The organism is Caballeronia hypogeia, assembly GCF_001544875.2.
Classification (GTDB): Bacteria; Pseudomonadota; Gammaproteobacteria; order Burkholderiales; family Burkholderiaceae; genus Caballeronia; species Caballeronia hypogeia.
The window spans coordinates 170,636-219,983 of record NZ_FCOA02000011.1 but is presented as its reverse complement, the minus strand read 5'-3'; the positions used below and the strand labels follow the sequence as shown (position 1 = coordinate 219,983).

Below are 49,348 nucleotides of genomic sequence, written 5' to 3'. Positions count from 1 at the left end.
ACCCACTGTCACATCGCACCGTTTAACGAACCGGTGCAGCGCCTGATAGCTCCGGCGCTGCGCTGCGCGCCGCCGACCGGTCAATCGGGTCCGCGCGCGCTTCTTTACTAACGCCGCCATCGCGCGGCATTTGCTCACCGACGGTTTCCCTTGCAGACCCAGCGGCAGCGCGTAGCGCTGTGCCGGTGCTCTTTCGTGCTGAACCAGCCACTTTGACGTTCTAGCTCGTCAGACCGTGCGCGATCCAATTCGCGTCAGGCCTACGAGGGAGACACGTAGAGGCTGGGCCACTCCGAACGATGACGACGAGCGAGATCGAAGCACTCCGGGTCCAAAAAGCTGCTTTCTTTGGTGACTTTCTTTGCAGCAGCAAAGAAAGTTACCCCTGCCCCGGGGAGGGGCGACGCCAATAGACCGACAACAAAGCAGGATTTCACGAAAGCACAAGCGAACGAAACATCCAGCGCCAGTGAAGATCACTCCGGCACATACCCTCGGCCGATCCAGGCCAACGACACCGCCCCCGATGCCCGCGCATCGACGACTCTGCGCCGCTCGATCACCACCCCCACCGCATCGACATCCTCGAACTTGGCCGGTTTGGCAAGGGAAACCCGCACCCAATGCGCACCAAAATCCGCGATGACGAGCTGCGCGATGCGCTCCGCGAGCGCCTCCAGCAGCTGCAACCCATGCGTCTCGAGTAAGTGAAGAATCGCCTCCCGCACCGCCGCATAATTCACCGTATCCTCGATCCGATCCGTATGACACGCCCGTATCGATGGCACGCCAATCGCAAGATTCATCCGTACGGTCTGCGGTTCATGCAGCTCACTGACGTCGATGCCGATCACCGTCTGCCCGGTGAGCCCCTCGATATAGACGATATCCATCGCCGCGCGCCCCTCCGCCGAAGGTTGCGGCGCAACATAAACAGCTTCGCGGATCGGTTCGAATCGGCCCATATGTTTTTTGCCGCTAATCGCGGTTCCTTTGGTCACAGAAATCCGGCGCGAGATCGCCGAAGGCATCCGTAAGCAGCAAGCAAAAATCGGGCAAACTCTCGACATCTCTATGACACTCCTTATTGAACCGATCCGTCATAGGATGTAAAGTTTTTGAGGACCGGGCCAGATCGGAGTCCAGGACAGCAGTCGAGTCGCCCCGACAACCCGGCCACGAGGCGCGCGCGCGAGCGCAAACCACAAGCAATGAACGAGGCCCAAAGCGCCGCAGCGCCTGCGGAACACACAACAGATTCTGCGCCCGACGGCCGCGCGAGCACGCGCGAACCGGAACGCGGCGCAACGGAGACACGCCCTCATGTCGTCGCTCGCTGACGTAGACACGCATGTCCGGGAAGTGCTGAACATCGTCCATAATCCGCTCGCCGCGCGCCGCGCCCGCGATTCGGTCGCGCAATCTTGGCTGCGCTGCCTCACGGAATTCCAGCTCGATCCCGGCCGCTTCGTCCTGCCGCCCGTCCTCACGCAGCACGAGCTGAACGACCGCCGCGAAGCCGCGAGCGATCTCATCGCGTGCTCGAAGCTCGAAATGACCACGCTGTATCAGCAGCTCGCCGACCCGGAACTCGCCGTGGTGCTCGTCGATTCCGATGGCGTCATCGTGCATCAGGTCTCCTCCGTGCCCTTCGGCGAGGCCGTCGCCGCCGACGGCCTGCGCGTCGGCGCACTCTGGAGCGAGCGCGAAGCCGGCACCAACGGCATGGGCACGTGCCTGATCGAACGCGATTGCATCGCCGTGTGCCAGCACGAGCACTTCTATCCGCGCTATACGTCGCTCACCTGCTCCGCCGCGCCGATCTTCGACGAACGCGGCGAAGTCGTCGGCGTGCTCGACGTCACCAGCCGCTCGAAGCTCCTGCAGCAACATTCGCTCGTGCTCGTCGGCATGTCGCGGCAGATGATCGAAAATCGTCTGATCGACGCGCGCTACCGGCACGCGAACATGATCCACTTCCACAGCCGGCCCGAATTCGTCGGCACGCTGCACGCGGGCAAGCTCGCCGTCAGCGACGAAGGGGTCGTGCTCGCAGCGAGCCGCAGCGCGCTGTTCCAGCTCGACCTGCGCTCGCCCGCCGAACTATGCGGCAAGCGCATCGAGGAAGCCTTCAACGCGACGCTCGAGGACATGATCGCGCGCAGCATCCGCGGCTCGTTCCATCCGGTGACGATCTACAGCGCCAAGGCCAACAGCCGCTTTTTCCTCACGGCGCAAACGCCGCGCGAAGGCGCCAACGGCGCGACGCGCATTCTGCTCAACGATCCCGCGTCGCAGAGCATGTCCACCGCGCCGTCCACCCGCGCGAGGATGCCCCGCAAGGACGCCAACGCCGCCGCGACCGGCCGTCTCGACAAGCTCTCGCATCTGGAATTCGGCGATCCGCGCATGGCCTCGCAGATCCAGCTCGCCGCGCGTGTGATCCAGCGCAAGATTCCGATCATCCTGCGCGGCCAGACCGGCACCGGCAAGGAAGTGTTCGCCAACGCGCTGCACAGCATCAGCCCGAACGGCGCGGGTCCGTTTGTCGCGGTGAATTGCGCCTCGCTGCCGGAGAATCTGATCGAAAGCGAGCTCTTCGGTTATCGCGCGGGCGCGTTCACGGGCGCGCAGCGCGAAGGTCGGCGCGGCAAGATCGTGCAGGCCAACGGCGGCACGCTGTTCCTCGACGAAATCGGTGACATGCCGCTGGCGCTGCAGGCGCGTCTGCTGCGCGTGCTCGAAGAACGCGAAGTGACGCCGCTCGGCGCGGAGACCACCGTGAAGGTGGACTTTCAGCTCATCAGCGCGAGCCACCGCAATCTCATCGAACTGGTGCAGAACGGCACGTTCCGCGAGGACTTGTACTACCGGCTGAACGGCATCGAGATCAATTTGCCGCCGCTGCGCGAACGCGCCGATGCGCTCGCGCTGATCGGCCATATTCTCGAAACCGAGACCGAGGAACCGCCCGCGCTGTCGGCCGAGGCGCGCAATGCGCTTTTGAGCTACGCGTGGCCCGGCAATATCCGCCAGTTGCGCCATGTGCTGCAAATGGCGATCGCGCTGTGCGACGGTCCCGAGATTCGTCTCGCGCATCTGCCGCCAGAGATCGTCAGCGGCGCGGCGAGCACGGCGACGCGCACCCCACCCGCGCCCGCGACGAGCACGCCGCCCGCGCATCTCGCCGAAGACGCCGACACATCGTCGCTCAACGCGATTCAGGTCAAGGAACGCGAGACCGTGCTGCAACTGCTCGACGAGCATCGCTGGAACGTGAGCAACGTCGCGAAGGTGCTGGGCATCAGCCGCAACACGCTGTATCGGAAGATGCATCGGCTGCATATTCGCCTGTCCCACGACACGCCCGCATCCGACAACCCAGCCTCCGACGCATGACGCAACCCACGCCCGCCCGCCGGCTCGACGAGTTCAAGCCCGACGCGCGCTTCGCGTGGTGCGTGACCGGCTCCGGCCATATGCTGGAGGAGTCGATCGCGCTCGCGCGGCGCCTGCCCGGCGTCGATCTGTTTCTCTCCGCCGCCGGCGAGGAAGTGCTGCCGCTCTACGGCTGGACGCTCGCGAAACTGCGCGAGCATTTCAAGGTGTTGCGCGACAACAGCGCGAGCAGCGTGCCCGTCGGCATGCTCTATAGCGGCGACTATCACACGGTCGTGATCGCGCCCGCGACGAGCAACACTGTCGCAAAATGCGCGTTCGGCATCTCCGATACGCTGCCCACCAACCTCTATGCGCAAGCCGGCAAGCAATGCGTGCCGGGCATCGTGTTCGCATGCGACACCGCGCCGTCCGTCATCACGCACGCCCCGAAGGAATGGGTCGAGGTGAGACCGCGCGCGATCGAGTTCGAGAACGTCGAGCGGCTGGCGCGCTTCGCGCATACCACCGTGGCCCGCTCGCTCGACGATCTGCAAGCCGCGCTCGATCAACGCCTGTCGGAACTCAAGCTCGCATGGAACACATCGTCTTCCTGACGGGACGGCTTGCGCAACTGAGCCTGCAACAAGTGCTCGAAAGCATCGCGCCGGTCGCGAAGCGCGAGCCTTTCACGTGGGAAGTGCGCGAGATCGGCCTTCAGGTCGCGGGCCTGATGACCGCCGAGATGATCCGCCGCCGCGTCGCCGCGCCGCTCACCGAAGGCACGAAGCGCATGATCGTGCCCGGCCGATGCCGCGGCGATCTCGACGCGCTCACCGCGCATTACGGCGTGAAGGTCGAGCGCGGTCCCGAGGAAGTGAAGGACTTGCCGCAGTTCTTCGGGCGCGAGGCGCGGCATGTCGATCTGTCGCGCTACGAGACGGAGATCTTCGCCGAAATCGTCGATGCGCCCAGGCTCGATCTCGACGGCATCGCGGCGCGCGCGCGGGAATATCGAAGGCAAGGCGCGGATGTCATCGATATCGGCTGTCTGCCGGAAACGCCGTTTCCGCATCTCGAAGACGCGGTGACGATGCTCAAGGAGCAAGGTTATCGAGTGAGCGTGGATTCGATGCGCGAGGACGAACTCGTGCGCGGCGGGCGCGCGGGCGCCGACTACGTGATGAGCCTCAACGCCGACACGTTATGGATCGCGGACGAGATCGCCTCGACACCCATTCTCGTACCGCGCGAGCCGGCCGATGAGGCCTCGCTCGATCGCGCGATCGAAGGCATGACGAAGCGCGGCCGCGCCTTCCTCGCCGATCCGATTCTCGATCCGATTCCGTTCGGACTCGCGGCATCGATCGCGCGCTATGTCTCCTTGCGCGAGCGTTACCCCGATATACCGATCATGATGGGCGTCGGCAATGTCACCGAGCTGACCGAGGCGGACACGAGCGGCATCAATGCGGTGCTGTTCGGCATGGCCGCCGAGTTGCGCGTGGCCGCGGTGCTGACGACTTCGGTGAGTCTGCACGCGCGCCGCGCCGTGCGCGAAGCCGATGTCGCGCGCCGCATCATGCATGCCGCACGCGAAACGCAGACATTGCCGAAGGGCATTTCAGCCGATCTGTCGGCGCTGCATGCTAAGCGCCCGTTTCCCTATGACGCCGATGAAATCGGCACGTTCGCGGCCGCGGTGCGCGATCCGAACTATCGCGTGCAGGTGTCGGCGGACGGCATTCATGTCTATAACCGCGACGGACATCATGTCGCCGTCGATCCGTTCGCGCTGTATCCAGAACTCAAGGTCGAAAGCGATGGCGGGCACGCGTTCTATCTCGGCGTGCAGCTCGCGCGTGCGGAGATTGCGTGGCAACTCGGCAAGCGCTTCGATCAGGATCAGCCGCTCGACTGGGGCTGCGAGGTGGATCGGCCGGATGAGGATCTGATGGCATGGTGCGCGCCCGGGGCGACGAAGACGAAGGGCTAAGGCTTCCATTTGATCGAGCAGCCGAGGGCGGGATATTGCTCCTCGGGCGCGTCGCCGGTTTCGGCTATGGCGCGCATCGCTTCGTAGAGGTCGCGACGCGCATCCGGCAAGGCCTCCTTGCGTGATGCATCGATCCGGCCGCGATATTTCAGGCGCAAGTCGCGATCGAAACCGAAACACTCGGGCGTGCAGACCGCGCCGTATTCGCGCGCGACTTCCTGCGTTTCGTCATGCAGATACGGGAAAGGCAGGTTCCATTCTTTCGCGAGCGCGATCATGCGGTCGAAGGCGTCGTCGGTGTAGACGCTCGAATCGTTCGCATTGATGCCGGCGACGTTGACGCCGATCGCCTTCAGCGCGCGCGCATCGCGGATCAGGTTCGGCAGCGCGGCTTTCACGTACGGGCAGTGATTGCACATGAAGACGAGCACGAGGCCGTTCGAGCCCTTCAGCGAATCAGGCGTGTGCGTGTTGCCGTCGGTCGCGGGGAGCGTGAATGCGGCGGCAGGCGCGCCGAGTTCGGCAAGCGGAGATTCGGTAGGCATGAGATAGCTCCCAATTGTTTCAATCGGCCATTCGGCATATTGGCGGGTAGCGCCGGCTCGGATAGCATGAAATTTCCTTCTTAGTTATCCGGAGCATTCATGTACATTTTCAGTGTTGAAGAAGCGCAGAAGGATCTGCCCAAAGTACTCGCCCTGGTGGCCCAAGGCAAGGAAGTCGCAATCGGCGGAGAACATCCCGCTGTTCTAAATCGTGTGCGGGGCGTCGGAAATCTGTCCGAAGGCGATCCTGAGTCGTGTGGATCGATCGTCATTGCTTATGTCGACGAGAACGTGCTGGAGGATGAAGCCGTCAAGCCTCTGCCTGACGACATCATCGAGGAGTTCTACAAGCCGCTTTTCGATGAGGCCGGCAACGCACTCGTAGGCCGATGATGCGCCTGCTGCTCGACACCCACATCTATCTCTGGAGCGTATCCAACGATCCAAAGATGCCGAAGAAATTCCGGCGAGACATTGAAGATGCCACGCATGTTTACGTCAGCACGGCCAGCATCTGGGAGCTGTCGATCAAGTCGGCGCGCGGCAGACTGGACCCGAATGGTGAACGCGCAATCGACGAATTGGAACAGAAACCGTTCATTGTGCTTCCTGTTCAGTTCAAACACGCCAGAGCGGTACGCGATATGCCTGATCTGCATCGCGATCCGTTCGATCGCTTATTGGTCGCGCAGGCGCGAACAGAAGTGCTCAGGTTCCTGACAGTCGACAGCGAGCTTTCCGAATACTTTGACGCGGCTGTCCCCGCCTGATCCAGCGCCGCCCGCCCCGAAGTTACGAGCGGCGCTTCCAGCCAACTCAGTGATACCTCTTCGCCATCGCCTCCAGCCCCATCGGTTTGATGCGATCCGCATGTCCCGCGCAGCCGAACGCCTCGAAGCGCGCGACGCATAAATCCCGCGCCGCCGCCGTCGCCGCTTTCAGCGCATGCCGCGGATCGAACTCCGACTTCGCCGACGCCATCGCGCGGCGCATCGCGCCGGTCATCGCCAGTCGGATATCGGTGTCGATATTCACCTTGCGCACACCGCTCGCGATCCCGCGCCGAATCTCCTCGACGGGCACGCCGAACGTCGCCGGAATCTCGCCGCCATGCTCGCGAATGATCGCCAGCCATTCCTGCGGCACCGACGACGATCCGTGCATGACGAGATGCGTATCCGGAATGCGTTCGTGGATCGCGGCGATGCGGTCGATCGCGAGGATATCGCCGGTCGGCTGCCTGCTGAACTTGTACGCGCCGTGCGATGTGCCGATGGCGATCGCCAAAGCATCGATGCCCGTCGCTTCGACGAACGCGCGCGTTTCATCGGGATCTGTCAGCAGCCGATCGTGACTCAGCGCGCCTTCCGCGCCCACGCCGTCCTCCTCGCCCGCGAGGCCGGTTTCGAGCGAGCCCAGGCAACCGAGTTCGCCCTCGACCGACACGCCCACCGAATGCGCCGCATCCACCACGCGCCGGCTCACCTCGACGTTGTACTCGTAGTCGGCGGGCGTTTTCTGATCGGGCATGAGCGAGCCGTCCATCATCACGGACGTGAAGCCCGAGCGGATGGCCTGCTGACACACGGACGGGCTCGCACCGTGATCCTGATGCAGCACCACCGGGATATCAGGATGCGCCTCCACGGCGGCGAGCACGAGATGCCGCAAATACGGCTCGCCCGCATATTTGCGCGCGCCCGCGGACGCCTGCAGGATCACCGGGCTCTTCGTCGCCTCGGCGGCCTGCATGATCGCGTGCACCTGCTCCATGTTGTTGACGTTGAAGGCCGGCACGCCGTAACCGTGCTCCGCCGCGTGATCCAGCAACTGCCTCAGTGCGATGAAAGCCATAGTGAAGTCTCCATAAACCAGCGTTGCGAAATCTCAGGCGGCCACGCGGCGCGCTTCATCGACGAGCGCCTCGGTGCTCACGCGAAAGTGCGCGAACAACTCGCTCGCGGGCGCCGATTCGCCGAAGCGGTCGATGCCGATCACGCCGCCCTTCAGGCCCACGTATTGCCGCCAGAACGACGTGACGCCCGCTTCGATCGCGACGCGCGGCACGCCCTCGGGCAGCACGCGCTCGCGCCACGCGTTGCACTGGCGATCGAACACGGTCGTGGACGGCATCGACACGACGCGCGCGAGAATGCCCTCATCCTTCAGCGGCTCGACCGCCGCGAGCGCGAGCGCCACTTCCGAACCGGTCGCGATCAGCACGACGCGACGGGCATCGCGCTCGCAAGTCGATGGCCAGTCGGCGAGCACATACCCGCCGCGCTCGATCGCGTCGATCTGCGCTTCGTCGCGCGGCACGAACGGCAGATTCTGGCGCGACAGCAACAGGCACGAAGGCCGGTCGCGCTCCACTGCGCTGATCCACGCCTGCATCGTCTCCACCGTATCGCACGGACGCCACACATCGAGGCCGGGAATCATGCGCAGCGTCGCCGCGTGCTCGATCGGCTGATGCGTCGGGCCGTCCTCGCCGAGTCCGATCGAATCGTGCGTGAATACGAACACCGCGCGCGTTTTCATCAGCGCCGCCATGCGCAGCGCGTTGCGCGAATAGTCGGAAAACGTGAGAAAGGTGCCGCCGAACGGCAAATGGCCACGATGCAGCGCGACGCCGTTCAGCACCGCGCTCATACCGAATTCGCGCACCCCGAAGTGGATGTAGTTGCCTTTCTCGGGCGCCGCGCTCACGTCGACCGCATCTTTCCAGCGCGTGAGATTCGAGCCCGTCAGATCGGCCGAGCCGCCGAGCAGCTCGGGCAACGCACGCGCCAGCCCTTCGATCGCCAGTTGCGAAGCCTTGCGTGTGGCAACCGTCTGCCGCGCGCGATCCGCATCGCGCAGCAACGCGTGCGCCGCATCGCGCCAGTTCGCGGGCAGCGCGCCGCGCACGCGACGCTCGAACTCCGCAGCCTCGGCGGGGAACACGCGCCGGTACGCGGCCATGCGGCGATTCCAGCCTTCCTGCACGGCCGCGCCCGGCTCGCGCGCGTCCCACAGCGCGCGAATCGACGATGGAATCTCGAACGGCGCATGCGTCCAGTCGAGCGAGCGGCGTGTGGCATCGATCTCGTCGGCGGGCAGCGGCGCGCCGTGCACGTCGTGCGTGCCGGCAAGCTTCGGCGCGCCCAGGCCGATCACCGTCTTGCAGCAGATGAGCGTCGGCTTGTCCGACTCGCGCGCCCGCTGCAACGCGTGCGAGACGTCATCGACTTCATGACCGTCCACCGCGCGCACGACGTTCCAGCCGTACGATTCGAAGCGCTTCGGCGTGTCGTCGGTGAACCGGCCGTCGACGTGGCCATCGATCGAAATGCCGTTGTCGTCGTAGAGCACGGTGAGCTTGTTCAGCCGCAACGTGCCCGCGAGCGACGCCGCTTCATGCGACACGCCTTCCATCAGACAGCCATCGCCCACGAACACATAGGTTCGATGGTCGACGATCTCGTGTCCCGGCCGGTTGAACTCGCGCGCGAGCAGCGCTTCGGCGAGCGCCATGCCGACCGCGTTCGTGAAGCCCTGGCCGAGCGGCCCGGTCGTGGTCTCGACGCCGGGCGTCATGCCCACTTCGGGATGCCCCGGCGTCTTGCTGCCCATCTGCCGGAAGCGCTTGATCTCGTCGATCGACAGATCGTAGCCGGTGAGATGCAGAAGCGCGTACAGCAACATCGAGCCGTGCCCGTTCGAGAGCACGAAGCGGTCGCGGTCGGGCCAGTCGGGGTCGAGAGGATTGTGTTTCAGATGACGTCCCCACAGCGCGACCGCGATTTCCGCCATGCCCATCGGCATGCCGGGATGACCGGAGTTCGCGCGGCTCACGGCATCGACGGCGAGCATGCGCAACGCGTTCGCCATCTTTCGCGTGTCGGGTGAGCGGTGATGTCGGGGCAAAGCTTCAGCGACGGCATTCATGGATGCCTCCTTTGATGCGATGATGAGAAAGCTTTTCTAGGCGCGCGCGCGCCGGTCGCGCAGCTGCAGAATCATCGGCGTGAAGATGAGTTGCATCGCGAGTCCCATCTTGCCGCCGGGCACGACGATCACGTTCGGACGCGACATGAACGAGTCGTGCAGCATCGTCAGCAGATAAGGAAAGTCGATGCCCTTCGGTTTCGCGAAGCGGATCACGACGAAGCTCTCGTCGGGCTGCGGAATCTCGCGCGCGGTAAAGGGGTTCGACGTATCCACCGTCGGCACGCGCTGAAAATTCACGTGCGTGCGCGAGAACTGCGGGCAGATGTAATTCACGTAATCGGGCATGCGGCGCAGGATGGTGTCGACCACGGCTTCGTGCGAATAGCCGCGCATGGTCTGATCGCGATGCAGCTTCTGAATCCATTCGAGATTGATGATCGGCACCACGCCGACGAGCAGGTCCGCATGGCTCGCGATGTCCACCTTGCCCGTGACCGCGCCGCCGTGCAGGCCCTCGTAGAACATCATGTCGGTGCCGGGCGTCACGTCTTCCCACGGCGTGAACGTGCCCGCGTCCTGCTTGTAGTGCGCGGCTTCGCCGTCGTCGTGAACGTAATGGCGGAATTGGCCGCCGCCCGTTTCGCCGTAAACTTCGAAGAGGTGTTCGAGCTCTTCAAGCAGATTCGCTTCCGGCCCGAAGTGACTGAAGTTGACGAGACCATCGCGTTCGCTCTGCTTCATCGCCTCCCGCATGCCGAGGCGATCGTAGCGATGAAACGCATCGCCTTCGATGATCTGCGCGTTGATCTTTTCGCGCCTGAAGATATGCGTGAAGCTCTTCATGACGGTGGTGGTGCCGGCGCCGCTCGAGCCGGTCACCGCGACGATCGGATGTTTGACTGACATGCGCTTGCCTCCCATGTAGGTATATGTAGTGAGCGCTGTTTCAGATGCGGGATTACGCTTCGGTTTCCGGCAGGAACAGCGAACGTTCCTTAAATAAGGGCGACGTGAACGGCTTGTCCTCGCCGCGATCGTATTCGCCGTGATAGCGCTGAATGCGGTCCACTTCGTTGCGCGAGCCGAGAATCACCGGCACGCGTTGATGCAGCGCGTGCGGTTCGAGATCGAGAATGCGCTCGCGTCCCGTGATCGAAAGCCCGCCCGCCTGCTCGACGATGTAACTCATCGGGCTCGCTTCATACAGCAAGCGCAGGCGGCCTTCCATCTCGGGCGTCTTGAAGTCGCGCGGATACATGAACACGCCGCCGCGCATCAGGATGCGATGCACCTCCGCGACCATCGATGCGATCCAGCGCATGTTGAAGTCCTGCGCGCGGCAACCGGTGCGGCCGTCCTTGCATTCCTGCACATAGCGGCGTACGGGCGGCTCCCAGAAGCGTTCGTTCGATGCGTTGATCGCGAACTCGCATGAATCTTCGGGAATGCGGATATCGGAATGCGTCAGCACGAAATTGCCGACATCGCGTTCCAGCGTGAAGCCATGCGTGCCGTTGCCGACGGAAAGCACGAGCATCGTCGAGGGTCCGTAAATCGCGTAGCCCGCCGCGACCTGCTCGCGGCCCTGGCGCAGGAACGATGCAGCGCCGGGCGCATCGGTTTCGTCGCTGCCGCGCCGGAGCACGGAAAAGATCGAGCCGACCACGCCGTTGATATCGATATTCGACGAACCATCGAGCGGATCGAACGCAAGCAGGTATTCGCCGCGCGGATACGGCTCGGGAATCGCATAGACCTCGTCCATCTCTTCCGACACCATGCCCGCGAGCAGGCCATCCCATTCGCAATGCTGCAGGAAGATGTCGTTGGTCACGAGGTCGAGCTTCTTCTGTTCCTCGCCGTGCGTGTTGATCGACTGCGCGGAACCGTGCTGCCCGCCGAGGGCGCCGCGCGTCAATGCGGCGGCGATGGTCTTGATCGACGCGGCGACGTCGATCAGTAATGCGGACAGGCCGCTCGCCGCTTCGGGTCCGGGCTTGCGGTCCAGCGTGTCGATCAGGAACTTCGATAAGGTCGTGCGTCCATCCTGCATCATGCTCTCCCTGGAGTTATGAATCGGTGAACACGCGGCTCGCGCGGATATCGCTGGCGTCCAACTGCATCAGCGCATCCGCGTCGGCGGCGCCGCTGCCTTGCTCGGCCGCGGCGAAGAGACGGTTCGCCTGCCGCAGGCGCGCACGGTCCAGCGCGTTGCGCACCGAGCGTGCATTGGCGAAGTTGGGCTGCCGGATGCGGCGCGCGAGATAGTCTTCGAAGGCGCTGCGCGCGTCGTCGTCGAAGCGGTAGTGCATATCGGTCAGCATGTGCTCGGCGATCTGCAACAGTTCATCGGGCGCGTAGTCCGGAAACACCAGGTGATGTGCGATACGCGAGCGAAAGCCGGGATTGCTGTGAAAGAAGGTCTCCATGCGCGACTCGTAACCGGCAAGAATGACGACGAGATCGTCGCGCTGGTTCTCCATCGTCTGCAGCAGGATTTCAATGGCTTCCTGCCCGTAGTCGCGCTCGTTCTCCGGGCGATACAGGTAATAGGCCTCGTCGATGAAGAGCACGCCGCCCATCGCGCGCTTGAGCACTTCGCGCGTTTTGGGCGCCGTGTGGCCGATGTACTGGCCGACGAGATCGTCGCGCGTCACCGAGACGAGATGATTGCGCCGGATATAGCCCAGCCGGTGCAGCACCTGCGCCATGCGCAATGCAACCGTGGTCTTTCCGGTTCCGGGATTGCCGGAGAAGCACATGTGCAGCGTGGGCGCACCCGAGGCGATACCCAGCGTCTCGCGGGCGCGTTCCACGAGCAGATGCGCAGCGATCTCGCGGATACGCGTCTTGACGGGCGCGAGTCCGATGAGATCGCGATCCAGCTCCGCCAGCACCTCTCCAATGCGCGATTCGCGGTAGAGCGCCATCAGGTCGGCGCGGGTTTCCCTGACCTCGCGGGTCTGTTCGGTCGCTTCGTCGAGCGTGGCTTCGGCGCTCATGGTCGTTCCTCCTCATCAGTAGCGCACGCCGCTCGGGCGATCGGTGGCGTAGGTGCGGATCGCGTAACGCTGGATGCGGCTGCGCTCGTCCTGACGTTCGAGACGGAAGCCACGCTCTTCCTCCGGGCGGTTGACGAGAAACGAAAGACGCATGGTTTCGAAGCCGCGCACCGAGTCGAAGGCGTTCACCTTGATGTAGTGATTCGGATACGTCTTGCGGCATTCGTTCACTTCCATCAGCACGCCGGCGGCGTCGTGGAGGTCGAACATGGGAAGGCCCCACATTTCCCAATACGTGTTGCGCGGATGCGGATCGTCGGTGAATTCCACCGAACAGGCCCAGCCCTGGTCGAGGGCGTAGTTGATCTGCGCCGAGATTTCTTCGTCAGTCAGCGGAGGGAGAAAGGAAAAGGTTCCTTGCGTTATGTTCATTTCGATATCCTTATGTTCCATGAGATTCCGGCTTCCGCGAAATTCCGGGAAGAACGATGAACTACGCGGCAGCCGTCGCCGTCACCGCAAAATCGGGCGTGTCCGTCGATGCATAGTTGAAGGTCACATCGCGCCACGTATCGAGCGCCTGCTTCAATGGCGTGCACGAACGCGCGGCGGCTTCCAGAATGTCCGGCCCTTCGTTGGCAATATCGCGCCCTTCGTTTCGCGCCTTGACCATGGCTTCGAGTGCGACACGGTTGGCCGTCGCCCCGGCCTGAATGCCTTGCGGATGCCCGATCGTTCCGCCGCCGAACTGCAGAATGCAGTCATCGCCGAAAAGATCGAGCAACTGATGCATCTGTCCCGCATGAATGCCTCCGGACGCCACCGGCATCACCTTGCGCAAACCGGCCCACGGCTGATCGAAGAAAATTCCACGCGAAAGATCAGGCTCGTTACGCGCCTCGCGGCACACGTTGTAGTAGCCCTGCACCGACAACGGATCGCCTTCGAGCTTGCCAACCGCCGTGCCTGCATGGGCATGATCCACCCCCGCCATGCGCAGCCACTTCGCGATCACCCGGAACGAAATGCCGTGATTGCGCTGCCGCGTATAAGTCCCATGCCCCGCGCGATGCAGGTGCAGGATCATGTCGTTGCGGCGCGCCCACTTCGACATCGACTGGATCGCGGTCCAGCCGATCACGAGATCGATCATCACGATGCACGAACCCAGTTCCTTCGCGAACTCGGCGCGCTCGTACATATCCTCCATCGTGCCGGCCGTCACGTTCAGATAGTGGCCCTTCACTTCGCCGGTTTCGGCCTGCGCACGGTTCACCGCTTCCATCGAGAACAGATAGCGGTCGCGCCAGTGCATGAACGCCTGCGAGTTGATGTTCTCGTCGTCCTTCAGAAAATCGAGGCCGCCTTTGAGGCCTTCATACACCACCCGTCCATAGTTCTTGCCCGACAAGCCGAGCTTCGGCTTGACCGTCGCGCCAAGCAGCGGACGTCCATATTTGTCGAGCCGCTCGCGCTCGACGATGATGCCCGTCGGCGGCCCCTGGAAAGTCTTCAGATACGCAACCGGAATGCGCATGTCCTCGAGGCGCAGCGCCTTCAATGGCTTGAAGCCGAACACATTGCCGATAATCGACGCGGTCAGATTGGCGACCGAGCCTTCCTCGAACAGATCGAGCTCGTAAGCGATATAAGCGAAGTATTGTGGCTCGTCCGCGCGCTGATTCGGCACCGGCTCCACGCGATACGCCTTCGCGCGATACATGTCGCAGGCGGTGAGACGGTCGGTCCACACGACGGTCCAGGTCGCCGTCGACGATTCGCCCGCGACGGCCGCGGCCGCTTCTTCCGGCTCGACGCCCGCTTGCGGCGTGATGCGGAACAGCGCGATCACGTCCGTGTCCTTGGGCGTGTAGTCGGGCTGCCAGTAGCCCATCTCGCGATACTTCATGACGCCGGCCGCATAACGCGAGCGCGGATCGGACGGATTGCGCGCCGCTTCGACGGCTGCTTTGCTGAAGTCGTTCATTCCGGTTCCTCGACTGAAGAGATGAGAGTGACGTGCGTTTGCTGCCCTGCTGTGAATGCAGAGTAAGCATTGACCGCGAAGAAAGGAATTCACGATTTGCTTGCGCGACCTTAAGCGATGCCTTAGTCGGGATTAGCCCTGATGCGTTTATGGCTGAGGCGATGGGACACTTTGCTCTGATTCCGTCACAGTTCATCCGCATGCGGCGACCCGGCGCTCTTCGGCATCTGCTTCATGTCGTTGGCATGGCGCTTGCATCGGAGATGAGCCGGCCTTTTTACCGGTCACCTGTCGGAAGTTATCGGGCAGTATTTGGATGCAGCAATTCACTCACATGGAGGAACGCCCATGCAATGGACCACGCCCAGCTTCACCGATATGCGTTTTGGTTTTGAAATCACGATGTATATCGCCACCCGCTAACCAACGCGGACGAACCGCACGGGGCTGCGTCGAAGCGATCGCGGCCTTTTCGTGCGGTCATGAATTCTTGCGCCGACCATCATGATCTACGAGACCATCGTCACGACCGCGGATGGCGAGGGCCGGCCTCACATCGCGCCGATGGGCGTGCGCTTCGAAGGAGGCTTCGCGATCCTCGCGCCGTTCCGGCCATCCACGACGCTCGACAACGTCATCGCGACGAAGAGCGCGTGTGTCAACTTCACAACCGATGTGCGCGTGTTCGCAGGCTGCGTGACGGGCATCGCGCGCGAGTGGCCGACCGTCGCCGCGGACACCGTGCCGAGCGTGCGCCTTGCTGAAACGCTCGCGCACACCGAACTGCGCCTGGCCGAAATCAGCGACGACGACACGCGTCCGACGCTGCGCATGGAATGCGTGCATCGCGCGACGCATGCACCGTTTCCGGGCTTCAATCGCGCGCAGGCTGCGGTCGTCGAAGGCGCGATTCTGGTGAGCCGGCTGTTCATGCTGCCGGCGGACAAGGTCGATAGCGAGATCGCGTATCTTCGGATCGCGATCGACAAGACCGCGGGCGACGCCGAACGCGAGGCATGGCAATGGCTCTTGCGCTCGATCGACGCGCATCGCGCGAAGACGAGCGGTTGACGCCTCATCTGCACCATCCCTCTGGAGTTTTCACGATGACCGCATTGCTGGCGAGCGTTCGCTCGGCGCAGGAAGCATTCGACGCCGCGCAGGCCGGCGCCGAGCTGATCGACCTGAAGGAGCCGCACGCGGGCGCGCTGGGCGGCGTGGCGATCGGCGAGATCGCTCGGATCGTGCCTGCGCTGCGCGCGCGTTATGCGTTGCGGCCGATCAGCGCGACCATCGGCGATTTGCCGAACGATGCGCTCGATAAAATAGGCGCGCGCGTGCTCGAGGTCGCCGCGACGGGCGTCGATTACGTGAAGGTGGGCGTGATGCCCGGGGCGGGTGCGGTTGCCTGTTTGCGGCATCTGGCGGGGCTGCCGGCGGCGGTCGTGCCTGTTCTTCTCTCTGACGACGGCGTGGATCGCGAGCTGGCGGCGCTCGCCGCGCGACTGGGCTTTGTGGCGATCGTTTTCGACACTGCGCGCAAGGACGGCAGCACGCTGTTCGATCATGTCGACGTGGAGGTGCTGGCTGATTGCATCGCCGATGGGCGCGCGCGCGGAACGATGATCGCGATCGCTGGATCGCTCGGATGGGGCGATCTCGATACTATTCGCAGGCTTGCGCCCGATATCGCCGGCTTTCGCGGGGCGCTATGCGATGAACGCGAAGGGCGACAGGGGACGCTCGACGCTCGGCGTGTTGAGAAGTTGGCGCGGGCGTTGCATTCCGCGCATGAATTGGTTTAGCCGGAGGCCGCCTGCTTGTGCTTCCATGAAGCGCAGGCAAGCGAAACATCGGGCGCCAGAGAATCAGCCACCTAAACCGCCACGTTAAGCAACCGGTCCCTCATGATCGAAGCATCCGACTTGCTAAAAATCTCGACGAGATAATTCGCATCCCGCACATATCCGGGAAACCGTCGATCGACAATGCCCCTCGCGGCCAGCGCCTCCAGCGACTCGTTCCCCTGCACGTCACAAGACTTCACGATCATCAGCCGCTCCGCGTTGAGCGAAGTGGAAAGCCACGCCGCCAGGCTATCGGAGGTCGTGTCCCAGTTGGTCATCGAATCCGGCGTGGTCCGCATAAGATCGGTCGGAACCCAAACCGCCACGCGCCCGTCCCGCAACGCGCGCCGAATGCGATTCTCGTTCGACGCCAGCACCAGCTCCGGCACCACGCCCTGCATCAGAATCGCGTATTGCGCCATCGCGAGCAGACACATGTTGTGTGCCGCGAGATCGTCGAAACGCCATTCGCGCTGATACGCCCGCACCGCATCCGCGAAATCGCCTCCACCCGGCACGATCACCACGCGCCCTCCGCCCACTTCCCAAAGCCGCGTGAGCCACTCGCGCAGCGCCGGGTCGTGACTCAGGCTCCCCCCGATCTTCACCACCCACATGGTTCCTGTCCTCGTTCGATCTTGCCGCCGGGCCACGCACCCGGTTCCATCCCGCGCCTTCGCCACGCTGTATCGGGCACGCTATCACGCCGCGCGCGACGACGCCTCGTTCGAAGGACGAGTTTCGTTATCCGCCGCGCTCTTTCCGTTCGCCGCCGTCGCGGCGAGCAGCGCGACCGCCACGCTCGGCGCGCATGTCGAGACCCATTCGGCGCGCGCCGCGTCGTCGTTCGCCACGCCCGCGAGACGCGCGAAATCCACATAGCCGCGCGCCTCCTGCCGCGCGAGCGCCGCCGCCAGAAACCGCCCGCAGCCCGCGCCGACGATCGGCGCCGCAGCCAGCGCCGCATCCTGCGCGATCACGCGCGCGAGATTCGCCTCCAGCGTGCGCAACTGCTCCTGCCGCCAGCTCTGCGCAAAGCGGCGCCAGTCGGCATCGCTCGCGTCGACGGCGTCGCGGCCGATCATCCGCGCGATGCGCGCCCGGCTCGCGGCCTCCGTCTTCGGCCCGTTGTCGGCGCTCGGATGCTGGTCGTGTCCGTCCTTCAATTCGCCCGTCAGACGGTACACGTCCGCGGTCGTCGCGAACCATTCGTTCATCACGCCCGTCGCCTCGCCGCGAAACGCGATGCGCTGCGCGATGCCGCACAAAGGCGTGCGCACGACGCCCTGGTACACGAGCTCGCCGCTGATCAGGCGCTCGGCATCGTTCGAGCCGCGCGCGACCACCCGGCCGCCGACGATCGGGATGATGTCCGTCGTCGTGCTGCCGATGTCGATGAGCAGCGCATCGAACTCGCGCGTCGCCACCCATTGCGCGGTCGCAAGCCAGTTCGCCGACGCCACCTTGCGCCAGCCGTCCGCGCAGGCCGAGCGCGCGAGCCAACCCGCGTCGCCGGCGAAGAACATCGTGCGCGGCCCGAGCCGTTGCGCGAGCGCGCGCGTGAGCGTGCGTACGCCTTGCGCGCGGTCGGTGAACAGATCGACCATCTCGCCGGTCATGGTGACCGCATGACGCGCCGACGAATCGGCCGCGACGGGCCAGCGCTCGAACACGGCGTCGATCGCGCGCTCCAGATGCGGGAGACCCTGCCACAGCGGGCAGGCCCATTGCGCGACATCGACGAGCGCGCCCGCGCGCGTCGTCATCGACACCTTGACGTGCGCGCCGCCCACGTCCCAGCCGAACACCGGCGCGTCGTTCGAAGTGGATGTCGTCATGACGCCGCTCCGCCGCACGCGCGCAGCCGTTCGGCATCGCCGTCGAAACCGGGCACGCGATGCGCCGCGAGCAACTCCGCCGCGAGATTCCTGCCGCCGCGCCGGTTCAGTTCCGCATACGCGACCGTGAGACGCGGATTCACCTCGATGACGACCGGGCCGCGCTCCGGATGCCACACCACGTCGATGCCCGCGAAGCCGCGCAAGCCCGGAAACGCTTCGGCGACGCGCAGCGCGAGCCGTTCGAGCGCGCGTCCCTGCGGACCGTGCCGGTCGATGCGATCGACGTCGACGCCGTCGAACTGGACGATGCGCTCGCGCCGCTCCGAGCCCGTCGCATCCGAAAGCCCGATGCGCTGCCGGTTGATGCTGACGAGCCGCGCGAGCCGGTCGCGGCAGATCAGCGAAAGGCTGAGCGGCTCGCCATCGATCCATTCCTGCAGCACCGGATTGCGGCCGGCTTCCGCGCGCGCTTCGTATTCGGCGCGCGCGGCGGCGAGGTCGTCGTAGACGTAGGTGTCGAGGCCGCCTGCGCCGTCGTCGGGCTTGACGACCCAGCGGCGCCCGAGGCCGGGCGTCGCGATGTCGGGATCGAGCGCGGGCGTCGCGGGAATGCTGCGCGCGGCAAGGCACGCGGCGGTCGCACTTTTGCTCGATGCCGCGCGGATTGCTTCCTTCGCGCAGCCGAGCCAGCGCGCCTGGCCGACGACATCGTGCAGCTTGAGCAAAAGCCCGTCGCACTCGGGCGCGACGATGCAGGCATAGTCGTGCTCGCGCGCCATGCGGCCGACGAAGCGCGTGACCGCCTCGCCCGGCTGAGCGCGCGCGTAGCCCGCTTCGTCGTCGAGCTGTTCGAAGCGCGAACTCGCGACGGTCACCTCGATGCCGGGCAACGCGCGCAGATCGGAGGCGATGGCGTCGCGCATGACGCGGCCCTCGACGATGAGCGCAGAGAGGTCGGCAAGGCTACCTGCGCCCGCCACGTCCGGATCGATGCCGCCGCCGGTGAGATACTCGAATACAAAGATCTTGGTCAAAGGAAAGCCATCCATGCAGGTGATACCCGTTCTCGATCTGCTCGACGGCCACGCGGTGCGCGCGGTGCGCGGCGAGCGTTCACGCTATCGGCCGATCCAGTCCTCGTTGTGCGCGACGAGCGATCCGGTTTCGATCGCGCGCGCGCTCGTCGCCGCGACTGGCTCACGCACCTTGTACGTGGCCGATCTCGGCGCGATCCTGCTGCGCGGCGCACACGATCACGCGCTCGCCGCGCTTTGCGACACCCTAGGCGACGGCTTCGACATCTGGCTCGACGCGGGCTTCACGGCGTTCGCGCCGATGCGCGCCCTCGTCGAGCGCATCACGCGCCTGTCACGCTCGGCCGCGCCGGCTGCGATCGTGCCGGTGTTCGGCACCGAGACGCTGCTCGACATCGGCGCCATCGCGGAGGCTTCCGCCTGCGGGTTCGAGCCGATTCTCTCGCTCGACTACCGCGGCGGCGGCGCGCTCGGCGCGGGGCATATCGAGAGCGCGTGGTGGCCGTCGCGCGTGATCGTGATGACGCTGGATCACGTGGGCGCGTATGCCGGACCCGATCTCGAAACACTCACTGCCGTCCGTGCGATTGCCGGTGCGCGCAAGGTGATCGGCGCGGGAGGCGTCCGTAATGACGCTGATCTCGCGCTGGCCGCTGACGGTGGCGCCGGTGCGTGGCTCGTCGCTTCCGCGATTCACGATGGGACGGTAGGGCGTCGTGATGTGGATCGCGGGGCGGGGTCTGCTCTGGCGTCGCCGTCGTCGGACGGGTGACTCAATATTTGTGCCAAGGTTTGTTGGCCTTGGCTGGCGCGTAAACGTTTGGCAAGGGGGTGTTGCAGGCAGTGATCCAAAAGTGACAGTGTGTTGCAGCGTGGAGCAGTTTTTTTGTTCGTGCGCTTCCATGAAATCCTGCGTTCGTGTCGGTCTATCAGCTCTGCCCCTCCCCGGGGCGGGGGTAACTTTCTTTGCTGCTGCAAAGAAAGTCACCAAAGAAAGCAGCTTTTTTTTGACCCGGAGTGCTTGAGGCGGGCTCGTCGTCATGATTCTGAGTGGCCCAGCCTCTAAGTGTCTTCCTCGTAGGCCTGACGCGAATTGGATCGCGCACGGTCTGACGAGCTAGAACGTCAAAGTGGCTGGTTCAGCACGAAAGAGCACCGGCACAGCGCTACGCGCTGCCGTGGGGCATGCAAGGGACACCGACCTTGGGCGAATGCTATGAGATGGCAGCGTCAGCACGAAAGCACGGGCGGACCTGATGGACCGGTCGGCGGCGCGCAGCGCAGCGCCGGAGCTATCAGGCGCTGCACCGGTTCGTTAAGCGGCGCGATGTGACAGTGGGTCCGCGATCCAAGCCCGGTGGGGCCTATGAGGGCGACACTTAGGCGAGGGCCATTGGGAAGGAATAAGCGTGGCCAAATTGCGTGTGACCGCGGGCCTGAAAAGCTGCTTTCTTTGGTGACTTTCTTTGCAGCCGCAAAGAAAGTTACCCCCGCCCCGGGGAGGGGCAGAGCTAATAGACCGACACGAACGCAGGATTTCACAGAAGCACAAGCGAACGAAACATCCAGCGCCAGCAAACCCAAATCGGCATAAACCTTGCTCTAAAGCACGACCATGCCCGATTCCTTCACCGAGAAGAACGCCCAAGCCGCAGGCGATAAAAAAACCTGGACCTGTCCGTTCTGCCCCTTGCTATGCGACGACATCGTGCTCGCACCCTCCGACGACCGGCGCCTCGCGGCGCCGCAAACCGACTGCGCGCGTCTGGCGGAATCCCTTGCCCGCTTCGGTCCGCAGGATGCAAGCCGGAAACCCACAATCGACGGGCAAGACACCGATCCCGCGTCGGCGCTAGCACAAGCCGCAGCGATCTTGTCGCACGCACGTCGCCCGCTCTTCGGCGGGCTCGCGACCGACGTCTCCGGCGCACGCGCGCTCTATGAACTCGCCGCGCATTGCGGCGCCATCCTCGATCACCTGCATGGCGACGCCCTCGCGCACAGCAACCGCGCACTGCAGGACCGCGGATCGTTCTTCACCACGCTCTCGGAAGTGCGCTCGCGCGCCGATCTCATCGTCGTGTTCGCGTGCCAGCCGTCGCGCCGCTATCCGCGCTTCTACGAACGCATCGCGAGCGAAGGGCGCGACGTCGGCATCGTATTCGTCGGATGTGACGTCGATCAGGCCGCAAACGCGCCGCGCGCGGAATCGATCCTGAGCAATGCCGATCCCTTCGATACGCTCGCGCTCTGGTCCGCGCATGTCGAAGGCGGACGCCCGATCGGCGCACCGGAACTCCTCACGCTCACCGAGCGCATCAACGCCGCGAAGTACACAGCCTTCGTCTACGAGCCGTCGACGCTGCCCGCGCCCCACGCCGCACTCGCGATCGAGTCTTTGCAGCGCATCGTCAAGGCGATCAACCGCACCTCGCGCGCGGGCACGATCGCGCTGACCGGCGACGACGGCGCCGCCTCCGTCAACCAGGCCATCACGTGGCTCTCGGGCTACCCGCTGCGCACGCGCGTCGCGTTCGGCCTGCCGCTCGATCACGATTCGTATCGATACCGCACCGAGACGCTTCTCGCCCGCAAGGAAATCGATGCGCTCGTCTGGGTGTCGAGCTTCGCGCCCGAACCTCTGCCCGCAGCACTCGATGACGACATGCCCGCGATCATCCTCGCGCATCCATCGATGAATGTGCCCCCACGCAAGGGCGCAACGGTCTTCATTCCGGTCGCCACACCCGGCATCGACAGCGGCGGCCATCTGTTTCGCGTCGATACTTCCGTGGTCGCGCCGCTCGCAGCCGCACGCGACGCCGGCCTGCCGACGGTCGCCTCGATCGCATCGCAGCTCACGCAGGCAAGGAGGCCTCAATGAGCCTCACGCGCCTCAAAGGCGGCACGCTCTACGATCCCGCCAATAAAGTCGACGGCGCGAAACACGATATCTATATCCGAGATGGCCGCATCGTCGATCGTGCGGCGAACGAGAGCATCGACCACGATTTCGACGCGAACGGCATGGTCGTCATGGCCGGCGGCATCGATCTGCATTCGCATATCGGCGGCGGCAAGACCAATCTGTCGCGTCTGCTCCTGCCCGAAGATCATCGCGACGATCCACGCGCCGTGCCCGATCGCCCCGGCGAAGGACGTTACATGCGCCTGCCTTCGTGCGGCGTGTGCGCGCCCGGCACGCTCGCGGCAGGCTATCGCTACGCGGAAATGGGCTACACCGCCGCGTTCGAACCCGCGATGATCGCCTCGAACGCACGCCACGCGCATCTGGAAATGGGCGACACGCCGATCATCGATCACGGCGCCTACGTGATGATGGGCAACGACGAACTCTTCCTGCAAATGCTCGCCGCACAGGAAGACTTCGAACGTCTGCGCGATTACGTCGGCTGGACCATGCATTCGAGCAAGGCGCTCGGCGTGAAGGTCGTGAATCCCGGCGGCATCTCGGCGTTCAAGTTCAACCAGCGCTCGCTCGATGTCGATGAAAAGCACGTGCATTACGGCATCACGCCGCGCGACGTGCTCAAGACGCTCACGCACGCGCTGACGGAGTTGCGCGTGCCGCATCCGCTGCATGTGCATGCGAGCAATCTCGGTGTGCCCGGCAACGTCGAATCGACGATCAGGACGATGGACGCCGCCGACGGCCTGCCCATTCATCTGACGCATATCCAGTTTCATAGCTACGGCACGGACGGTCCGCGCAAGTTTTCGTCGGGCGCGCGCGCGATCGCCGAAGCGGTGAACGCGCGGCCCAACGTGAGCATCGATGTCGGTCAGATCATCTTCGGCCAGACGGTCACCGCGTCCGGCGACACGATGATGCAGTTCAAGAACGCACCGATGGCCCGGCCGCGCAAATGGGTGCTCGGCGATATCGAATGCGATGCGGGCTGCGGCGTCGTGCCCTTCAAGTATCGCGAGCAGAGCTTCGTGAATGCGCTGCAATGGATCATCGGGCTGGAAATATTTCTGCTCGTCGACGATCCATGGCGCGTGTCGATGACGACCGATCATCCGAACGGCGCGCCGTTCACGAGTTATCCGCATCTGATCCGCCTTCTGATGGACAAGTCCTTTCGCGACGAGCAACTCGACAAGCTCCACGCCGACGCGAAAACCGCCAGCGCGCTCGGCGAAATCACGCGCGAGTTCTCGCTGTACGACATCGCGATCATCACGCGCGCGGGTCCGGCGAAGCTGCTCGGCCTGAAGGATCGCGGGCATCTCGGCGCTGGCGCGGCGGCGGATATCGCCGTGTATCGCGAGGACGCGGATCGCGAGCGCATGTTCACGTCGCCTGCGTATGTGTTCAAGGACGGCGAACTGATCGCGCGCGACGGCACGCTGCTCGCGACGCCCACCGGCGGCATTCATTTCGTGAGCCCCGACTACGACCGCTCGATCGAAAAGCGCGTGCGCGATTACGCCCAGGCGAATCTCGCGACGCGCTTCGAGAACATCGCCATCGGCAACGACGAAATCTGCGCGTGCTGCAATGGCGGCAGGCTCCTGCCGGTTGCGTGCTTCGCCGCGAGCGAGGGCTAGCCGCATGCGCATAAACGACACGCAAATCGACGACACCTTCGCCGAAGCCTTCCCGATGAAGGCAACGCGCCTCGTCATCACCGCGCACACGCCGACCTGGGCGCGTCACGCGGCCGATTCGCTCACGGGCTTCGCGACGTCCGTGATCGATTGCGGCTGCGAGGCGGGCATCGAACGCGACCTGGCCCGCCATGAAACGCCCGATGGCCGGCCCGGCGTCGCGGTGCTGATCTTCGCGATATCGTCGAAGGAACTCGCCAAGCAGATCGCGCGGCGCGTCGGGCAATGCGTGCTTACGTGTCCGACGACCGCCGTGTACGGCGGCATCGATCCGGCGAACACGCGCGCGCCCCTCTCCGACAACGCGCCGCTCGGCGCGGGCCTGCGCTTCTTCGGCGACGGTTATCAGATATCGAAAGTGCTCGACGGCACGCGTTACTGGCGGGTGCCCGTGATGGACGGCGAGTTCGTCTGCGAGGAATTCACCGCGACGGTGAAGGCGGTCGGCGGCGGCAATCTGCTGTTCCTCGCGCGCGATATCGACAGCGCGCTGCACGCGGCCGAATCCGCCGTCGATGCAATGCACCGGTTGCCGAACATCATCACGCCGTTTCCGGGCGGCGTCGTGCGCTCGGGCTCGAAGATCGGCTCGAAGTACGCGGGCGCGACGGCATCGACGAATGATGCGTTCTGCCCCACGCTCGTCGGCTTGTCGAAGAAGAGCGAGCTGACGCCCGAGGTCGCGTGCGTGCTCGAAATCGTGATCGACGGCCTCACCGACGCCGATGTAGGCGCGGCCATGACCGCGGGCATCGCGGCGGCGACCAGGATAGGACGCGCGGGCGGCGTGCTGCGCATCTCGGCGGGCAATTATGGGGGCAAGCTCGGACCGTATCACTTCAAGCTGCACGAGCTGTCGAAGGATATCGACGGGAGCCGCGCATGAACGCGATCACGTTGCGCGTAAAAAATGCACCGGGCTTTCGAGTCGATGGGTCGAAGTTACTGCCCGCCATTCTCGCTGCCACGACAGTTTCAGATTTGCCGCGCATCATGCTGCAAGGCGCGGGCGAAACGTGCGCAGTGGGCGATCTCTTCGATATCACGCAGGCGGATGCGGACAAACCCTCGCTCACGATCGACGGCGATGCACGCTGGCTCGATCGCATCGGCGCGAACATGACCGAAGGCACGCTCAACGTACACGGGCACGCGGGCGATTACGCGGGCATAAAAATGTCCGGCGGCGAGTTGCATATTCGTGGCGACGCGGCCGGTTTCATCGCCTGCGAAATGCAGGGCGGACGCATCACGGTGCAAGGCAATGCCGGCGATTTCGCGGCGGGCGCGCTGCCCGGCGACATGGAAGGCATGAGCGGCGGCACGCTCGCGATTCACGGCAACGCGGGCGCGCGTCTCGCGGATCGCATGCGGCGCGGCACGGTGCTCGTCGGTGGCGATGCGGGCGATTTCGCGGCGTCGCGACTGATCGCGGGAACGGTCTGCATCGCCGGGAAAGTGGGCGCACACTTGGGATACGGCATGCGGCGGGGCACCGTCTTGCTGACAAACGCGCCATCTTCCCTGCCGCCGACGTTCACCGAAGGCGGACGCGGTTTCGATGTGTTCTGGCTCCTCATCACACGCATGCTCGCGCGCGAGATGGCGCCCTTTTCTAATTTGGCCGGCAATGTGTTGCCGAGACGCTACGCAGGCGATCTCGCGGTGGACGGACGGGGGGAATTGCTGATCGCCAATTCATAGCTTCGCGGAAAAGAATGGACCCTGTATCTCGAGAAACGAAAACCATTTTCACGGGAGGGATGTCATGAGCACGGCGCGGACCACCGCAACGTCGCGCAACGGCGAAGCCGATGCCGGCAGCGAGCGTTACGCACGCCCGATCATCGCACTGCACTGGCTGATCGCGATCGCAATCATCGCGATGCTGTGCATCGGCTTCTATATGGTCGGCCTGCCGCGCGGACTGCCGTTCAAGTCGGACCTCGTCAACTTCCACAAGTCGCTTGGAATCACCGTTTTCCTGCTGGTGCTGCTCCGCATCCTGGTACGCCTGGCTTATGGCCGACCGCCTCTGCCGCCGATGCGAACGTGGCAACGCGCCGCCGCGAGCATTACGCAGGCTCTTTTATACGTAGGCATGATAGGGATGCCGCTTACCGGCTATCTCGGCTCGTCGTTCAACAAGTTCGGCACGAAGTTCTGGGGCATCGCGCTGCCGCAATGGGGCTGGGACGACAAGCATCTGCGGGGGATCTTTTTCGGCATCCACGAATATCTCGCGTGGATCATGGCCGCGTTCGTGATCCTGCATGTTCTCGGTGCGATGAAACATCAATTGATCGACCGTGATGGTCTCTTGCGGAGGATGTGGCCTTGAAGATTCGCGTGCTCGGTTCGTCGGCGGGCGGCGGTTTCCCGCAATGGAACTGCAACTGCCGCAACTGCGACGGCGTGCGGCGCGGCACGATTTCGGCGCGTGCGCGCACGCAGTCGTCCATCGCCGTTACCGATAACGGCGAGGACTGGCTGCTCGTCAATTCATCGCCGGACATCCTCGCGCAGATCGCGGCCAATCCCGAACTGCAGCCCGCGCGACGCGTGCGCGATACGGGCATCGCGGCGGTCGTCACGATGGACGCGCAGATCGATCACGTCACCGGCCTTTTGATGCTTCGCGAGCGCGGCACGCCCTTGCCGCTCTATACGACCGACGCGGTGTGGCAGGACTTGTCCACGGGTTTTCCGATCACGTCGATTTTGTCGCATTACTGCGGCGTCGAGCACCGGCGCATCGTGCTCGATGGCGCTGCGTTCTCCGTGCCGGAACTGCCGCGCGTGAAGATCGACGCGCTGCCTTTGTCGAGCAAGGCGCCGCCTTATTCGCCGCATCGCGAGGCACCGGAAACGGGCGACAACATCGGCCTCATGTTCACGAATACCGCTACAGGCAAGCGCGCGTTCTATGCGCCGGGACTGGGCGCGCTCGAAGATCACGTGCTCGATGCGATGCGCGAAGCGGACCTTCTGCTCGTCGATGGCACCGTCTGGACCGACGATGAAATGATCCGTCTCGGCCTCACGAAGAAGACCGGCCGCGACATGGGCCATCTCGCGCAAAGCGGCGCGGGCGGCATGATCGAAGTACTCGATTCGATCGATCGCGCGGACCTAAGGAAGGTGCTGATCCACATCAACAACACCAATCCGATCCTCATCGAGGACGGACCCGAAAGGCGCATTCTGTCGGAGCACGGCATCGAGGTCGCGCACGACGGCATGACCTTCGAGCTATGACATCAGCCCTTGTACTGGAGACCGTTCGATGTTCTATCCGATGCTCAACCCGACCACAGGCCCGATCTTCACGAAAGTGAACGACGACGGCTCCGCGTGGACGCGCGAGGAATTCGAGGCGCAGTTGCGCGCGAAGGGCACGGCGTATCACATCCATCATCCGTTCAACGTGAAGATGAATGGTGGCGGATGCTCGAAGGAACAGATACGCGGCTGGGTCGCGAACCGTTTCTACTATCAGATCAACATTCCGCTGAAGGATGCGGCGGTGATGTCGAATTGCCCCGACCGGGAAACGCGCCGCCGCTGGGTGCTGCGCATTCTCGATCACGACGGCTATGAAGACCAGCCCGGCGGCATCGAGGCATGGGCGCGTCTGGGCGACGCGGTCGGCCTCTCGCGCGACGATTTATGGTCGCTCAAGCTGGTGACGCCGGGCGTGCGCTTCGCCGTCGATGCTTACGTGAACTTCGCGCGCCGTGCGCCGTGGCAGGAATCGGTGTGCTCGTCGCTGACCGAAATGTTCGCGCCGCAGATTCACAAGGACCGGCTCGCGACGTGGCCCGAGCATTACAAATGGATCGAGCCTGAAGGGCTTTCGTATTTCCGTTCGCGCGTGTCGCTTGCGCAGCGCGATGTCGAACACGGGCTCGAAGTGACGCTCGCGCATTTCAAAACGCGCGAAGCGCAGCAACGTGCGCTCGACATCCTGCAGTTCAAGCTGGATATCTTGTGGACCATGCTCGATTCGATCGAAAAGGCCTTTCCGCAATGAGCGATAACCATCCGACTCAACGAAAGCAGGAAGCCGTCGAAGCGCCCGACGATTCGTTGCATCCGAAACTGAAGCGCCTCTTTCGCCTGCAATGGGAACCCGCGCAGGACGCGCATGTGCTGCTTTATCCCGAAGGCATGGTGAAGCTGAATCAGAGCGCGGCACAGATTCTTTTACGCTGCGACGGCACGCGTGATATCCCCGCGCTCGTCGCCGATCTGGAGCAGGCGTTCAACGCGTCCAATCTCGGCGACGACGTGCGGGCGTTCATCGCCGGCGCGCGTGCGCGGGGCTGGCTGGAGTAGTGTCATGACCGACTTGTCCGAACCGATCGCGAAACCCGAGCACGAAGGCGCGCCCGTCGCGCCGCCGTTGTGGCTGCTCGCGGAGCTGACGTATCGCTGTCCGCTGCATTGCGTGTTCTGCTACAACCCGGTGAATTACACCGATCACACGCGCGAGCTCGACACCGATCAATGGCTCGACGTATTGCGCCAGGCGCGCGCGCTCGGCGCGGCGCAACTCGGCTTCTCGGGTGGCGAGCCGCTGTTGCGCGACGACCTGGAAACGCTCGTCGCCGAAGCGCGCAAGCTCGGCTTCTATACGAACCTCATCACGTCGGGCATCGGCCTGACGGAGAAGCGCATCAGCGCGTTGCAGGACGCCGGGCTCGATCACATTCAGCTCTCGTTCCAGGACTCGTCCCAGGAGCTCAACGACTTTCTCTCCAGCACGAAGACCTTCGACTACAAGAAGCGCGTCGCGAACCTCATCAAGGCGCACGGCTTTCCGATGGTGCTCAATTGCGTGCTGCATCGCTATAACCTGCCGCATATCGGACGCATCATCGACATGGCGCTCGAGATGGGCGCCGAGTATCTCGAACTCGCGAACACGCAGTATTACGGCTGGGCGCACGCGAATCGCGCGCAACTCATGCCAACGAAAGAACAGCTCGACGAAGCCGATGCCGTGGTCGAGCGCTATCGCCGCGAGATCGGCGACCAGTGCAAGATCTTCTTCGTCGTGCCCGATTACTACGAGCGCAGACCGAAGCGGTGCATGAATGGCTGGGGTTCGGTGTTTCTCGGCATCGCGCCCGATGGCGCCGCGCTGCCGTGCCACACCGCGCGCTCGCTGCCGGGCCTCACGTTTCCGAACGTGACCGAAACGCCGCTCAAGGACATCTGGTACGAGAGCGATGCGTTCAATCGCTTTCGCGGCTACGGCTGGATGAAGGAGCCGTGCCGCAGTTGCGACGAGAAGTCCATCGACATGGGCGGCTGCCGCTGTCAGGCGTATCTGCTCACGCAAGATCCCGCGAACGCGGACCCGGTGTGCGACAAGTCTCCGCATCACGAACGCGTGATCGAAGTGGTGCGCGCGGCATCGGCGAGACAGGAGCCGCAGGAGCAGCCCATCCTCTTCCGCAACGATGCGAACTCGCGGCGCATCGCAGCGCAAGCCAACGGTAATGGTTCAGAAGAAGGAGAAGAGACGCAATGAACGCCGACATATCCGTGCTGCTCGTGGACGATCATGCCGTGGTCCGCGAAGGCTACAAGCGTCTGCTTGAACTGAGCCCCGACGTGAACGTCGCGGGGGAAGCCGCGAATGCCGCCGAGGCTTATCAGAAGTTTTGCGCGCTGCAGCCGGATGTCGTAGTGATGGATCTCGCGTTGCCCGGCGCGAGCGGCATCGAGGCGATGCGGCGCATGCTGGCGCGCGAGCCGCATGCACATGTGCTGATCTTCAGCGTGCACGAGGAAGCGATCTTCGTGCGTCGCGCGCTCGATGCCGGCGCGCGTGGCTATGTCACGAAGGCAAGCGCACCCGATGTGCTCGTCGAAGCAGTGCGCTCGGTAGCGAAGCGCGTTTGCTATCTCAGCCCGGATATCTCGCAGGCGCTGGCATTGCGCGCGACGATTCAGGAAGGCCCGCCGGGACGTCAGCTATCGGCGCGCGAGTTCGAGGTGCTGCGCCTGCTGGTGCAGGGTTATACGCTGCCGAGCATCGCGGAGAAACTGGGTTTGAGCCAGAAGACGGTGGCGAACCATCAATCCGTGATTCGCCAGAAGTTCGGCGCGGACAACGGCGTGCAACTCGCGCAGATCGCCAATCGGCTGGGACTTCACTTCGCTGATTTCGCTTCGTCCGCGGCGGCTTCGTTCGGGCCTGAAGTGGGTAACGGCAGTCCCGCCTGAGCGGGAACGCGCGCGCAGAAAAGAAAGCCGCCGCCTGGCTCGCTCGCGATCTGAAACTCGCCGCCGAGCGCTTCCACGCGCTCGCGCATGCCAACGATGCCCAGTCCACGGCGCGGCTTCGCCAGATCGACGCCCGGCCCGTCATCGGCCATCGTCACGACGATTTCCTCGGGCGCGCGCGCCAGGTAAATCTCCACGCGCGCATTGCGCGCGAACTTCGATACGTTCGTCAGCCCTTCCTGTACGAGCCGGTAAAGCGTGATGTTGAGCGCGTCGCTCAGGTTGTCGAAATCGCCATCGACCGCCAGCGAGAAAGTCGCTTCGGGCAAGCGCTCGCGCCAGCCATCGACGCAATGTTCGAGCGCCGTCGGCAAGCCGAACTCGTCGAGACCGATCGGTCTCAGCTTGCGGATCATGCCGCCGATCTCGCGATACACATGCGTCGCGCTCTGCATCAGCGCAAGCGACAGCCGATGTATCTCCGCCTCGCGCCCCGCCGACAGATCGCGTATGCGCCCCGCATCGAGCGACATTGCGTTGAGGTACTGACCGAGCTCGTCGTGAAGTTCGCGCGCGAGATGACGGCGCTCGGTCTCCTGCGCGGCGATCGCCTGGCTCGCGAGCCTGCGGTTCTCCGCGAGCAGATGCTCCGCCTCCTCCTCCAGCGCGCGACGTCTGCTCACTTCCGACTGCGCCTCGCGAAAGCGCCGCCATGCGAACCACGCGAAGCCGAGCGCGAGCACGAGGAGCGTCGGCGGCAGTTCATCGACATCGAAACGCTCGGCGCGGCGCGTCAGCCAATAGACGTGCTCGCTGAAATCGAAATGCGCGAACAGCGCGCCGGCGATCAGCGCGATGCCGATCACGCAGGCGAGATCGCGCCAGACCGGCGAGCGTGCGCGAACATCTTTCGCGAGAGAGGGCAAGGATTCGGATGGCATCACGGAATGCATTCTACGCACGGCTTCAGCGTGCGGTGGAGGCACGGTGACGCAATTGGGAACGCTTCCCTGCGCGATCGGGAAAAGCTCCCGGTCCACGCACCGGTTCTTATGCGACGCTTTCATTGAAAGAAACATTCCTTTCGCGTGGATCAAAAAGACAAGAGGAGATGACGATGAAGAGCATGCCGCGCAAGTTCGCGCTCGCGCATCCGTTCAAACCCCGAGCCGGTTTGCGGCTCGTGTTCGGCAGCGCGTTTGCGAGCATCACAGTGGCCGCGTGGGCACAAACGCCGCCGCCGGCCGATACCGCCGAAGCGCCCGTGGCGGCATCGGCTCCGGCTCCGGCTCCGGCTCCGGCAACTGTCGCGCAGTCGGATGCGCCGCCGAATACCGAATTGCCCACCATCGTCGTCGTCGGCACCACGCCGCTCGTGGGCGTCGGCACGCCGCTCGAAAAAGTGCCCGCGAACGTGCAGACCATCAAGGGCTCGCAGATCGAAGCACAGCATTCGCCGACCGTCACAAACTATCTGGAGAAGAACGTCGTCAGCGTCGATACCAACGACGCGCAGGGCAATCCGTGGCAGACCGACATCAACTATCGCGGCTTCACCGCTTCGCCGCTGCTCGGCACGCCGCAGGGTTTGTCGGTATTCCTGGACGGCGTGCGCATCAACGAGCCCTTCGGCGATGTCGTCAACTGGGACCTGATTCCGCAGGCCGCGATCCAGACGATGCAGATCATCCCCGGCTCGAACCCGACCTTCGGTCTCAACACACTCGGCGGCGCGGTCGCGGTGACGACCAAGAACGGCCGCAGCAATCCGGGCGGCAACGTGGATGTCGGCTTCGGCTCGTGGGGGCGCAAATATGCGCAAATCGAGCAGGGTGGCGTAATCGGCGATCACCTCGACTACTACTTCACGGCTAACATCACGAACGACAACGGCTGGGCCGATCACAATTCGAGCCGTATCCGTCAGGCCTTCGGCAAGATCCGCTATACCGACGCGGACACGACCGTATCGGTTTCGATGGGCGGCGCGGACAACACGCTGAACGGCTCGCAGACGATCCCGCGCTCGTTCATGGACAACTTCCGGCAGGCCTATACGTTCCCGGACATGAACGAGAACCAGGTCGGCTATCTGACGATCAACGCCGAGCACTACATCACGCCGAACATTCAGTTGAGCGGCAACGTGTATTACCGGCACTATCGCAACAAGAACGTGAGTTCGAACGTCAACGACGACTTCGATCCGGACGGCGACGATGCCGACGAGCTCACGCAAGCCTTCAACGATCAGTCGGTGATCGTGACGGACAGCTACGGCGCGAGCCTGCAGCTCACGTTGCTCAACAAGCTGTTCGGGCATGACAACCAGTTGATCCTCGGCGCAGCGGGCGACTTCGCCAATTCGCATTTCACACAGGCCGAGCAGCCCGCCGAGTTCGAAGAGAACCGCGCGACCATCGGCACCGGACCGTTCGCGCCGACCACCGACGCGAAAACGCACAACTCCAATCTGGGCATCTACTTCGAGAACACGTTCTCCTTCAACGAGCAATGGTCGATGACGCTCGCGGGCCGTTACAACTGGGCGAAGGCGACCATTGGTGACGAAAGCGGCGTACAGCCGCTGCTCGACGGAAACCACACGTTCTCGCGCTTCAATCCGGCCATCGGCTTCAACTGGAATCCGACGCCTTATTTCACCGCCTACGCGACGTACAACGAAGGCATGCGTTCGCCGACCGCGATCGAACTGGCGTGCGCGGACCCGGCGGCACCCTGCTCGCTGCCGAACGATTTCATCGCGGACCCGGATCTGAAGCCGGTGATTTCGAAGACCTTTGAAATCGGCGCGCGCGGACGCGTCGGCAGTCATACGCAGTGGAGCGCGGCGGCCTACAGCACGACGCTCACCGACGACATTCAGTTCGTCAGCAGCCAGGGCGCGGCGAGCACGCTCGGCTACTTCCAGAATGTAGGCAAGACGCGGCGGCAGGGCTTCGAACTCGCGGGCCGTACGCAGTGGGGGCCGGTGGGCGTCGCGGCGAGCTACAGCTACATCAACGCGACGTATCGCTCAACGTGGACCGAAAGCAGCGCGAGCAACTCCAGCGCCGACGCGGACGGCAACATCACCGTGCATTCCGGCGACCGCATTCCCGGCATTCCGGCCAATACGGTGAAGATGCGTATCGACTACAACCCGATCGCGCGCTGGAACATCGGCACGAATCTCACGTATCGCAGCAATATCTTCGCGCGCGGCGACGAGAACAATCAGGACGTGAACGGCAGCGTCGCGGGCTATTTCCTGATCGACCTCGACACGACCTACAACATCACGAAGCAGTTGCAGGTCTATGCGACGGTGAAGAACCTGTTGAACAAGCGCTATGCGAACTTCGCGATTCTCGGCGAGAACTTCTTCGACGGACCGAATCACACCTTCAACAATGGCGCGACGGTGAACGAGCAATTCCTGGGCGTGGGCGCGCCGCGCGGCGTGTGGGTGGGGATGCGTTACGCGTGGAAGTAATTGCTTCGCGCGCAAGAAAAAGGCCGCTGCGTGCGGCCTTTTTCTTGCGCAACCGATCTACGCTCAGCGCCCGACGATCGACCCCGCGCTCGGCGGATACGTCACGATGCCCCACGCGAGCGGCAGATCGCCGATCTGCTTCACTTCCTTGTAGTCGGAACCGTCGAGCACATATACCGCGTTCGAGCGTCCGCATGCAAGCAAGATCTTCGAGCCGTCCGGCGTAAAGCTGAAGTGCCAGCAGCGCTGACCGACGGGCACATCCTGAACGTGCTCGAAGCTCGTACCGTCGAACACCTGCAAGGTCTTGTCGCGCGATGCCGCCACGAGCAGCCGCTTGCCCGACGGATCGAACGAGACGCCATACGGACCGGTCTTCGTATCGACGGTCTTGACCGTCTTCATGCTGGCGCCGTCGAGCACGACGAACTTGTTCGCGTTCTCCAGCGTGACGACGTATTGCTTGCCATCGGGCGTCGCCTTGATGCCGCGCGGGCGCGAGCCTTTCGGCAAATTCACTTCGCGCACCGGCTTGCCCGTCTTCACCTGATACACGGAAACGGTGTCGTCGCCTTCGTTGGTCACGAGAAGCCGCTTGCCGTCCGGCGAAAATTCGACGCCCTCGGTCTCGTGCCCGCTCTTGACCGAATGCGTGACCTTCAGCGTCTTGAGATCGACGATGGCGATCTCGGCGGGCGGCGAATTGGCGTCGTCGTCATCTTTCTCGGGCTGACCCGGCTTCGGCGGACCGCCGTTTTCGCCCGGTTCGTACGTCACATAGGCATAGCCGCCGAACACGCGCACGAACTCCGGATTCTTGCCGATCTTCACGCGCCGCACGACCTTGCCCGTCGCGGTATCGATCTCCGAGAGATCGCTCGTCGTCTTGTTCGCCACGTACAGGCGCGTGCCGTCCTTGTTCAGCGACAGACCGCGCGGGCCGTCCTTGCCCACATCCCACGTCTTCGCGAGCGACAGACTGTCGAGGTCGATCACGCCGACACCGGCGTTTTCTGTCGTCACATAGGCGGTCGGCGCGGCGGCGTGCGCGAAACTCGCGGCCAGCGCAAGCGATGGCGCGATGACCGACGCGCAGGCAATGCGCGCCGCCTTGAATCTGACTTGCATGGTCGTCTCCACCGGTTTCACTTTCGATTATTCGAGTTGACGGGCGCACGCGCGCCGCGCATCGCACAGTGCGCGTGCCTGCAAGTCCAACTTAGCCCAATCGGCGCCGTGGTGGCAACGGCGCAGGCCGGGAGAAATTCCCGAATTCGGCGCGGCAATGCTGCATCGTAAGTATCAGCGTGCAGCGGAAGGATCGGCCACAAGCAGATCGACTAGCGCTTTCGCACCGCGCTTCCACGACAGATCGGTGTTGCCGCGAATGTCGACGGAACGCTGAAAGAGCGTCGCGCCGCTGGATGCGTCTTCCACGCGCAGGTTCATGTTGAGGATCAGGTTGCTGATCTTCTGCACCCAGCAAACGCCCACACGCGACGCGCCGAGCTGCTTCGCCACACGAAGCTCGCAGCCGTTGCACGCATTCATGTCCTGCGTGCGTTGCAGCGACGCGATCAGATCGGCAGCCTGCGCGTTGTCCGCGACGCTGAACAGCGCGCGCTCGCGCAGGTCGTCGCGCAATGCGCCGCTGATCATCGCGAGCCGCGCGTTCTGGATGCGGTTGATCTCCGCATCGTTATAGGCGGCGTTGTCGTCGATCAGCGTGCAGTCGAGCATCGCAATGGATGGCGGCGCGGCCTGCGCCAGCGATGTGCTGGCGATCGTGGATACCGCGACGGCGAGTGCCATCGGGAGTAATGCCCGAAGTGTATGGGTCATGTCGCGGTCTCGATGACGAACGCATGCGTGCGCCACAAGCACATCGCGTTCCTGTCGGCGCGCGTCCAACATACCGGGCATTCACGCGGCGATCAAGCTGTGGGACGCGTGCATCGATGTCGTCACGAAGCCGCGCGCAACGCTTCATCCGCAATGGCGAGACGCGAGGCCATCATCTTCACGACGAAGCGATGCCATTCCTGCGCCGTCAGCGGATCGTCGAGTTCGAGCTGGCGCAAGGCCGCGAGCGTGAGACGACGCAGACGCGCGGGCTCATCGGCGACGACATCCGCGCTGCGCGGCGCATGCGTGTACACCGCCATCTCGCCAAGGATCGTCCCCGGTCCAAACGAACGCAGCCGCACGGAACGCCCGCCTTCGAGCGGCAGCGATACCGTCACGCGCCCTTCCTCGACGATGTAAAGCGCATCGCCCGCATCGCCGCGCCTGAACAGCGCCTCGCCCGCGCCGATCTCGCAGATGTCGAGCAGCGCGTCCAGACGTTGCAGCGCGCCCGCCGTGAAATGCGGCGCGAGCATCGTGCGGAAATCGCCCGTCGTTTCGCAGAGGGTCAGCGCGCGCGTCAACGTGGCGAGTTGCTGCGCTTCGATCCATTCGAGACCCGCATCGAGCGATTCGAACTCGCGGATGCCGAGCGCGAGCGCGCCCGTGCGCTTGAGCAACGCGCGCGAGCTGAGCGGCAACGCGGTGAGCACGAGGTCCGCGCCGATCTTCGCGCAAGCCTGCCGCAGCTTGACGAACGCGAGCGACACGGACGCATCCATGCCGTTGGTCCACGCGAAATCGAGCACGACATAGCGCACGGGGCGCGGACCATGCGAGCGAATACGTTCGCGGATACGTTGCAGCATCGAATTCGCCGAGCCGAAGAACAAGAAGCCTTGCAGACAGACGCCGCAAATCTCGTCGCCGCGATCGATCAGAAAGCGCGTCTCTTCGATGCTGCGCTCGACATTCGAGGTGCGGGTGCGGCCATCGAACTCCATGCGTACGCAGCCCGCGCGGCCATACAACAGCGCGAACGTGACGCACGCGACGACCACGCCCGCGACCACGCCCGCGATCACGCCATAGAACGCGATCACCGCGACGATCAGCGGCACGAGCAGATACTCGTGCCACGTGAGCTTGCGATACGCACCGACGAGCCAGTCCACCATCAGCCGCAGACCCATGTAGATCTGCATGCCGACGAGCACCGGCACTGGAAAGAGCGCGACGAGATCGGGCGACGCCGCGAGCACGAAGAGGCACGCAAGCGCCGCGAACACGCCCGCGACGCGGCTCGTCGCACCGGCACGCGTGTTGAGCATCGAGCGGTTATACGACTGATAGCCGACCATGCCGCCCAGCAGACCGCTCGCGATATTGGCCAGACCGGCGGCGCGCATCTCGCGATTGAGATCGATGTCCTGGCCGGTGGCCGCGCCCATCGCCTGCGAATTCATGATGATGGTAATCGCGGAAACCGACGTGACGATAAGCGTTTCCGGCAAGTGCGCGACGATCGCGTGCCAGTCGATCTCGTGATGCGCAAGCGACGACGGCAGGTGAAGCTCCGGGATATGCAGCGCGTGAGTCGGCACATGCTGAAGCAAAAGACCCATGGCGCGCGCGTCATCGGGGGAAATGCCCGCCACGCGCAGCAGCACGTAGAACAGCGCGATGCCAATGGCGAGCGTGATCGGCAGCGCGGCCGCGTTGCGCCAGGTGCGCGCAAGAATCGTCGCGAGCGCACCGACGAACAGCGCGGGCGCCCACGCGAGCCAGTGCAGGCGCGCGATCATCGGCAACGTGTGCCAGTCGAGCGCGACGCCGGTCAGCACGCGAAACGCGCCCGCGATCAGCAGATAACCGGTGCCCGCGAGAAAGCCGCCCATCACCGGATAGGGCAGGAACTGGAGCGAGCGGCTGCGCTTCGAGGAACCGATTGCGAAGAGGATGAGGCCCGTCACGATCGAGCACAGCGCGATGGCGACGAGCACGGTCAGCAGGATCATCGTGGGCGAGCCGCCGTTCGCGCGCACGCTGCTCGCGACGCCCGCCGCGACGCCGATGAGAAAGGCCGTCGCGTTGCTGTCCGGCCCGCCGATATTCGAACGCATCGAACTCGTCAGCGCAATGACGAACGCCGTGACGATGCAACTGACGAGCGCGGTGGGCACGCCGAGTTCGGCATAGCGCGCGAGATCCGCGCTGAAGATGAGCGTGCCGAGACTCATCGCGTAGCACAGCATGACGAGCGTGGACACGGTGCCCGCGGTGATATCGCCGACGAGCGCCGATACGCGCGGCATGGCGCGCGCGAGGACCGTGCGATGTGGCGTGGCTGGCTTCACGACGCCTCCCGATGCAGGGAAACGGCTTGACGGATGCGCTCGAAGTGCGCCGGAAAGTATCCGCCGCGCGGCAGAATGCTGTCAATTTTCGCGCGCCGCCGGCACCTTTCGTATGAGCTATGGAAGCGACGCTCGGTGGTGGCCTCCCCGCGCCAACAGGAGTAACGTTGAACGGCGAGCGAACAATGCACAAGGAGGCGATCATGCCCGACGATCCCGCTCAATGGCACGTCTTCGATTACGAAGGCTTCGAGGTCCACGTATTGCCGCAACTGAAGCCGACGCCCGAGCACGCGCCGCCGCGCAACGTGGACCGCTACGTGTATATCGGCCATGTGTGCCGGCCCGGCGCGAACGCGGACACGCCCGGCGAAGCGGTGCATTTTCATGCCGACGGCGAGGACGAATACAAGACCGCGCAGGACGCCGTGGACGATGCGCGGCATATCGGCAGGAGCATCGTCGATGGCACGCATCCGGATCTTTCGGTGCTCGCGCTCGTATCGCATCATCAGCCGGGATGACCATCGACCATTCAGTGCATGACGACATCGAACGACAAGCAACAGCAAGACGACGCGCACGTCGAAAGCCTGAGCGCCATCACATTCGCCACACACGACATGGCGCGCGCGGTGCGCTTCTATGAAGCGCTCGGTTTTCGCAAGCTGTACGGCGGCGGCAACGAAGCATTCACCTCGTTCGCGCTCGGCAATTCGTATCTCAATCTCACCAGCGAGACGCATGGCCCGATCGGTTTCTGGGGCCGCGTCGTCATCTACGTGTCCGACGTGGACGCGTTCTATCGGAAGGTCCGGGCGCACGGCATCGAGCCGCAATTCGCGCCGCGCGATGCGCCCTGGAACGAGCGCTACTTCCATCTCACCGATCCCGACGGCCACGAACTGAGCTTCGCGAAACCGCTCTGACCGGCACTCAGCAGGCACGACGTTCGCTTCAATCGAAGTGACGGGAAGCGTACGCATCGACCATTTGATATGACCGTTCGCGTACATACCCGCGCATCACGTCATACGACGATGGGCTCGTCGGACTTACGCGTTCTTCGTGAACGAAGCATGGCGGAAGACGCGTGAAAGCTCGCTGTTGCTATTTCGCAAAAACGGGCACTGCTCACGATTCCAGGCGTAGAGTTCAAGTGCTTTGTCAAGAACGTGGTGCGTTGCGGCAGGGGTTTCACGAACTGGGCTTCAAACATCGGCACATTCGGCCGTTATCCAGTATATGAATGCCGCATGCGGGAGACTGAAATGAAATGCGCGAATGAGCGGTCCCTTCGTTACCAGGTCGAAAAATGGCTCGCACCGGGCAGCGTGCCGGTACATGTGAGGCAGTTCAGCCGAACGCGCGCGGACGGGCGCCGTTATGTGTGCATCGAGACCTTGCACGGCGCGATGTCGCGTGCGCTGTTCTTCTTCCGTCACGATGACGGTCAGTGGTGTGTTTATCCGCCTGCGCCGAGAAGCAGCAACATGCGCGGCGAGCGCCTCGCGGCCTGATGCTTTTATCGGTGTGGTTCCGCGCGCTGAACTAGAAGCGCAGGTTGTTGAGGAACTGGAACCACATCGCGCCGAGCGGATTCGCGGCGCCGGCCGTGGCGGTTTCCTTCTCTTCCTTTGCGTCCTTGCCATCGATGCCTGGCTTCTGTTCTTCGGGACGTCCCTCGCTGGTTTCTTCCTTCGCCTGACGCGATTCGTGCAGCGCGACCACGCTGTTCGCGATCTGCCGCGCGGTGGCCTGGTCGCAGTGCGCGCCCAGCAGCACGCCGAACACGACGTCGCGGTTATGACCCTGCGACGCGTAACGCATCGCGAGCGACACGCGCTTTGCGTAGAGCTTCTCGCGTGCCTCGCGCTCCTTCGCTTCCCGCGCCTCGCGTTCGGCTTCTTCCTGACGCCTGCGCGCCTCGAAGCGGCGCATCTCTTCGGCGAAGGTGCGGTCGTAGACCTCGCGCTGCGGCGGGTCGGACAGGATCGCGTAGGCTTCCTTGATCTCCAGAAACTTTGCGCGCGCGGCGTCTTCGTTGCCGGCGTTGCGGTCCGGGTGACTGCGCATCGCGGCCTTGCGATATGCGCGTTTGATCTCTTCTACGGTGGCGTGCTCGTTCACGCCGAGCGTTTCGTATAGCGTTGCCATCTTGCGTTCGGTGGATACGGGTCGCCGAGCATCGTAACACGCGAGAAACAGGGTCCATTCGCGCGATGCGGCTCTGCAACACGAATGGCTAGCGACCCGTAATCGTGCGCGCGGCGCTATTTCCCAGCACATCGAAGATGGCGCGGGCGGGTTTCAGGTAGCGCGCGATATGGAGCCGTATGTTGACGACCGCCACGACGAAGATCACAAGCGTGACGAGCAGATAGTCGCGCCGCTCGGGCGTGACGTGAAAGCGCGTGTGCAACAGCACATAGACGAACCACACGAACGCGGGCGCGTGCAGAGTCCAGTGCCGCTGCGCGAAATGCCAGGCGATGCGACGCACATCGCGCCGCGCCGGGCGCGTCAGACCGGCCAGCTCGGGGCGACGGCTGAAGGAGAAGGGCATCGGTTTCTATCCTTGCGCGCGTCGCCATGAATCCGTCATGATGCGCGGCGACAATCGCGCGTTTCGACGCTTGCAGGATACTCTCCTACCGTTTCCTTACGATGGCGCTTTCACTCGACGACATCCGGCGCCTGTTCGACGAACACGGCCCGATGGCCTACAGCGGCGAGCCGGTCACGCAACTGCAACACGCGCTGCAGAGCGCGACGCTCGCAGAAGCCGCGGGCGCGAGCCGCGAGCTGATCGTCGCGGCCTTGCTGCACGATCTCGGTCACCTGCTGAACCTGCAAGGCGAAACGCCGAGCGAACGCGGCATAGACGACCTGCACCAGTACTACGCGCTGCCGTTCCTGCGCCCGCTTTTCTCCGACGCCGTGCTCGAACCCATTCGCCTGCACGTCGATGCGAAGCGCTGCCTGTGCGCGATCGATCCGACGTATCACGCGCGTCTGTCGGCGGATTCGGTGCGCAGCCTGCAACTGCAAGGCGGCATCTTCGACGATGGCGCCGCGCAAGCCTTTCTCGCCAGGCCCTATGCGCAGGACGCCATCGCGCTGCGCCGCTGGGACGACCAGGCCAAGGATGCGCATCGTGTCACGCCCGCGCTGCCGTACTTCATGGAGATGGCGGCGAGCGTCGCGCTGACGCGCGCCTGAGGCTCGGTCGCGCACGAATTCCATCGCGCGTCGGATCGCATCGAGATCCTTCAGCAGATCCTCGGGCTGCGTGCGGTCGAATTGCACCCAGCCGCGCATCGGCGCGCGGTCGTAAGGCTGAAACGGATGTGCATGCGAATGTGCCGCGAAGTATCGGCTGGCTTCATCGGCCGGCAGCTTCACGGCCACGCCCTTGCCATAAACGCACGCAAACAGCTTGTCGCCGATGAAATACGCGGGGCAACCGAACATGGTGCGCGACAAGACATCGGCGAGCGAGAGCAGCGCGCGATCGAGCACGGCTTTCGCCTGCAGTTGAAACGCCGTGGGCACGCGCGGCTCCTCTCGTCGTGGTCGGTGGTCGGGCGACTCATCCAAGAACGCCCGTTCGGGTATCGCGCTAGACTGTGCGCCATGCAACCATTCCCATTTCAGCACGCCTGGAGAGCGGCCTTCAGCGTGCTTGCGAGCGCCTCACCGTGAAAGGCGGCAACTTCCGCGTCACCGCCGCCGTCGTTGCTTCGGCCCTGTTCATGCAGAACATGGACGGCACCATCGTCGCCACCGCCATCCCAACGATGGCGCGCGATCTCAACGTCGATCCCGTTCATCTTTCCAGCGCGATCACCGCGTACCTCGTCGCGCTGACGGTCTTCATTCCCGCGAGCGGCTGGGTGGCCGACCGCTTCGGCGCGCGCCGCGTGTTCATGTGGGCCATCGCGACATTCACGCTCGCCTCGGTCGCCTGCGCCGCCGCGATGAACCTGCCGCAACTGCTCGCCGCGCGCGTCGTGCAGGGTCTCGGCGGCGCGATGATGGTGCCCGTCGGACGGCTGATCCTGTTTCGCGGCGTGAGGCGCGAGGAACTGCTTCAGGCGACGACCTGGCTCACCATGCCCGCGCTCGTGGGCCCTTTGCTCGGCCCCCCGCTCGGCGGCTTTCTCACCGACGCGCTCTCGTGGCGCAGCATCTTCTGGGTCAACGTGCCGGTCGGCTGCATCGGGCTCGTGCTGACGTGGAAACTTCTGCCGCCCTCGCCGCCCGAAAGCCGCACGCCGCCCGATCTGCGCGGCATGTTGCTCTCGGGTGCGTCACTGAGCCTGTTCATGATCGGCATCGAGAGCGCGGGGCGCGGCGTGCTGCCGGCCGGCGTGCCCTGGGTCTGCGCCGCGGTCGGCCTGCTGCTCTTCAGGATGACAGTGCTGCATTGCCGCCGCGTGTCGAATCCGGCCATCGACTTCTCGCTGCTTTCGATTCCCACTTTCCATGCGGCGACCGTCGCGGGCAGCCTGTTTCGCGCCGGTGCGGGCGCGCTGCCGTTTCTCGTGCCGCTCACGTTGCAGACCGGCTTCGGCTACAGCGCGACGGCCAGCGGCCTCGTGACCTTCGCGAGCGCGCTGGGCTCCTTCTGCATGCGCCCGATGACGGCCCTCGCGTTGCGGCGATTCTCCGTGCGCGCGGTTCTCTGCGCGGGCAGCGCGGTGTTCGCGGCGGTGCTGCTCGTCTGCTCGACGATGTCACAGGCCTGGCCCGCCGCCGCGATCTTCCTGCTATTGCTGCTCGGCGGACTCGGCCGCTCGCTCAGTTTCGCGACGATGGGCGCGCTCGCCTTCGCCGATGTCCCCAAGCCGCGGCTCGCCGCCGCGACCTCGTTTCAGGGCACCGCGCAGCAGTTGATGAAGGCCATCGGCGTGACGGTCGCGGCCGGCACGATCCAGACGACGATGCTGATTTCCGGCAGCGCGCAGACCGAGCGCTGGCAACTGGCGTGCGCGTTCATCGTGACGGCGCTGGTGGTTCTGGCCTCGCTGCCGATGTTCGCACGGCTCTCGCAGGACGCTGGTGAGGGCATCTCCGCGCCCACGGCGAAGCGCGCAGGACGGACGTAAATCATGCCGATTTGCAAAATAAAACATCAGATTTAAGACAAGTACATGATCCACAAGGATTTTTTATGTGGCTATAATGCGATTCCGCTTTGATCCGCTTCCCCGATGCGTCGTCTACCCGTCCTTCTTGCCGTCCTTGCGTTCTCGCTGAGTTCGGCGCACACCGCCCTTGCGCAGGAAATGCGCGACAACACGCCCGTCGCCGCCGATACCGCGCAATCCGCCGATGCGCAAGACGCGAAGACGCAGTTGGCCAGTCACAAGATTTCGGAAGTTCTCACGGGGAAGTTCGGTGTGGCGCGCGAGAAGGCGCAGACCATCGCAGCGGCGGTCATGTCGTCTGCATCGAAGTATTCGTTGCCGCCGGCGCTGCTGCTCGCGATCATCTCCATCGAATCGCGCTTCAAGGAAACGGCCAAAGGGCCGAACAACGCAACAGGGCTGATGCAAGTGGTGCCGTCGGCACACAGGCAGCTCGTGCGCAATGTGGACCTGACGGACCCTGAAGACAATATCGAAACCGGCTCGGCCATCCTGCACGGCTATATGAAGTCCGCCCAGGGCGATGTCGAAGCCGCGCTGAAGAATTATGGTGGATCGCGCGCTTACGCCGAAAAGGTCAGCTTGCGCGCCAAGACGTTCGAACCCGTTGCGTCGGCCGATGCGGCTTCGGCAAGCGGTTGGTAAATATCAGTCCCGCGTCTTCATAAGCCCACGCGCCGCCGCCAGGCGGATGCCGCATCACATCCATGAAATAACGTTGTGGCGATCGCACCCGCGTGCACGCTCGCATCGTTCCGATAGCTCGCTTTAATAGCCCTTCTGCGTGCCGGCGCCATTCGGATTCGTGCCGCCCGAATTCATGTTGCCGTTGTTCGGCACACTGCGGCGCACGGTGCCCTGATCCTGTCCCATGCCGTTGGTCGCATCGTTGCCCATGCCGCTCTTCGCGCCCGCACCGGTGCCCGTCGTGCCGTCCGCCGAACCGCCCATGCCCGTGCCGCCCATGCCGACGCCGCCGCCCTTGCCCGCAGCAGCCGATCCAGATCCCGACGAGCCGTTGCCGCCCGCGCCCATTGAACCGCCCGCCGTCGCGCCGCCGCCTGCTTGCGCATAGACACTGCCGACACCGCCCGATAAGCCGAGCACCAACGCCGAGATCGCCAGCTTCTTAGTAGTCGCGTTCATTTCCGGACTCCCTGATATGTAAGACGGTCGCGGCGAAGTATTGGATTACCGCAACCGTCCCGCATTCGCGCAAGGGACGTGCCGCGACTTCTCGCGCTATCGCATCAGTAACCGCACGGCACATACGCGTTGCGATAGTTGTCGTAGCAGTAGCCAGGCGGCTGGGCCGGCTGCGCGTACACCGGCTGAGCATATGCCGGCTGGGCATACGCTGGCTGTTCATAGACAGGTTGTGCGTAAGCGGGCTGCGCATTCGCAACGGATGTCACCAGCGCGCCGAGCACGGCGCCGCCGATCAGCGCACCGACGATCGCGCCGCCATCGCCGCCACCGCCATGTCCGCCGCCGTGACCGCCGTATCCATGCGCCGATGCCTCGCCCGCCACCGACAAACTACCGATCATCAACAAGACAAGTGCTGCGCGTTTCATTAGCTTCTCCAATTCCCGCTTGGCCGGGTTCATGGAAGCCATCTTAAGCAGACAGCTAAGAAATAACTGCAGCAGTTGGTAACCGCGCATTTCAACGATTACAAATTCGGCTTCGGAAAACAGCATCGGCCAACTTCATTTCGGATGCCAAATTAAAAGTCATGCCGTTACAAATTGAAGTGAATTCGCCGAAGCGTAACCATTTTTTGATGCGGCCCGGTAATGCCCGCACAAACGCCTCAAGGAACTGGGCGCATTTACCGCGCGCCGTTGCATTTGCTCGCCACTGGTTACCGTTTGTCACCAGAGCAACGTCAACGGTGGCGAGAGACGCGGCGTTTTCATCGTCAGCGCGGCGCACTGCGCGCCACGCGATCCTGAAGAAGAGATCAAGGGAGTTTCAAACCATGAAGAAGATCGTCGCTGCTCTCGCATCCGCAATGCTCGTGTCCACCGTTTTCGCGCAGACCGCCGCAACCGATGCCGGCAAAGCCCAACTGAAGGCAAACAACGAAAAAGCCGAGGCTCAGGCGACGGCCAACAAGAAAAAGGCCGATGCACAGCACGACGCCGCGAAGGCGCAGGCATCGGCGAACGAGGACAAGGCATCGGCGCAAGCCGACGCCAACAAGGAAGCCGCGAAGGTAGCGCAGGCGACCACGCCGGAACAAGCTTCCGACGCTCGCGGTGATGCCGCCAAGGCACAGGCGAAAGCCAACAAGAAAAAGCACGCTGCTCAAAGCAAGGCCGACAAGAAGAAGCAGGACGCAGCGAAAGATGCCAACGTGGCGCAAGCGAAGGCCGACAAGGAAAAAGTCGAGGCGCAAAACGACGCCAACAAGTCGGCCGCCGATGCGAAGGTGGACGCGGCGAAGAAGTAAGGGAGGCCGGCGTCATCGCATCGCGCACTGGGCACGCATAAAGACAATCCAGTGCGTTCGGTTGAAGCGAGCCTTCGGGCTCGCTTTTTTATGGCTACCAGCCATAACTTCCGACTAAAGCTTCTACGCTCCAGGGTCGACGCTGCGCTTATCATTCGTGAAATAAAAGAACACGAAGGAGACGCCCATCATGCGAACGCTGACCGAGCAGTTGTCGCAGTACGCCGAATATCATCGCGACAGGCGCAATGTCGCCACGCACTTCATCGGCATTCCGCTCATCGTGCTTGCCATTGCCGCATTGCTCAGCCGTCCCGCGTGGCCCGTATTGTCGGGCGCGTTCGTGCTGACGCCCGCGTGGATTCTATTCGCGCTCGCCACTTTCTACTATCTCTGGCTCGACGTGCCGCTCGGCATAGGCATGGGCATCGTCTCCGCGCTCGCCGCGGCGTTCGGGCAGTGGGCCGCGTCGCGAGTCACGTCGATGTGGCTTGTCATCGGCATCGGCATGTTCGTGACCGGCTGGGTGTTCCAGTTCGTCGGGCATGTGCGCTATGAGCATCGCAAGCCGGCGTTCGTCGATGACATCATCGGCCTTCTCATTGGACCGCTGTTCATTCTCGTCGAGCTTCTGTTCGCGCTCGGACTCATGCGCGATTTGCACGACGCCATCGAAGCACGCACCGCGCATTGATCAGTCGATGCGCTCGACTTCCTCCGCAACGGTTTCGTGCTCGACGCTTGCGTGGTGCTCGCTCATCGGCAAAGTCTGCTTGCGCGAGCGCTCGCGCTTCAAGAGAAGCGCGCTGTGCACGCCGGTCAGCACGACCGCGATCCAGATCGGCACATAGGTGCCGAGTTGCCGCGTCGAAAACGGCTCGCCGAGCAACAGCACGGCGACGCCCACGAGCAGCACCGGCTCCACGTAGCCGAGAATGCCGAACAGCGCGAGCGGCAGATGACGGCTCGCGCGCAGATACGACGCCAGCGCGATCGTGCTCAACGCGCCGAGCCCCGGCAACAGCAGCAGCCATAGATGCGGCTCGCCGGCGACATCCGAGAACGAGTGGCGCACGAACAGCATGATCGCCGCGACCGGTGCGATCAGCATGATTTCGACGGCGAACGACACGAGCGGATCGGCATTGAGCCGGCGACGCAGCACGAAATACGGCGGATAGCCGAGCATGACGACGAGCGTCGGCCACGCGAACGCATGCGTGACGAAGAGCTCATGCGCAACGCCTGCCGCCGCCGCCGCGACGCCCGCCCACTGGAAGGCGTCGAGCCGTTCGCCGTAGTGGAAGCGGCCGAGCAGCACCATCGCGAGTGGCAGGAGAAAGTAACCGAGCGAGACTTCCAGCGCGCGCCCGTGCAGCGGCGCCCACAGGAAGATCCACAACTGCACGCCGAGCAGCGCCGCGACGAGCGCGAACGCCAGCAACAGGCGCGGCGACGTGACGAGCCGGACGAGCAGTTCGCGCAATTGCGGCCAGCGCCGGCGCAAAGCGACGAGCGCCAGCGCGCCGGGCAGCGTCCAGATGATGCGCCACGCGAAGATATCGAGCCCGTCGAGCGGCGCGAGCCATTTCGTATAGCCGGACAGGAGCGCGAAGAGCGCGGAAGCGGCGACGGACAGCGCGACGCCGCGCCCCAGGTCATGCTGATTCATCGAAGAGAGCGCTGCGCGCCGAATGTGAAACGCAAGCTGAACGCAAGTGAAATATGCGCGGGAATGCGCATTCTAAACGGACGTCGCCGCCTTTTTTCAAGAACCGCTTCAAACGAATTCGCCTTGCGTGCCCGCTTTTTGCTTCCTTCATGCTTCGCATTTCCGCATGAACTTCGCCGCGCGCGGCGTGTCTTCTGCGATCAGCCGATGTGAATCGCGGTGGTCTTCGGCCGGTCATGACGACCGGCCAGTCTTGTCGGTCCGGCTCGATGCCGGCCCGTCCCGAAGTCCGAGCGGCGAATTCATTCGCCGCTCGCGTCGCAGAGCATCCGCAGCATCCCGCGCCGTGTCAGCGTTCAAACGCGCTGGCGCGCGACGAAAACGCCGCATCGATGGAGACGTCATGACTCAACCAGCCTTGTCGCCCCGCTTCGCCAGCGCCTTTGCGGAGGCGGTCCACTTCGGACTCAGCAAGCGTCCGCAGAAAGAACTGCCCTCGATGTATCTGTATGACGAAGTCGGCTCCGCCCTCTTCGAAGTGATCACCGCGTTGCCGGAATACGGCGTGACGCGCGCCGAAGAGCGCGTGCTGAAGGACCACGCGACGGATATCGTCGCCGCCATGCCGGGCGACATCCAGGTCGCGGAACTGGGCAGCGGCAGCGGCCGCAAAACGCGCCGCATTCTGGAGGCGCTGTGTAAAAAGCAGCCCACCGCTTACCATCCGATTGAAATTTCGCGCACCGCCTTGCAGTTGTGCCGGCGCGAACTGAGCGATATCGAACGTGTGTCGATCGTCGGACACGAGCGGGATTACCTCGCGGGTCTCTCGGAAGTCAGCGCCAAACGCAAGGAAGGCGAAAGGCTGCTCGTGCTATTTCTCGGCAGCACGATCGGCAATTTCGCGCGGCTCGCGGCCACCAAGTTCCTGCGCTCGATCCGCGGCATGCTCAAGCCCGGCGATGCGCTCCTGCTCGGCACCGATCTCATCAAGCCGCTGCCGACGCTGATCGCCGCATACGACGACCCGATCGGCGTGACCGCCGCGTTCAACCTGAATATCCTGGCGCGCATCAATCGCGAGCTGGGCGGCGAATTTCCGCTCGAAGCGTTCGAGCACGTCGCACGTTTCAATCCGGATGTGCGCAGCGTCGAGATGCACTTGCGTGCGAAGCGCGCGCTTTCCGTACGTGTGCGCGACGCGGACCTGCGCGTGGATTTCCGCGAGGGCGAGACGATCTGGACGGAAAGCAGCCACAAGTACGCGGCCGAGGAAGTCGCCCCGATCGCGGCCGACGCGGGCTTCGAATGCACGCATCAATGGCGCGACGAGGAATGGCAGTTCGCGGAGAGCCTGCTGGTCGCGCGCTAGCGTTCAGTGCTCAGTGCTCAGTGCTGCTCGAAGCGCTCGTAACGCTTTTCGACGTGGCGCTCTTCGCTGTGAAACTCGGTGACGCGGGCATGCGGCGGCCCGCGTCGCAGCCATTCGAGCATCAGGTCGACCTGATTGGCCGCGCCCTGAACGATCGCTTCCACCGAGCCGTCGTCGAGATTGGCGACCCAGCCGCGCACGCCCAGCGCATGGGCGCGTCGCACGGTGTGATGCCGGAAGCCGACACCCTGCACGACGCCGCGCACGCGCACGTAATAGGTTTCGATTCTCGTATCCAGATCCGGGCCGGGCATTGCGCTTTCTCCTTTCAGATGTCGATACGCCGCATTGTAGACACGCTCGTCAACTCAGGCGGAAAGGCTGCGCCGTGTCGGCGCGCTCGCCGGGACGCGGATGAAACGCACGCGGCAGGCGCACTTCGAAGGTCGTCCCCGCGTCGGCCGTGGAGCGCACGCTGACGTCGCCGCCGTGCATCTGCGCAATCTCGCGCGTGATGTAGAGCCCGAGTCCCAGACCGCTCGATTCGTGCTGACGTCGCC

52 protein-coding genes (1 of these 52 only partly in view) are annotated in these 49,348 nt (G+C 64.0%); 29 read left to right on the top strand and 23 right to left on the bottom strand.

From position 1 onward, the window contains the following. Positions 1-476: 476 nt before the first annotated feature. Complete coding sequence (locus tag AWB79_RS18550) at positions 477-965, bottom strand: dihydroneopterin aldolase (protein WP_061168905.1); 489 nt, start codon at positions 963-965, stop codon at positions 477-479. A 358-nt stretch (positions 966-1,323) separates the two neighbouring features. On the opposite strand from AWB79_RS18550, the gene AWB79_RS18545 reads away from it, so the two are divergent. Genes AWB79_RS18545 through AWB79_RS18535 form a run of 3 tightly spaced genes read left to right on the top strand, consistent with a single transcriptional unit; the run spans position 1,324 to position 5,374 of the window. Further along, positions 1,324-3,399, top strand: coding sequence for a sigma-54-dependent Fis family transcriptional regulator (locus tag AWB79_RS18545; protein WP_061168876.1), 2,076 nt, complete (start codon positions 1,324-1,326; stop codon positions 3,397-3,399). Further along, positions 3,396-3,995, top strand: a complete 600-nt coding sequence (locus AWB79_RS18540) for a flavoprotein (RefSeq protein ID WP_061168875.1) — start codon at positions 3,396-3,398, stop codon at positions 3,993-3,995. The genes AWB79_RS18545 and AWB79_RS18540 overlap by 4 nt, the downstream gene beginning before the upstream one ends. Beyond that, complete coding sequence (locus tag AWB79_RS18535) at positions 3,974-5,374, top strand: DUF6513 domain-containing protein (RefSeq protein WP_061168874.1); 1,401 nt, start codon at positions 3,974-3,976, stop codon at positions 5,372-5,374. The genes AWB79_RS18540 and AWB79_RS18535 overlap by 22 nt, the downstream gene beginning before the upstream one ends. Here AWB79_RS18535 and AWB79_RS18530 read toward each other — a convergent pair. Continuing rightward, on the bottom strand, positions 5,371-5,919 hold the full coding sequence (locus AWB79_RS18530) for a thioredoxin family protein (RefSeq protein ID WP_061168873.1): 549 nt from the start codon (positions 5,917-5,919) through the stop codon (positions 5,371-5,373). The genes AWB79_RS18535 and AWB79_RS18530 overlap by 4 nt on opposite strands. A 99-nt stretch (positions 5,920-6,018) precedes the next feature. Between AWB79_RS18530 and AWB79_RS18525 the strand changes: the two genes are divergently transcribed. After that, positions 6,019-6,312 (top strand): hypothetical protein, encoded by a 294-nt coding sequence (locus tag AWB79_RS18525; protein ID WP_061168872.1) that lies wholly within the window; start codon positions 6,019-6,021, stop codon positions 6,310-6,312. Then, positions 6,312-6,689, top strand: coding sequence for a type II toxin-antitoxin system VapC family toxin (locus AWB79_RS18520; protein WP_061168904.1), 378 nt, complete (start codon positions 6,312-6,314; stop codon positions 6,687-6,689). The genes AWB79_RS18525 and AWB79_RS18520 overlap by 1 nt, the downstream gene beginning before the upstream one ends. Before the next feature lie 46 nt (positions 6,690-6,735). On the opposite strand, the gene fba is transcribed toward AWB79_RS18520, so the two are convergent. The 7 genes from fba to AWB79_RS18485 all read right to left on the bottom strand — a co-directional run bounded on the left by fba (position 6,736) and on the right by AWB79_RS18485 (position 14,841). After that, entirely contained in the window at positions 6,736-7,773 is a 1,038-nt protein-coding gene (gene fba, locus AWB79_RS18515) for a class II fructose-bisphosphate aldolase (RefSeq protein WP_061168871.1), read from the bottom strand. A gap of 33 nt (positions 7,774-7,806) precedes the next feature. Then, positions 7,807-9,849 carry a transketolase gene (gene tkt, locus AWB79_RS18510; protein WP_061168870.1) on the bottom strand — a complete coding sequence of 681 codons (2,043 nt, stop codon included), beginning with the start codon at positions 9,847-9,849 and terminating at the stop codon, positions 7,807-7,809. A gap of 36 nt (positions 9,850-9,885) precedes the next feature. After that, positions 9,886-10,758, bottom strand: coding sequence for a phosphoribulokinase (locus AWB79_RS18505; RefSeq protein ID WP_061168903.1), 873 nt, complete (start codon positions 10,756-10,758; stop codon positions 9,886-9,888). 52 nt (positions 10,759-10,810) lie between these two features. Then, complete coding sequence (locus tag AWB79_RS18500; protein WP_061168902.1) at positions 10,811-11,905, bottom strand: class 1 fructose-bisphosphatase; 1,095 nt, start codon at positions 11,903-11,905, stop codon at positions 10,811-10,813. Positions 11,906-11,921: 16 nt separating this feature from the next. Then, a complete protein-coding gene (cbbX, locus tag AWB79_RS18495) occupies positions 11,922-12,854 on the bottom strand; it encodes a CbbX protein (RefSeq protein WP_061168869.1) in 933 nt (310 codons plus the stop codon). Positions 12,855-12,869: 15 nt separating this feature from the next. After that, positions 12,870-13,286, bottom strand: coding sequence for a ribulose bisphosphate carboxylase small subunit (locus AWB79_RS18490; protein WP_061168901.1), 417 nt, complete (start codon positions 13,284-13,286; stop codon positions 12,870-12,872). A gap of 61 nt (positions 13,287-13,347) precedes the next feature. Continuing rightward, the gene (locus AWB79_RS18485; protein WP_061168868.1) at positions 13,348-14,841 is read right to left on the bottom strand and encodes a form I ribulose bisphosphate carboxylase large subunit; all 1,494 of its coding nucleotides are present in this window, start codon (positions 14,839-14,841) and stop codon (positions 13,348-13,350) included. A gap of 348 nt (positions 14,842-15,189) precedes the next feature. Between AWB79_RS18485 and pqqA the strand changes: the two genes are divergently transcribed. From pqqA to AWB79_RS18475, 3 genes are all read left to right on the top strand, one after another. Next, the gene (gene pqqA / locus AWB79_RS40825; protein WP_008354335.1) at positions 15,190-15,264 is read left to right on the top strand and encodes a pyrroloquinoline quinone precursor peptide PqqA; all 75 of its coding nucleotides are present in this window, start codon (positions 15,190-15,192) and stop codon (positions 15,262-15,264) included. Positions 15,265-15,345: 81 nt separating this feature from the next. Then, entirely contained in the window at positions 15,346-15,912 is a 567-nt protein-coding gene (locus tag AWB79_RS18480) for a DUF447 domain-containing protein (protein ID WP_061168867.1), read from the top strand. A 35-nt stretch (positions 15,913-15,947) separates the two neighbouring features. Next, entirely contained in the window at positions 15,948-16,646 is a 699-nt protein-coding gene (locus tag AWB79_RS18475) for a (5-formylfuran-3-yl)methyl phosphate synthase (protein ID WP_061168866.1), read from the top strand. Positions 16,647-16,717: 71 nt separating this feature from the next. On the opposite strand, the gene AWB79_RS18470 is transcribed toward AWB79_RS18475, so the two are convergent. The 3 genes from AWB79_RS18470 to AWB79_RS18460 form a co-directional block, all read right to left on the bottom strand. Next, entirely contained in the window at positions 16,718-17,305 is a 588-nt protein-coding gene (locus tag AWB79_RS18470) for an amino acid kinase family protein (protein ID WP_061168865.1), read from the bottom strand. 84 nt (positions 17,306-17,389) lie between these two features. Then, complete coding sequence (locus tag AWB79_RS18465) at positions 17,390-18,526, bottom strand: hydantoinase/oxoprolinase family protein (protein WP_061168899.1); 1,137 nt, start codon at positions 18,524-18,526, stop codon at positions 17,390-17,392. Beyond that, entirely contained in the window at positions 18,523-19,563 is a 1,041-nt protein-coding gene (locus tag AWB79_RS18460) for an ATP-grasp domain-containing protein (protein ID WP_061168900.1), read from the bottom strand. The genes AWB79_RS18465 and AWB79_RS18460 overlap by 4 nt, the downstream gene beginning before the upstream one ends. A 13-nt stretch (positions 19,564-19,576) precedes the next feature. On the opposite strand from AWB79_RS18460, the gene AWB79_RS18455 reads away from it, so the two are divergent. The 11 genes from AWB79_RS18455 (at position 19,577) to AWB79_RS18405 (ending at position 30,435) form a co-directional block, all read left to right on the top strand. After that, on the top strand, positions 19,577-20,335 hold the full coding sequence (locus AWB79_RS18455) for a HisA/HisF-related TIM barrel protein (protein ID WP_061168864.1): 759 nt from the start codon (positions 19,577-19,579) through the stop codon (positions 20,333-20,335). 843 nt (positions 20,336-21,178) lie between these two features. Further along, the gene (locus AWB79_RS18450) at positions 21,179-22,447 is read left to right on the top strand and encodes a molybdopterin-binding domain-containing protein (protein WP_061168863.1); all 1,269 of its coding nucleotides are present in this window, start codon (positions 21,179-21,181) and stop codon (positions 22,445-22,447) included. Next, positions 22,444-24,138: a formylmethanofuran dehydrogenase subunit A gene (locus AWB79_RS18445; RefSeq protein ID WP_061168862.1), complete on the top strand. Its 1,695-nt coding sequence runs from the start codon at positions 22,444-22,446 to the stop codon at positions 24,136-24,138. Before AWB79_RS18450 ends, AWB79_RS18445 begins: the two co-directional genes overlap by 4 nt. Before the next feature lie 4 nt (positions 24,139-24,142). Next, positions 24,143-25,084: a formylmethanofuran--tetrahydromethanopterin N-formyltransferase gene (fhcD, locus tag AWB79_RS18440; protein WP_061168861.1), complete on the top strand. Its 942-nt coding sequence runs from the start codon at positions 24,143-24,145 to the stop codon at positions 25,082-25,084. Further along, entirely contained in the window at positions 25,081-25,902 is an 822-nt protein-coding gene (locus tag AWB79_RS18435; protein ID WP_061168860.1) for a formylmethanofuran dehydrogenase subunit C, read from the top strand. Before fhcD ends, AWB79_RS18435 begins: the two co-directional genes overlap by 4 nt. Before the next feature lie 64 nt (positions 25,903-25,966). Beyond that, complete coding sequence (locus AWB79_RS18430) at positions 25,967-26,539, top strand: cytochrome b (protein WP_061168859.1); 573 nt, start codon at positions 25,967-25,969, stop codon at positions 26,537-26,539. Next, entirely contained in the window at positions 26,536-27,456 is a 921-nt protein-coding gene (pqqB, locus tag AWB79_RS18425; protein WP_061168898.1) for a pyrroloquinoline quinone biosynthesis protein PqqB, read from the top strand. Before AWB79_RS18430 ends, pqqB begins: the two co-directional genes overlap by 4 nt. Positions 27,457-27,484: 28 nt before the next feature. Then, a complete protein-coding gene (pqqC, locus tag AWB79_RS18420; RefSeq protein WP_061168858.1) occupies positions 27,485-28,231 on the top strand; it encodes a pyrroloquinoline-quinone synthase PqqC in 747 nt (248 codons plus the stop codon). Further along, complete coding sequence (gene pqqD / locus AWB79_RS18415; RefSeq protein WP_232470927.1) at positions 28,228-28,536, top strand: pyrroloquinoline quinone biosynthesis peptide chaperone PqqD; 309 nt, start codon at positions 28,228-28,230, stop codon at positions 28,534-28,536. Before pqqC ends, pqqD begins: the two co-directional genes overlap by 4 nt. A gap of 4 nt (positions 28,537-28,540) precedes the next feature. Then, positions 28,541-29,737, top strand: coding sequence for a pyrroloquinoline quinone biosynthesis protein PqqE (gene pqqE / locus AWB79_RS18410; RefSeq protein ID WP_061168857.1), 1,197 nt, complete (start codon positions 28,541-28,543; stop codon positions 29,735-29,737). After that, on the top strand, positions 29,734-30,435 hold the full coding sequence (locus tag AWB79_RS18405; protein WP_061168856.1) for a response regulator: 702 nt from the start codon (positions 29,734-29,736) through the stop codon (positions 30,433-30,435). Before pqqE ends, AWB79_RS18405 begins: the two co-directional genes overlap by 4 nt. Here AWB79_RS18405 and AWB79_RS18400 read toward each other — a convergent pair. Continuing rightward, positions 30,363-31,376 (bottom strand): ATP-binding protein, encoded by a 1,014-nt coding sequence (locus AWB79_RS18400; protein WP_061168896.1) that lies wholly within the window; start codon positions 31,374-31,376, stop codon positions 30,363-30,365. The genes AWB79_RS18405 and AWB79_RS18400 overlap by 73 nt on opposite strands. A 170-nt stretch (positions 31,377-31,546) precedes the next feature. On the opposite strand from AWB79_RS18400, the gene AWB79_RS18395 reads away from it, so the two are divergent. Next, positions 31,547-33,931: a TonB-dependent receptor gene (locus AWB79_RS18395; RefSeq protein ID WP_061168855.1), complete on the top strand. Its 2,385-nt coding sequence runs from the start codon at positions 31,547-31,549 to the stop codon at positions 33,929-33,931. 63 nt (positions 33,932-33,994) lie between these two features. Here the strand turns inward: AWB79_RS18395 and AWB79_RS18390 are convergent, their stop codons facing one another. From AWB79_RS18390 to AWB79_RS18380, 3 genes are all read right to left on the bottom strand, one after another. Beyond that, positions 33,995-35,059, bottom strand: a complete 1,065-nt coding sequence (locus AWB79_RS18390) for a beta-propeller fold lactonase family protein (RefSeq protein WP_061168854.1) — start codon at positions 35,057-35,059, stop codon at positions 33,995-33,997. 174 nt (positions 35,060-35,233) lie between these two features. Next, positions 35,234-35,773: a DUF3280 domain-containing protein gene (locus AWB79_RS18385; RefSeq protein ID WP_061168895.1), complete on the bottom strand. Its 540-nt coding sequence runs from the start codon at positions 35,771-35,773 to the stop codon at positions 35,234-35,236. A 122-nt stretch (positions 35,774-35,895) separates the two neighbouring features. Then, a complete protein-coding gene (locus AWB79_RS18380) occupies positions 35,896-38,091 on the bottom strand; it encodes a SulP family inorganic anion transporter (protein ID WP_061168853.1) in 2,196 nt (731 codons plus the stop codon). A 245-nt stretch (positions 38,092-38,336) separates the two neighbouring features. Between AWB79_RS18380 and AWB79_RS18375 the strand changes: the two genes are divergently transcribed. The 3 genes from AWB79_RS18375 (at position 38,337) to AWB79_RS18365 (ending at position 39,653) form a co-directional block, all read left to right on the top strand. Beyond that, complete coding sequence (locus AWB79_RS18375; protein WP_061168894.1) at positions 38,337-38,657, top strand: hypothetical protein; 321 nt, start codon at positions 38,337-38,339, stop codon at positions 38,655-38,657. An 18-nt stretch (positions 38,658-38,675) separates the two neighbouring features. Further along, complete coding sequence (locus tag AWB79_RS18370) at positions 38,676-39,062, top strand: VOC family protein (protein ID WP_061168852.1); 387 nt, start codon at positions 38,676-38,678, stop codon at positions 39,060-39,062. A gap of 342 nt (positions 39,063-39,404) precedes the next feature. Further along, positions 39,405-39,653 carry a hypothetical protein gene (locus tag AWB79_RS18365; protein WP_061168851.1) on the top strand — a complete coding sequence of 83 codons (249 nt, stop codon included), beginning with the start codon at positions 39,405-39,407 and terminating at the stop codon, positions 39,651-39,653. 31 nt (positions 39,654-39,684) lie between these two features. On the opposite strand, the gene AWB79_RS18360 is transcribed toward AWB79_RS18365, so the two are convergent. Next, positions 39,685-40,290 carry a DnaJ domain-containing protein gene (locus AWB79_RS18360; RefSeq protein WP_061168850.1) on the bottom strand — a complete coding sequence of 202 codons (606 nt, stop codon included), beginning with the start codon at positions 40,288-40,290 and terminating at the stop codon, positions 39,685-39,687. Positions 40,291-40,378: 88 nt separating this feature from the next. Continuing rightward, complete coding sequence (locus AWB79_RS18355; RefSeq protein WP_096031561.1) at positions 40,379-40,699, bottom strand: hypothetical protein; 321 nt, start codon at positions 40,697-40,699, stop codon at positions 40,379-40,381. Between the two features lie 101 nt (positions 40,700-40,800). Here AWB79_RS18355 and AWB79_RS18350 point away from each other — a divergent pair, with 101 nt between their 5' ends. From AWB79_RS18350 to AWB79_RS18335, 3 genes are all read left to right on the top strand, one after another. Beyond that, positions 40,801-41,355: a phosphonate degradation HD-domain oxygenase gene (locus tag AWB79_RS18350; protein ID WP_061168849.1), complete on the top strand. Its 555-nt coding sequence runs from the start codon at positions 40,801-40,803 to the stop codon at positions 41,353-41,355. A gap of 479 nt (positions 41,356-41,834) precedes the next feature. Next, positions 41,835-43,244, top strand: coding sequence for a DHA2 family efflux MFS transporter permease subunit (locus AWB79_RS18340; RefSeq protein WP_061168847.1), 1,410 nt, complete (start codon positions 41,835-41,837; stop codon positions 43,242-43,244). Positions 43,245-43,349: 105 nt separating this feature from the next. Then, the gene (locus AWB79_RS18335; RefSeq protein WP_061168846.1) at positions 43,350-43,931 is read left to right on the top strand and encodes a transglycosylase SLT domain-containing protein; all 582 of its coding nucleotides are present in this window, start codon (positions 43,350-43,352) and stop codon (positions 43,929-43,931) included. A gap of 123 nt (positions 43,932-44,054) precedes the next feature. On the opposite strand, the gene AWB79_RS18330 is transcribed toward AWB79_RS18335, so the two are convergent. Both AWB79_RS18330 and AWB79_RS18325 read right to left on the bottom strand, forming a co-directional pair. Further along, entirely contained in the window at positions 44,055-44,432 is a 378-nt protein-coding gene (locus AWB79_RS18330) for a hypothetical protein (protein ID WP_061168845.1), read from the bottom strand. A gap of 104 nt (positions 44,433-44,536) precedes the next feature. Beyond that, a complete protein-coding gene (locus AWB79_RS18325; RefSeq protein WP_061168844.1) occupies positions 44,537-44,863 on the bottom strand; it encodes a hypothetical protein in 327 nt (108 codons plus the stop codon). Positions 44,864-45,024: 161 nt separating this feature from the next. On the opposite strand from AWB79_RS18325, the gene AWB79_RS18320 reads away from it, so the two are divergent. Continuing rightward, positions 45,025-45,744 (top strand): hypothetical protein, encoded by a 720-nt coding sequence (locus AWB79_RS18320; protein WP_232470926.1) that lies wholly within the window; start codon positions 45,025-45,027, stop codon positions 45,742-45,744. 190 nt (positions 45,745-45,934) lie between these two features. Beyond that, positions 45,935-46,438: an Mpo1 family 2-hydroxy fatty acid dioxygenase gene (locus tag AWB79_RS18315; protein ID WP_061168842.1), complete on the top strand. Its 504-nt coding sequence runs from the start codon at positions 45,935-45,937 to the stop codon at positions 46,436-46,438. On the opposite strand, the gene rarD is transcribed toward AWB79_RS18315, so the two are convergent. After that, a complete protein-coding gene (gene rarD / locus AWB79_RS18310) occupies positions 46,439-47,416 on the bottom strand; it encodes an EamA family transporter RarD (protein WP_061168841.1) in 978 nt (325 codons plus the stop codon). Between the two features lie 403 nt (positions 47,417-47,819). On the opposite strand from rarD, the gene egtD reads away from it, so the two are divergent. Beyond that, positions 47,820-48,788 carry an L-histidine N(alpha)-methyltransferase gene (gene egtD / locus AWB79_RS18305; protein WP_061168840.1) on the top strand — a complete coding sequence of 323 codons (969 nt, stop codon included), beginning with the start codon at positions 47,820-47,822 and terminating at the stop codon, positions 48,786-48,788. 17 nt (positions 48,789-48,805) lie between these two features. On the opposite strand, the gene AWB79_RS18300 is transcribed toward egtD, so the two are convergent. Together AWB79_RS18300 and AWB79_RS18295 are read right to left on the bottom strand one after the other, a co-directional pair. Further along, on the bottom strand, positions 48,806-49,102 hold the full coding sequence (locus AWB79_RS18300) for an acylphosphatase (protein WP_061168839.1): 297 nt from the start codon (positions 49,100-49,102) through the stop codon (positions 48,806-48,808). A gap of 49 nt (positions 49,103-49,151) precedes the next feature. Further along, positions 49,152-49,348, bottom strand: the 3' portion of a protein-coding gene (locus tag AWB79_RS18295; RefSeq protein ID WP_061168838.1) for a hybrid sensor histidine kinase/response regulator. It continues 943 nt past the right edge of the window; the window shows 197 of its 1,140 coding nt (coding positions 944-1,140); its start codon lies beyond the right edge, outside the window; it ends in the stop codon at positions 49,152-49,154.

What these genes read in the sequence shown, in the direction of transcription:
- AWB79_RS18490 (WP_061168901.1), bottom strand. Translation starts at nt 13,286, where the DNA reads ATGAACATAACGCAAGGAACCTTTTCCTTTCTCCCTCCGCTGACTGAC.
- fba (WP_061168871.1), bottom strand. Translation starts at nt 7,773, where the DNA reads ATGGCTTTCATCGCACTGAGGCAGTTGCTGGATCACGCGGCGGAGCAC.
- AWB79_RS18350 (WP_061168849.1), top strand. Translation starts at nt 40,801, where the DNA reads ATGGCGCTTTCACTCGACGACATCCGGCGCCTGTTCGACGAACACGGC.
- AWB79_RS18450 (WP_061168863.1), top strand. Translation starts at nt 21,179, where the DNA reads ATGCCCGATTCCTTCACCGAGAAGAACGCCCAAGCCGCAGGCGATAAA.
- AWB79_RS18485 (WP_061168868.1), bottom strand. Translation starts at nt 14,841, where the DNA reads ATGAACGACTTCAGCAAAGCAGCCGTCGAAGCGGCGCGCAATCCGTCC.
- pqqE (WP_061168857.1), top strand. Translation starts at nt 28,541, where the DNA reads ATGACCGACTTGTCCGAACCGATCGCGAAACCCGAGCACGAAGGCGCG.
- AWB79_RS18380 (WP_061168853.1), bottom strand. Translation starts at nt 38,091, where the DNA reads ATGCCGCGCGTATCGGCGCTCGTCGGCGATATCACCGCGGGCACCGTG.
- AWB79_RS18520 (WP_061168904.1), top strand. Translation starts at nt 6,312, where the DNA reads ATGCGCCTGCTGCTCGACACCCACATCTATCTCTGGAGCGTATCCAAC.
- AWB79_RS18445 (WP_061168862.1), top strand. Translation starts at nt 22,444, where the DNA reads ATGAGCCTCACGCGCCTCAAAGGCGGCACGCTCTACGATCCCGCCAAT.
- AWB79_RS18325 (WP_061168844.1), bottom strand. Translation starts at nt 44,863, where the DNA reads ATGAAACGCGCAGCACTTGTCTTGTTGATGATCGGTAGTTTGTCGGTG.
- rarD (WP_061168841.1), bottom strand. Translation starts at nt 47,416, where the DNA reads ATGAATCAGCATGACCTGGGGCGCGGCGTCGCGCTGTCCGTCGCCGCT.
- AWB79_RS18320 (WP_232470926.1), top strand. Translation starts at nt 45,025, where the DNA reads ATGCCGTTACAAATTGAAGTGAATTCGCCGAAGCGTAACCATTTTTTG.
- pqqC (WP_061168858.1), top strand. Translation starts at nt 27,485, where the DNA reads ATGTTCTATCCGATGCTCAACCCGACCACAGGCCCGATCTTCACGAAA.
- AWB79_RS18430 (WP_061168859.1), top strand. Translation starts at nt 25,967, where the DNA reads ATGAGCACGGCGCGGACCACCGCAACGTCGCGCAACGGCGAAGCCGAT.
- tkt (WP_061168870.1), bottom strand. Translation starts at nt 9,849, where the DNA reads ATGAATGCCGTCGCTGAAGCTTTGCCCCGACATCACCGCTCACCCGAC.
- AWB79_RS18545 (WP_061168876.1), top strand. Translation starts at nt 1,324, where the DNA reads ATGTCGTCGCTCGCTGACGTAGACACGCATGTCCGGGAAGTGCTGAAC.
- AWB79_RS18370 (WP_061168852.1), top strand. Translation starts at nt 38,676, where the DNA reads ATGACGACATCGAACGACAAGCAACAGCAAGACGACGCGCACGTCGAA.
- AWB79_RS18435 (WP_061168860.1), top strand. Translation starts at nt 25,081, where the DNA reads ATGAACGCGATCACGTTGCGCGTAAAAAATGCACCGGGCTTTCGAGTC.
- AWB79_RS18500 (WP_061168902.1), bottom strand. Translation starts at nt 11,905, where the DNA reads ATGCAGGATGGACGCACGACCTTATCGAAGTTCCTGATCGACACGCTG.
- AWB79_RS18535 (WP_061168874.1), top strand. Translation starts at nt 3,974, where the DNA reads ATGGAACACATCGTCTTCCTGACGGGACGGCTTGCGCAACTGAGCCTG.
- AWB79_RS18550 (WP_061168905.1), bottom strand. Translation starts at nt 965, where the DNA reads ATGGGCCGATTCGAACCGATCCGCGAAGCTGTTTATGTTGCGCCGCAA.
- AWB79_RS18395 (WP_061168855.1), top strand. Translation starts at nt 31,547, where the DNA reads ATGACGATGAAGAGCATGCCGCGCAAGTTCGCGCTCGCGCATCCGTTC.
- AWB79_RS18525 (WP_061168872.1), top strand. Translation starts at nt 6,019, where the DNA reads ATGTACATTTTCAGTGTTGAAGAAGCGCAGAAGGATCTGCCCAAAGTA.
- AWB79_RS18385 (WP_061168895.1), bottom strand. Translation starts at nt 35,773, where the DNA reads ATGACCCATACACTTCGGGCATTACTCCCGATGGCACTCGCCGTCGCG.
- AWB79_RS18470 (WP_061168865.1), bottom strand. Translation starts at nt 17,305, where the DNA reads ATGTGGGTGGTGAAGATCGGGGGGAGCCTGAGTCACGACCCGGCGCTG.
- fhcD (WP_061168861.1), top strand. Translation starts at nt 24,143, where the DNA reads ATGCGCATAAACGACACGCAAATCGACGACACCTTCGCCGAAGCCTTC.
- pqqD (WP_232470927.1), top strand. Translation starts at nt 28,228, where the DNA reads ATGAGCGATAACCATCCGACTCAACGAAAGCAGGAAGCCGTCGAAGCG.
- AWB79_RS18505 (WP_061168903.1), bottom strand. Translation starts at nt 10,758, where the DNA reads ATGTCAGTCAAACATCCGATCGTCGCGGTGACCGGCTCGAGCGGCGCC.
- AWB79_RS18375 (WP_061168894.1), top strand. Translation starts at nt 38,337, where the DNA reads ATGCCCGACGATCCCGCTCAATGGCACGTCTTCGATTACGAAGGCTTC.
- AWB79_RS18330 (WP_061168845.1), bottom strand. Translation starts at nt 44,432, where the DNA reads ATGAACGCGACTACTAAGAAGCTGGCGATCTCGGCGTTGGTGCTCGGC.
- AWB79_RS18300 (WP_061168839.1), bottom strand. Translation starts at nt 49,102, where the DNA reads ATGCCCGGCCCGGATCTGGATACGAGAATCGAAACCTATTACGTGCGC.
- AWB79_RS18480 (WP_061168867.1), top strand. Translation starts at nt 15,346, where the DNA reads ATGATCTACGAGACCATCGTCACGACCGCGGATGGCGAGGGCCGGCCT.
- AWB79_RS18390 (WP_061168854.1), bottom strand. Translation starts at nt 35,059, where the DNA reads ATGCAAGTCAGATTCAAGGCGGCGCGCATTGCCTGCGCGTCGGTCATC.
- AWB79_RS18540 (WP_061168875.1), top strand. Translation starts at nt 3,396, where the DNA reads ATGACGCAACCCACGCCCGCCCGCCGGCTCGACGAGTTCAAGCCCGAC.
- AWB79_RS18465 (WP_061168899.1), bottom strand. Translation starts at nt 18,526, where the DNA reads ATGACGACATCCACTTCGAACGACGCGCCGGTGTTCGGCTGGGACGTG.
- egtD (WP_061168840.1), top strand. Translation starts at nt 47,820, where the DNA reads ATGACTCAACCAGCCTTGTCGCCCCGCTTCGCCAGCGCCTTTGCGGAG.
- AWB79_RS18405 (WP_061168856.1), top strand. Translation starts at nt 29,734, where the DNA reads ATGAACGCCGACATATCCGTGCTGCTCGTGGACGATCATGCCGTGGTC.
- AWB79_RS18455 (WP_061168864.1), top strand. Translation starts at nt 19,577, where the DNA reads ATGCAGGTGATACCCGTTCTCGATCTGCTCGACGGCCACGCGGTGCGC.
- AWB79_RS18530 (WP_061168873.1), bottom strand. Translation starts at nt 5,919, where the DNA reads ATGCCTACCGAATCTCCGCTTGCCGAACTCGGCGCGCCTGCCGCCGCA.
- AWB79_RS18335 (WP_061168846.1), top strand. Translation starts at nt 43,350, where the DNA reads ATGCGTCGTCTACCCGTCCTTCTTGCCGTCCTTGCGTTCTCGCTGAGT.
- AWB79_RS18355 (WP_096031561.1), bottom strand. Translation starts at nt 40,699, where the DNA reads ATGCCCTTCTCCTTCAGCCGTCGCCCCGAGCTGGCCGGTCTGACGCGC.
- AWB79_RS18475 (WP_061168866.1), top strand. Translation starts at nt 15,948, where the DNA reads ATGACCGCATTGCTGGCGAGCGTTCGCTCGGCGCAGGAAGCATTCGAC.
- AWB79_RS18360 (WP_061168850.1), bottom strand. Translation starts at nt 40,290, where the DNA reads ATGGCAACGCTATACGAAACGCTCGGCGTGAACGAGCACGCCACCGTA.
- AWB79_RS18315 (WP_061168842.1), top strand. Translation starts at nt 45,935, where the DNA reads ATGCGAACGCTGACCGAGCAGTTGTCGCAGTACGCCGAATATCATCGC.
- AWB79_RS18400 (WP_061168896.1), bottom strand. Translation starts at nt 31,376, where the DNA reads ATGCCATCCGAATCCTTGCCCTCTCTCGCGAAAGATGTTCGCGCACGC.
- AWB79_RS18365 (WP_061168851.1), top strand. Translation starts at nt 39,405, where the DNA reads ATGAAATGCGCGAATGAGCGGTCCCTTCGTTACCAGGTCGAAAAATGG.
- cbbX (WP_061168869.1), bottom strand. Translation starts at nt 12,854, where the DNA reads ATGAGCGCCGAAGCCACGCTCGACGAAGCGACCGAACAGACCCGCGAG.